The following is a 57,671-nucleotide window of genomic DNA, read 5'->3' on the forward strand; positions in this document are numbered from 1 at the left end:
CAAAACTTAGTAGTTCTTTGTATGCCAACTTTTTCCATATAGGTTGGTAAGGGGTATTATTGTCTTTTTTCATCTGAATATTTTTTATTTCCATTTTTCGGGTATTGACATATTACCGTGAGTCTTTATATTATTTCGTATTGCGGAATTACATTCCTCTATATTAAATATATTCTTGATTTGTCTAAATATTCCTTTTTGTTAAAAAAATATTAATTTATTTTATATACTATTTTTTTAGATTCATTTTTTTAATTTTGGTTAAATTATTTTTGTTAATAAGCTTCAATTACAACTTCATCTTGACACAAAGGAGATTTAATAATAAATTTTTTCTAAGAAATAAAAATGCGTTACAACATATGAAAGGGTGAATATTTTTTTGAAAAACTCACATAATCCTGTTCTGGAAATACTCGAATCCCTGGAAAATGCTTTATCAAAGTTAAATATCCCTGAAAAAAGAAAGGAAAAAATACTAAAGGATATTGCTGTCCAGAAACAAAGGTATGAAAAAATTAATCAAGAAGAGATAGCGGGAGAGGAAAAAAAGAAGGTATATCAGGGGATTACCGTTAAGGGTAAAGATTTACTGGAAAAATTAAAATCAAAAAATATTGACGCAAAGGAAAAAGAAAAATACATTCTATCCTTTTTACTTTATATCAGAGCTGCATACTTTGATTTTAAAGACCTCCTGAAACCTTTAAATACGGGAATTCGCCTTTTTGCGCTTACGTCAGCGCTATTTATCGGCCTTTCTCCCCAGTTCTTAGGAGGCGCCTTTTCTTTGCTATTTTTAGTGCCTATTTTTCTGGGCCTTAATGGACTTAAAAGGCGAAGGATTTTCGGATTTAAAATGGCAATGATGATATTTCCCGTTGCCCTAGGGGTTGCGGCTCTATGGATCCGCTTTGGAATAAATGCGGCTTTAAACTTTCAAAAGGTTGTTGCTGATACCGCCCATACCCTCGGGAAACCCGTTGACATAGCCAAATTTTTTGTAATAGTGCCGCCAATATTTGCTTTAGTTCTCTTAGCGTCCTCTTTTATCATGGCTTATTATCTTTATAAATCGAAGGAAATGTTGCTATAAAGATTTTTGCCCGGGCGTAAACCCGGGCATTTCCAATTACGGGAGGGGTGTATATAAATTTACAGTATTTTGCTTAAAAACTCTTTTGTCCTTTGATTTTTCGGATTTTCAAAAATTTCATCGGGAGTACCTTCTTCTACTATAACTCCTTCATCCATAAAAATTACCCTATCCCCCACTTCTCTTGCAAAGGCCATCTCATGAGTCACCACTACCATCGTCATGCCGTCCTGGACCAAATCCTTCATTACATCCAGTACCTCTTTTATCATTTCGGGATCTAAGGCTGAAGTAGGTTCATCAAAAAGCATAATCTTCGGGTTCATGGCAAGAGCCCTTGCTATTGCTACCCTTTGTTTTTGTCCACCCGACAAGGATGCAGGATAACACTCCGCTTTATCCTTCAATCCTACCCTTTCAAGAAGTTTTAATGCTTTTTCTCTGGCCTGTTCCGGATTTTCCTTCTTTACCTTTATCGGAGCAAGGGTTATATTTTCAATCACCTTTTTGTGAGGAAAAAGGTTAAAATGCTGAAAAACCATTCCTACTTCCTGTCTCACTTTATTTATATCCACCGTTTTATGGTTTAAAGGCTTTCCCTCAATCCAAATTTCACCTTTTGTGGGTTCTTCCAGCATATTGAGGCAGCGAAGGAGGGTGCTTTTGCCCGATCCCGATGGACCTATAATTACCACTACTTCTCCTTTGTTGATGGTATTGCTTATTCCTTTTAATACCTCTAATTTCCCAAAATACTTGTGGACATCCTTAATTTCAATCACTCCTGGCAAGCCTCCTTTCCACTACCCCGAGTAACTGGGTAAAGCTCAAAGTCATAATTAGGTAAAATAGTGCTGCAGTAATATAGGGTTCGAATGGCCTGTAGGTGTTTCCCGCCACCACCTGGGCTGCCCTGGTCAGCTCCGGAAAGCCAATTGTAGTTGCAAGAGAAGAATTTTTTAAAAGGGTAATAAATTCGTTTCCGAGGGGCGGTATAATCTTTTTAAACGCCTGAGGAAGGATTATATACCTCATGGCCTGGGCATAACTCATGCCCAGGGACCTGGCAGCTTCCATCTGTCCCTTATCCACCGCCAGTATTCCGCCTCTTACAATTTCCGCTACATACCCTCCGCTGTTAATACCCAGCGCTATCACCGCAGCGGGGAATTCCGACAGAGAATACCCTGTAAGCTGAGGCAAACCAAAGTAAAAAATCAATATCTGCACCAGCAAAGGTGTTCCCCTTATAACTTCAACGTATACGGTGCATAATGCGCGGATAATGAAAATCCGGGACATCTTACCCATTCCCACAAAGGTTCCTATTACCACGCCCATCATGACCGCCAGGGCAGTAATTTCAATTGCTATTAATGAGCCGCGAATAAAAAGTGTAATGTAGGGAAGTACTATTGTAAAATCCAGATTTTTCATCCTTATCTCCTTTCAAAGGCAAAGGGCTCCCCTTGAGCCCTTCATTAATTTTTTCAATTTTACTGTTTTGGCTTAAATTCCACAAACCACTTTTGAACCATCTTATCCAGTTCACCGCTATTTTTCAGGTCGGTGATGACCTTATTCACCACTTCCAGCAGTTTTTCGTCTTCCTTTCTTAAAACTACCGCTTTAGCCGCATCATCGAGCAAATTTCCTACAAGTTCCAGTTTATCCGAGTTCTGGGATGCATAGGCTTTTGCTACCGCAAAATCCACAATAACCGCATCCACCTTTTTGTTGAGAAGGTCAAGAACCGCCGTATCTACCTTGTCAAACTGCTTGAGTTTTGCTCCTTCTATCTTTTTGGCAATTTCTTCTCCGGTTGTCCCGAGCTGAACTCCCACCGTTTTGCCTTTCAAATCATCTTTGCCGGTTATACCGCTGCCCTTATACGTTATAATCTGCTGTCCACCCTGAATATAGGGTATGGAGAAATTTACGCTCTTTTTTCTTTCTTCGGTTATAGTGAATCCAGCTATTCCCATATCCACCTTTTTCGTTAAAACTGCTGAAATTATAGTATCAAAGGACATATCCTTTATTTCCAGTTCTACCCCCAGTTCCTTTGCAATAGCTTCAGCAAGATCAATATCAAAACCGGCTATGACGTCTTTGCCCGAAGAAATATCGTGAAATTCGAAAGGCGGATAATCCGCACTGGTACCTACCACCAATTTCCCAGCTTTCTTTATGGCTTCTACCGTATCTACCGGTTGATTTGAGTTATTGTTTTGCTGATTTGTTTGCTGCTGGCTTTGATTGTTTTGTGAAGTTTCTTTTTGGGCACATCCGAATAAAACCGTCGCCATAAGTAAAATTACCATCAATAAAGCCGTAATTTTAAAGTGCTTTTTCATAATTCTCCTCCTAAACTTAATAATTGTATATTTATTTATATTCTTGTATATTTATATATATGCTTGATGAGTATAATTATAATTGCAAATGTATAATATTGCAATAGCTCCAATAAAATTTTATTTTTCTGAAAATATTTTGTACATAAACAAATTATAAAAAAATAAAAGGGCCCGGAATTTCCCGAACCCTTTTGTTCTCCCTATTTAAGCGCGAACAGCCTTATGCTTCTGGAAGCACTCGCTGCAGTAGACAGGTCTGTCGTTTCTTGGCTTAAAGGGAACCTTTGTAGGTGCACCGCACTCAGCGCAAACCGCATCGTAAAGTGTTTTTGCGCCTTCTCTCCTCGAGTATTCGCGTTCGTTTCTTGTTCTGCCCTTTCTTGCGTCACGGCAGGCTTTGCACCTTGAAGGCTCGTTTTCAAAGCCCTTCTCAGCATAGAACTGCTGTTCCCCTGCGGTGAATACAAATTCTTTCCCGCAGTCTTTACATACTAACACTTTGTCCTGGAATGCCATTAAATAACCCCTCACTTATTAATAAGATTCTCCGGCATTCCTAAGAGTACCTTTTTCCGGTCCTTTGCCTACGCAAAGCATCGAAAAAATAATCCCTTTAGAATGCCTTACTCTATTATATACCCATTCTTTTTAAAAAGCAAGGAAAAAATAGAATTTCTTAGAAATTTTTTATTCCTTCTTATCAATAAAAATACCTTCATCATTTACCTTATCATATAATGAATTATATTTTCTGGATACATTTCTTGCTAAATTCAGATCCTCTATTTTTTTCTCTATATTATTTAGAAATATTTTTGCAAGATTTAAAACTTCTTTATCCGTTTTTATTATTTCGTTAACTTTTTCATAGATTTCTTTTTTCATAATATTTATTTTTTCATCTTCTAAAGCATTTAATCCTTTTTTTGATATTTTTTCATCGATATCAGCAGAAATATCCATCAATCCCTGCCTTTTATCCAATAACAATATAAATTCTTCCACATTTTCAAAAAGCAATGCATTTTTCATTTTACTGGTAACCGAAGAAATCTCCTCTAAATTTTCTTTTTTTTGTTGTAATAAATTCATTAATTCTTCCATAAATTTCCCTTTCCCGCCATTTAATTTAATGCCATCATAAATCTATTATAATGCAAAAAGCCGGCAGATTACACCGGCTTTTTTTCAAAGAGCGGCCTTCTTTGTTTTCATGACTTCAAGGTAGGCTTCCTGCCATGCTTCCTTCAAACCAATTAAAATCCCTTCCACTTCCTCCAGTATCCTGGCATCCTTTTTTATATTCGCCTGAATCAATTTTTCGTAAATAAAATTATAAAGGCTTCTTAAATTCTTTGAAATCTCATAGTTCATATCAAGGCTCATATTAAGCTCTATCACTATATCTTCTACCCTTATTATATTGTTGTTAGCCTCCACAAAATTTCTTTCTTCTATGGATTTTTTTGCAAGTTTTAAAAATTTCAGTGCCCCTTCGTAGAGCATTAAAACAAGTTTTTCCGGTGGTGAAGACAAAATAGCATTCTGCTGGTATTGTTGATAAGCATTGATCATATTTTTTACCTCCTTACTGCGATTGGTATAAACCCAATTGGCTTGCCAGCCACATGCTTTGCTGATTCATGGACTGTATCGCTTTTTCCATTTCGGTGAACTGCTTCCAGTAGCGATCCTCTACCTTTTTTAAATCCTCCTCCATTTTAGAAATCCTATCGTTTAAGCTACGAATGTTTTGAGCTATCAAGCTGTTATCAAAATACTGGTTGGAACTTCCTGCCTTTTTCGTTATACTGTCCATTCCGCTTTTTGCAATATCGTAAATGCTGGAAACAACTTTTGTAAAAAGGCCTGCCACCGCTTCGGGGTTTTTACTGATTGCTTCTTTTAGCTTTGCTTCGTCCAAATACAACTTTCCTTTTTCGTAATACCCACCGGTTTTTACACCCACATCGAACAGAGTATCGAAATCAGAGGGCTGTCCTTCTACTCTTTCGTATACCGCTTGTCTCAATTTGTTTACCAGCCCGGAAAGAACCGTATCTCCCCTCAATAAGCCGCTCCTTGCCTTTTCTTCCCATTTTTTGATTTCGTCTTCCTTCAATTCTTTTTTCTGTTCATCGGTTAGCGGCAGGTAATCCCGGTATCTTTCTTCGGTCAGTTTTGAATTTATAGAACTTATGGTGTCGTTATACGTGTTTATAAAATTTTTTATTGTCTCTACTACAGTATCCACATCCCTTTCGATGGTGAGGGTAGCCGTCTTGCCAGGTGCTTCTTTTTTCAGATTAAATTGTATCCCTCCTATAGTGAAGGTGTTCGTGGGTCTGGTAATTGTTATAGGTTCACCTGCTATATCTAAATTTTTAATAGAAATAGTTGCATCTTGTCCGAGTTTATTTTCTTCTTTTATCTTTAAAGCACTTGAATCACCAAATAAATTTCCGGATACATTCACTATGTTAACGCTTGCACTGCTTCCCGTCTCCCTGGATTTTATCACTACTTTATCGCTTATAACGTCATAATAGGCTTTGACCTTTGCATTAGTTCTCTTATTTATATCATTTAATATATCGTTTAATGTATAGTCTTTATGAGCCCCACTATCGCTGAAATCGTAATTAAATTCCTCACCATTTATAGTAAAACTAATTGTGTAAATATCATTCTCAAAAGGATTGTTCTCAAATTTTGAAACTTCATCTCTTAATTTTGCATAAATGTTAATTTTTGAATCCTGACTTTTAGAAATTGGTTCCTGGCTATATACTATAGCTTCCTTTGCAATAGTTTGAACTTCTACCTCATATGTCCCCGGCATTGCTGAGGCTCCGGGTGTCGCGGTAAATATACTGTCGGGAGCGGTGCCATCGTCGTAGGAAACCGTTGCTTTATATTTCAAATACGTCCCCTGAAGTTTCATATTGAATGCCGAATCGTATAATGCTTTGATCTTTAAATTAATATTCCTGTAATCCTCTCTCTGCCACTCAAGGATCTGCTTTTGCTGGTAGAGCTTATCCACCTTTTGCCTTTCTATCTTCATAAGGTCCGAAACTATCTTGTCAATATCCATTCCCGAAGCAAGACCGCCTATTCTCAACGTCCTGGAAATGCTGTCTACCATATATACTCACCTCTTTTTATTAAACCTTCTTGTCCACAATAAGCCCTACCTGTTTCCATATATCAGCTATAAGGTCAAGGAATTTTTCGGGAGGTATTTCACTTACTACCTTATCCGTGGTTTTATCGATAACCCTGACTATTACCCTTTTGGTCGCCTCGTGAATATCAAATTCAAAGCGGGTGTTTTTAATTTCAATAGAAAGCTTTTTTAAGTCCTGGATAAGGTTTTTAAAATCTTCATTTCCTTTTTCTTCATCTCTGATCGTAAAATCATTTTTTTCTGATGAAATAGATTTTATCGCTTCCTCCGATTTCTGAGGTGCCTGTACCGTTTCTATAACGGATTTCATCGAAGAAAAATCCGAACCTTTTATTCCCTCTACCCGCACAAAAAATCACCCTTTATAATTTTTTATGCTTTCTATAATGATTATCGAAATAAAAATAAAAATTATTAAACGAAATTCCATTAGATTTTTGGATAAAAAAAATAATAGCCGGAGTTTTTCTCCGGTTTTTGCCTTAAATCGCTATTTTTCACAACTTTTCCCCTTTAATCCAATAGCACAAGACCCGTCCAGGTTACCTCTCCTTCTTTAAATTCTATTTCCATACCGACTTTTTTACAGGTTTTTATAACATCTATCCCCATAGCTTCCATAGAAGGCCTTGCTTTTTCCCTTTTTATGCATTTGGCGTTTTCACCGGTGGGGCATTTTTCGCAGAGACTGCAGGGGCCGCCTATTAATCCGGCAGCAAAGGGAAATCCCATGGAAAAAGCCTTTTTCTCCGTACTATATACCGCTTCATGTAAAAGCCCCGCAAGTCGAAAAACATCTTCCGAACTTCCCTTTACACTGATTAAAATGCCCATTATGTAGTTTGAAAGCACTTTTTTAAAATCATCCACCTCCGGTACATAAGGAGGACACATCAGCCGTTTGCCGTATTCCCTGCATCCCGAATGAGAACACTGAAAACGCACCCTCTCGTCCACCACAATATCCCGGGTTTCAATTAGCTTTACTGCAAAAACTTTCTCTAAGCCACGGGCATAATCAAGAACCTTCTTGGCATTTTCTAATTTTGTCATCAAATCCATAGAATTTACGCCCCCATTTTTCTAAATACTTTTAAACTTTGTTCAATATCCGTGTCGTAAAGCTCATTTAAGATATAGTTTATCAGATGAGTAATTACCAGCGCAGAATTTCCGTAATGTTTTACGCCGTACATATTTTGGAGTATACTTAAAACGTTTTCTATGACGTTTTTTATCGCACCGAAAACCACCGAATCCGAATAAGTGTTTTCGTTTTTGAAAATGACTTTATCCGTAAATTCATTTAAAAGTATTAGCGCTTCTCGTTTTAAGTCATCCTCTCCAATATTTCCCTTCTCATATTTTTCAAAAAGTAAAAATATGCTTTTTAATATTTCATTGATTTCTCTTTGCTCATTGCTGTTTACGATTAATTCTTCATCTTTTTTGCTGCTGGAAATCAGCATTGAATTGAAGTAAACATTGCTTTTAACAATTTCTGGATGATATTGAAATTCTTTGGGTAAGTCATAAAGATGAATCCTGAGCATATTTGTCTTATCTTTCACATGAGTATTGCAGGTAGAATTATAAGCCTGCGCGCAGCTGAATTTAATTATATTTACGAGTTCACCGATATTTCCCGATATTTTATTTTTTAATAAAACGTTTAATACCTGCTTACTCAGCAGTATATCTTTGCCTATGGTTTTTGCTTCCTGCTTATAAAACCTGTAAATAATCTGAAGCTTTTCATGCAGCGGCCTTTCGTGAAGGGAAGGAATATTTACTATAAGAGGAATTCTTCTTAAAAAAGTCTTTATAAGGCTTTGTTCCGGGTCTTCCGTTGTTGCAAATATAAACCTCACCTTTGCCGTACGCCAGTTTCCCATCTCTCCCAGCCTTCTAAAAATTCCCCTGTCCAAAAACAAAAAAAGCTTTTCCTGTCCCTCCGGAGAAAGCCGGTGAACTTCATCTAAAAATAAATACCCGCCGTCAGCCTCCTCCAAAAGACCGGGTTTATCCTTTTCAGCACCTGTAAAAGCGCCTTTTACATATCCGAACAAATTTGCGGATAACAGCTCGGGATTATGGGAATATTCTGCACAATTAAAAATCACATAAGGGGCATTTTCATCAATTGCAGAGATGGATTTGGCGTATTCGTATATCAGCTGGGCAATATAGCTTTTCCCCACTCCCGTATTGCCTACAAGCAAAATGGGCAGTCCGTTGGGAGGGTAAGAGGCTGCAGATTTGCAAAGTTTAACCTGAGTTTTTAAACTCCCGTTATATCCTATGAGTTTTGTAAATGGATCGTCCGCAGAAATTTTAATGTTTAATTCGCCGTTTTTCGTGATTTCCTTTAATTCCTTAGATTTCTCTTCAAAAACTTCTTTATCCAAAAAATATACCGGTCGCGTATTTATTTTAATTACTTTGCCTTCCTTGCAAAGCTCATTTAATAAATGGCTTACCACATTTCTTTTTAAGTTTAATTTATCTGCAATTTCTTGAGCGGTTAGCCCTTTTTTCTCTTTAATATTTATATTTTTCGACAGGTCTTTCAAAATGTTATAGACTTTATCTTTATTTTTCATTGCTCAGACTTTCCCCCAGGCATTGATCTCTTTTATAACTATATTAACATAGTTTTATAAGTTTTGATAACCTGTTTCACTTGAACTTATAAAAATATGTTGTACTAAAAAGTAGATTTAACATTTTCCACCCATTTGAAAAGCTCGGATGCCCTCATTACCGTCCAGGGATGGTCCTGCCACATTATGCTCAAATACTTTGCAACCTTATCGAGGGTATCGTATTCCTCCATTTCTATGATTTCTAAAAAATATCTTTTAAATCAATCATCAAATCTTCGAATATAGAAACTTTTACTTTGTTATCTTGCGTATATATTTCAGGCCGTCCGTATCTTTTGTTTTCCTGTAAAATAAACACATTTAAAATTTTGTTTTCGGGTTCTACTATCCAGTACTCTTTTACCCCGTATTTTTCGTATAAGTTAAACTTATGCAGCTTATCATTTTACCTAAGGTTTTTTGATGAATTCGTGAAGGAGAAGTTGTACGCTCTAAAGCTGCTTTCCCTAAATTCTAAACAATTCCATCAACTCTTCCTTGGTTAAGGAGTTTATGAAAAGCTCCCCTTCGATTACCACCGAATTGATAAGGTCCTTCTTTTTCATCTGCAGTTCATTTATCTTCTCTTCTATGGTCCCCTTAGTTATGAGCCTGAAAACCTGCACATTGTTTTTCTGCCCGATTCTGTGAGCCCGGTCGGAGGCCTGATTTTCAACGGCAGGGTTCCACCAGGGGTCAAAGTGGATAACCGTATCAGCCGATGTGAGGTTTAATCCCACTCCTCCCGCTTTCAGCGAAAGCAAAAATACCCGTCCGCAGCCGTTATTAAAATCATCTACTATCACTTTTCTTTCATTAACACATGTGTTCCCGTCAAGATAGGCGTATTTAATGTTCATTTCTTCCAACATTTTTCTTATTAAAGAAAGCATAGAGGTAAATTGAGAAAATATTAAGACCCTCCTGCCGCTGTCCATCAATTCCTGTAGCAATTCCTCCAATAATTCCATTTTTCCGCTGGTCCCTTTATAGTTTTCAATAAATAATGCCGGATGGCAGCATATCTGCCTTAATCTTAAAAGCCCTGAAAAAATATGCATTTTGCTTTTTTCAAAACCTTCCCGTTCTATCCTTTCTTCCAGCTCCCCTTTTATATTTTTTAAATATGAAAGGTAGATTTTTTTCTGCTGGGGAGTCATATCAACCATTAGGGTGGTTTCTGTTTTTTCCGGCAGTTCCTTTAAAACATCATTTTTGGTTCTTCTTAAAATAAAAGGGGATATTAACTTTTTAAGTTCCTCTAAGTCTTCATTATTTCCTTCTACTATAGGCCTTTGGTAGTATTCATTGAATTTTTTATAAGAATAAAGGTAGCCCGGCATTATAAAATCAAAAATTGACCATAATTCCGCCAAGGAATTTTCTATAGGAGTCCCTGTAAGAGCAAACCTGACATTAGATTTTAATTTTTTAACCGATTTTGCATTAAGGGAATCAAAATTTTTGATATGCTGGGCTTCGTCCAATATAACACAGTAAAAGTTATGACGGATATAAAATTCAAGGTCGTTTCTTAAAAGCGGATACGAGGTAATTATTACATCATATTCATTAAGTTTTTTTATTACTTTTTTTCTTTCAAAAACTGACCCGGACACTACCGCCGTTTTTAATTGAGGCGCAAATCTTGCAATTTCGTTTTCCCAGTTAAATATTAAGGATGAAGGGGCAACTATAAGGGAAGTTTGAGGCGAAATTTTTGACTCCTTTGCAGAAAGCAAAAAACTTATCGCCTGAAGGGTTTTACCAAGCCCCATATCATCTGCCAGAATACCTCCAAGCCCGTTTTCTGCAAGTACCTTCAGCCATTTAAACCCGGTAACCTGGTATTCCCTTAATATCCCTTTTAAACTTTCAGGTGGCTCTATCTTTTGATGCTTTGAATTTACAATATTATCAATAACCCTTTCAAACTCTTCTGCCTGCTCAAAAGGAACATCTGATTTATCCTTTACATTGTTTAAAAACCCTAAAAAACGGTATTTGGAAAGGTTTACCCTGTTTTGTTCTATATCTTCTCTTGATACATCCTCCAAAAGCTCAGACAATTTCTTAATACGGTTTTCTTCTAAAGAAATAAAAGAACCGTCTTTCAATCTAAAATACTTCTTTTTCTCCTTAATTGAATGCAGTATCTCCTCTGCCGCCCTCACATCAATGTCTTCAAAATCAGTTTTTATTTCAAGAAGGTTTCCATATAAATAACTTATTGATGACCTTATTTTTGGTGTTTTTATGGAAAAAAGATGCTTTACATCAGAAGCGTAATAAACTTCCCCCATTTGAGTAAGATTTGGCAGCACTTCTTTTATAAAAATATAAAGCTTTTCTTCATTTTGAAGCACTGCCCTTCCTCTTTCTATTGAAAAACCGGTGTCTTCTAAAAGTTTTAAAATATACATTTCTTTTTCATAATCCCTTACAATAAGATGTGGTAAACTTTCCTTCGTAAAAGGATTAAACTCTTGCTCGCCGTAAATAAACTTAACATCAACAGCAATTCCTTTTTTATACCCTTCGATATGCATTTTAAATTTAAGGGGTTTCCTTTCTATCGCGTGTTTCAGGTCTTCGGAAAGTTCAATATTTTTAAATTCCTGCAAGCGAGGTAATACAGAAAACAGTTTATGTTGATTTTCCCCTGTAAACTTTAACTCATTCCGGTCTTTTAAATAAAGACCTTTAACGATTGGAAATACTTGTTCATTATGATTTAACAGATATACCTTATCGTCCTTTAAAATAATTATTTCTTCCCTATCCAAAGGTGATCCCATTTCACCTTCAGGTTTAACATATATACCGTCATTGTTTTTTTCTATTTTAATATTGAAAGGTAAATCGTTAACTTCAAAGCTTATTACCTTTTCGAAGGGACTTATCATGTTAACAGGTTTATTCCCCAATGCTTTAGCAACTCTCATTAAAAAATTGTAATTTAAATTGACGTATTTTCCTTCTAAGAAAACATTAGGAGTACTATAAATCGTTATACTGCGTTCTATCCCATATAATTCTTTTATAATGTTTAACACTTCGGCGTCTTCTTTTGAAAACTCATGGAGCAGAGGATTAAAATTGAATAACTTACCGAAACTAAAGGGCAGATTATTTTCTATTTTTTCAATAAACTCTTTTATGTCCTTTAACACATATAAACGTTTATCCCCAATGCGCATGTGCATGCTGCATACAAAATCGTGTACATTATACTTTTTAAACTCAAAATAGTATTCCACCCTTACTTCTTGCTTTTTAATTTCGCTATTGCTATTTTTTAATAGTTCCAATAAAACATAATCTTCTATGTAATTATCTTCTTTGATAGCTTTGTGTTTGTTATTGTTCTTCCCCGGCAGCCCATTTTCAAAAATATGGCAAAAAACAGCAATCACATGTTTGCAGGCTCCATCAAATTGAAAATACGCAGGGCATGTACATCTGTAACCTTTTACAAAATTACCTTCTATATGTAAAAAAACATCATAATCTTCACTGCCTTTAACAACCGCATGAAGCAATTCTCCTTCAAGCTTAATGTTTTTTACTGCTCCTGATTCATAATAGGCGATGCCTCTTTTTACTACTTCCGGTGAAGCTATCATCCGCAAATAATCCTGATTATAAACTCCCATTTGTTTTTTCCTCCTAAAAAGCCAAAAGATTACCTTTTTTGATAGTATATCATATTTTCTTTTTAAATTCTAAAATCCTTTTTACTGAAAGCTAAAATTTTTGTAGAAGGAATTTGTTCGATTTTATATAATTTTAAATAGTAATATCATTGAATAAACGAAAGGAGTTAAAATTATGAAAATCCTTCAGTTGAAAATAACTCTTAAAGATATAAAACCTCCTGTTTGGAGGAGGATTTTGGTAAAAGAAGATATAACATTTTATAAGCTAAATACGATTATACAGTATTTAATGGGATGGTCTGGATACCACCTTTATGAATTCAGGGTTGGCGATATGGATTCCTCTATATTTACGATTTTGGCGATAATTGGGAACACAACATCTTTGTTGAAAAAGTGCTTGAACCACAAGAAGGTATAAAATATCCTGTATGTATAGCAGGAAAAAGAAACTGCCCTCCGGAAGATGTAGGAGGCCCCTGGGGATATCAAAACTTCCTTGAAGCAATAAAAAACCCTCGTCATCCGGAACATAAATTAATGCTACAATGGATAGGAGGTTCATTTGACCCCGATGAATTTAATATAGATAAAATTAATCAAATCTTAAAGACGGTGAGGTAAAAAACTTTGCATATTCCCCTGCAACCTTTATGGCTTCTTCCATGCTAACCGAGCTTGCTATTCCTTTTCCGGCGATATCAAATGCTGTTCCGTGATCCACCGAAGTCCTTATAAAAGGTAATCCTGTTGTTACGCTGACGGTTCTTTCAAAATCCAACGTTTTTGCGGCAATATGCCCCTGATCGTGATAAAGGGATAATACGGCATCATAGCAACCAAGCCTTGCCCAGTAAAAAACGGAATCGGCAGGTACCGGCCCTTCCACCCTTATCCCTTCCTCCCGGGCTTTCTTTATTGCCGGGATTATCTCCCTTTCTTCTTCAGTCCCAAAAAGACCCCTTTCCCCTCCGTGAGGATTAAGGGCGGCTACCGCTATCGTCGCATTTATAAGCCCTAAATTTTTCAACGCTTTATCGCAGGCAATTAAAGTTTTATAAATATTATTCATCGTCACCATTGAGCAGGCTTTTATTAAGGATACATGCCTTGTAAGGAAAAATATGCGAAGTTTATCCACCTGAAACATCGTCAAAACATCTTCGCTTTTTGTCAGCTCTGCAAAAATTTCTGTGTGGCCAATAAAGTTTATCCCCGCAGCACGAATAGCTTCTTTATTTATAGGAGCGGTGGCAACTCCGTCAATTAACCCCTCCATAGCAAGCTCAATGGATTTTTTTATGTACTCAAAAGCGGCCTTTCCCGCCTCTGCTGAAATTTTCCCGAAAGGTATATCACCTCTTATATTATTTAGGTCCAATATGTAAAGTTTACCAAAATAAAAATCCTTTTCCCTCCAGGTATTCATCTCATCCTCTTTTATTTCGATAATGTCCATCTTTATCTTTGTAATTTCAATAGCTTTTTCTATGATATTTTTTGAACCTATTACCAAAGGATTTACCTTTTTATATATTTCTTTATTTGACAGAGCTTTTACCACAATTTCAGGCCCAATACCCGCCGGATCTCCCATTGTTATTCCGATAATAGGTTTATTTGCCATCTGAATTACTCCTTTCTTAAAACTACGTTTAACCATTTTTCATTTTCCCTGCCTTTTCTAACATCGCCGGTAACCTTCATTTCAAGTAATGTAAAATAAGGATGATTTTTTAAAAGCTCATTGAAGGACTTTTCATCATAGTTGTTGAAAAATCTTCCGTTTCTTATTTCTTCCCCATTGCCGTATTTAAAAGAAGAATAGAAAATTCTGCCCTTTTTCAGGGCTGAATATATCTTATTAATTACACAGACAATCTTGCTCCTTGGCACATGCAAAAGCGAGGCACATGCCCATACCCCGTCAAACTCTTCATTAAAATTAATTTCGTCAAAGGTCAAATGGAGGGTTTTCCTTCCCGTAAACTGAGTTGAAAGCTTTACCATTTCAATCGAGCCGTCTACTGCCGTTACATCATATCCTTTTTGCGAAAAATATCTTGTGTCCCTCCCCGAGCCGCAGCCAAGGTCAAGGATTTTTGCCCCCGGGGGTAAATATTTTAAAAAAAGCTCATAAACTTCCTTCATATCCGCATCCTTGGTATTTTCAAAAAAAGCCTTTGCATTTTCATCGTAGTATTTTATTGTTGGGTCCATTTTTCATATCTCTCATTAAAATCCACATAATCTCCCAATCTATCCTTTATCAAATAAAGAGCAGAAGGCTGTGTAATATTTAAATACCTGCCGGTTACAATTCTAATCGGACAATTCCTCTTTTTTGCCTCAATTAAATCCTCGATAATCAATCTTACCCCTGATTCCAGCAAAAATGATACTATTAAATTTATCTCAACTGCCTTTGAAAATGACTTTTTTAATTCTGAAAGAAAATTTTCATTACCTCCGCAAAAACACTTTTGAATCCCTATGTTTTGTTTCAGAAGTAATTGATTATAAATATCTTCTAAATTTCTGTATAATTCTTCTACATCTTTAATTGTAACTTCTGTCAGATAATCCTGGATTATTTTTATTCTTTCTTTTCCCATTTTTATCACCTTGCAAAAGGTAATAAATTTGAATCAAATTTTCTGAATATATTTTATCATATTAACTCCAGATATCGAGCATTTTTTCAAAAAAAATCATCTACAAAGTATTAGGTAATTTAATAAAGCAGGCATTGTTCCATTTGCAAGCGCGCTATAGTTATATAAATTTTCCTAATTTTTCTTCTACCGCCTAGCCAAAAGAAGGATTAACTAATGTGGACATTATCCAATAAAAAATACCTTGATTTTAAATTTTGTAATCAAGGTATTTTGTAAATTTTTATGCGGTTTTTTCATCATAATTATTAATTACTTCTTCATATCCTCCGCTTTCCACCCATTTGAAAAGCTCGGAGGCCCTCATTACCGTCCAGGGATGGTCCTGCCACATTATGCTCAAATACTTTGCAACCTTATCGAGGGTGTCGTAGTCATAATCCTCAAACTCCTTTACCTGATTTATAAATTCATCTATCCTTATGCGGTCAAAATATTTTTGTGGCACTCCCGCAAGCTTCATTAAAGCAGTCGCTGCAACTTTAGGATCCTGACAGGTAAGAAGCCCCGCGCGGTCTGCGGTAAACTCCGACATCCTCACTCAGTTTAAAAGGGCTATCTGTAGCCCTGTTGAAAGAAGCTTCCCCGCACCAAGGGTAATTGAGCCTACTATTTCTCCGAGTATCGGAAAAACCTGCGCCATCTGGTGGTATAAAACGTGCATACTCTTTATATGTCCCAGCTCATGCCCTATGATGAATAAAAGCTCTTCCCTTGAAAGAAGGTCAACAGCCCCTGAATTCAAAACTATTATAGGGTCCTCCACTCCAGCAGTCATGGCGTTTATCCCGTAGCTCCACTGTATGTAAAGCTTCGGCACAAAAGGCATGTCCAAGATGCTGCAGGCTTCACATAATGTATAGTAAATTTCAGGAAAATTTCTTTCATTCACCTTTACATTGCTTCCCGTATACTGAATCCGAAGAAGTCTTTCTATACCTTGAGCATTAAAAGCTCTAACAAGCGTTTCGAGAAATTTGTAGGATTTTAAAGGGTCCAATGCTTTTTTGTCAAAAGGATGCTCGTATTGATACGATTTTAAGTCTTTCAGGATTTTTCTTTGCATACTTTGCCTCCTAAGTTAGTAAATTCCATATCAAAAGCCCCGGGTTGCCCGGGGCTTTGTTAAATGCCCAAAAAATCGATTTTATATTAACCTAATAGCTTAAGCACCGACTGCGGCAACATATTCGCCTGAGCAAGCATTGCAGTTGCAGCCTGTTGAAGTATATTCATCTTTGTAAATTCCATCATTTCTTTTGCCATATCTACATCGCGGATGCGAGACTCGGCAGCAGTAAGGTTTTCTGCCGCATTGTCCAAATTGTTAATAGTATGTTCAAGTCGATTTTGGACAGCTCCTAGTGCAGATCTTTGTGAAGATACTTTCTCTATTGCAACATCAATAGCATTAATTGCTGAATTTATCGTAGAAGCATCAGTAAAGCCACTTACACTAATGCTATTAATACCCAATGAAGATGCACTCATATCGCCAATAGTTAAACTCAATTGCTGTGTTTGATTAGCACCTATTTGGAAAATTAATGCACTACTTGAAAAATCACCGTTTAATAAAGTTTTTCCGTTAAATTGAGTACGATCTTTAATTCCATCAATTTCAGAAATTAGGGCATTTATTTCATCTTGAATCGCATTTAAATCTTCTGGCTGATTGGTTGCAATATTACCACCCTGAATTACCAATTCACGCATACGTTGGAGTATTGAATGTGTTTCATTCAACGCTCCTTCGGCTGTTTGAATTAATGAAATTCCATCTTGTGAATTACGAGAAGCTTGTAACAACCCACGAATTTGACCCCGCATTTTTTCAGAAATAGCTAGACCTGCAGCATCATCTCCAGCTCTGTTTATACGAAGACCAGAGGATAATTTCTCTAAAGATTTCTGTAGACTTGAATTATTAACTGTCAACTGTCGATAAGCATTTATAGCACTTAAATTGTGGTTAATCCTCATAAAACCATCCTCCCTGATTTTTATTCCCGCGTCCCTGCGGGATTAATTTTCGGCCGGCCGGACCATATTTTTTATTCACTTATATTATCGATGAAAGATATACCAAAATTAATGTCTGATATAGCTCGAATTTCCTATTTTTCTTTGTTCTTTCAGTTTTTAATTTCATTTTTCTATTAATTTCTTCATTTTTTGTGGATTTTTACGATAATTTTATTGAACAATTTCTTCAAGTTCTATTTCGGGGTAAATTTCCTTTATTGATTTACTTACTCTATCCGCCTCATCATTTCGCCCCGTCACTTTATATATCCTATACATCAAAGCATAATTGTCTACATCCATTCCATCAATATTAAAAGCTTTTGCGGCAAAAGCAAATGCTTCGTCAGTCATATTCTGCTCCAATGCTTTTTGGGCAAGGTATGTATAAACATCAGGGTCTTCGCAGTTAAGGTCAGCAGCTTTTATATAGGCTGTTACTGCGAGTTCGTCAAAGCCTTTATCTTTCATCATATGTCCGTATCTCACATAATCGTCTCTGGTAAAAAGTCCTGAATAAAGCTTCAACAGTTCATTGAACAAATCGAATTCACTAAATTGAATTAGTTTTTCAAGTAGCTTAAAATAGCTATCTTTTACTTCATCGTAACTTGCTTTTATTTCACCTATAATCGTAAGAAAAAGTTTTTTGTCTGCAGAATCTTCTATTTCCCATAAGATCCTTCTTGCCATTTCAGGTTCTTTAAGTATTAAATAACATAAGATTTTGTGGTAAATCGCATCGCTTTTTGCCTTTTCATGCTCTTTGTCAAAAAACCCTATGGCTTTTTGATAGTCTTTCATCCCCATACACGCAATGCCTTTTAAAGTATTCAGCCCTGCTATGTCCATATCGACTTCATCGAGATATTCCTTTGCAATATCGAATCTTCTAATATTCATGTAAAGCTTTGCAAGGATAGCAAAATTTGCAGGGTTCCTCTTGTCAACGTATTTATCGAAAAATTCCTTTACACTCTCAGGTTTTTCATTTCGTACAAATAAGTCAAAAAGCCTTACAAAAACATCTTGATAATTGGGATTGGTTTTTAAAATTTCGATATACTCTTTAACAGCATCATGAAGTCTGCCTAGTTTTTCATAACAAAGCGCAATCATATATCTTGCTCTGTAGCTACCTGTCCCACCCATAGTAATAAATAAACCTTCATATTCACCCATGGACAGGCATTCTTTAAACATTTCAATGGCTTTCTTATAGCGCTTCTGAGTTATGTATAACATACCCTCCAGGAATTTAAAATCCGGGATATCTATATAATAGGCTTTCGCATCATTTATGAGTTTTAACGCCGTATCATAATCTTTTAAAGCAATATATGTCTGTATCAAATATCTCAAGAGCCTCGTTGCCCCAAATAAATTTACATCCATACCCTTTGTCGCTATCAGTAAATGTTTTAAAGCTTTATTATAATCCCCTGCGTTGAAATACTCTACTGCAAGATTGCCGTGCTGGAATTTATCATCGGGATGTTCCATAAGGTATCTTAACAATATGTTTATGTATCGTTCGGTCTTATTTTTTTCAATCCTCGTTTCATTTAAGTAGCCATAATGTAGTATTGTTATATCAGCTTTCTTAAATACTGGCATACGGTTTTCCTCAATATTCATCAGATTTTCATGAATGGGATAAATATACTTAATCTTGCCGTTGTTCCGGAATAATCTAAAATTGTAATGGATTTCGGTAAGGCCGCTGGAAACGCTCGCACCTCCATAGTTTACGATTTTGAAGATGTACGCTTCCACAGTATCGTCATTGAGAAGCGGCCGTATTTTTCCTATATCCTCCTTTTTAATCTCCTCATCAGCATCTAGGAACAATATCCAATCCGACGTAGCGTTCTCGATTGCAATATTTCTTGCCTTGCTGTAATCGTCCTCCCACTTCGCATGTACAACCCTTGCGCCGAGGCTTTGTGCGATTTCTACCGTTCTATCTTTAGAACCAGTATCCACGACCACTATTTCGTCTACGATGTCTTTAACGCTGTTTATGCATCGAGCTATGTTTTTTTCTTCGTCCTTTGTGATGAGGCAGAGGGAGAGAGTGGTTGTTTTGTAAACATTTTTATTCCTATTTTTTTCATCTTCCTCCCAATCTACTAAATTTAGATTTCTATCTAAAATTGATTCATATTGCTCCTTAATTCCATATTTCGCATCCTTATCTAACTGGATATATCTATTATACTTTCTTAATCTATCTTCTTCTTTTGCCCAACCCATATGTTTTACTCTCATATCGCTCACAGTAGTTGGTAATTCTGTTACATTATAAGGGAATCGACCGCAATGTTGGGGAGTTTCTTTCCATTTATATTCGAAAAATGGTTGATATCGTATTAATAAGGGCCAATATCTTAAATGAGCGTTCCAATATCTATCTTCTCTGTATTGCTTTTCGTTCCAAAAGTCGTATAACCTAAAACTTACCACATCGTAATAAGGTTGTTCGACTATTTTACGAATTTTCTCCTTAGCTTTTTCCTCAAATACTTCATCTGCATCTAAACAAAGGATCCAATCAGGTTTTGTAGTTAGAGTCAGATCCCACAATTGTTTTCTCAATTCTACTTCATTTGAAAACTTTGATACATCATTCTTATGATAAAGCAAAGGAACATTTCGTAATATGTTTCTAACTACATCTTCGGAATTATCTGTGCTAGCATCATCTACTATTACGGCATTATCAATAAAATCTTTTACGCTATTTAATACATCAGATAAATATCTATCGGCTTCATTTCTTATAATCATTGCCAAAGTAATTTTGTTCTGGCATTTTTTTACTAACCTATCTCCTGGCAAAAAAATGTAATTATTACCGTAATCCTTCACGTAATGTTTATATTTTTCTAATCTCAATAAATCCGTTTCTCGATAAATATGAAAAGCAGGATAATTAGTGTCAACAAAGAGGTCAAACCCTAACGCAACTGCACGAACACAAAAATGTCTATCTTCTCCCCAGAATGTTAGATTGTAAATTTCGTCATATGAAACACCTTTTCTTAATGCATTCTTGCTTATTAAAGTACATCCTCCCAACCCACCTACCTTGTAGACACCTGGAACTATTAGTTTGTTTATAAATTCTATTGTCCTTTTATTTATTTCTTCGTTAGTTAATTGTTCTTCCCTTTGTTTGTAAAACAAATTATATTGGTCACTCACCCAAACTTGCGGCATCTCTATAGAATTTTTACTCCACTTTGTCCAGAATACTTCAGATACTATATCCTTCTCTAATGATATTAAATGTAAAAGTGTCATCGGATGTAAAACAAGATCTGAATCAACTAGAAAAATATAATCATATTCTTGCTCCAACGCATACTTTAAAATCATATTCTTATTTTTCGCAACTTTCCTTATTAATTCTTCTTTCCAATAGTGAGTATTTTCATCTTTCACGTAATCTGCATTACAAGGTAATGAATCAAGCAATATTGTTCTTTGCTTCCTCTTAAAGTCGTTCAAAATTTGTTTTGATAAAAAATCAGTATTATCATCAACAAAACAAAAATCACAAACCAATCCATCTTTTTTTAAATTTTCTAGAGAATTTAGATACTCTCTTAATATTTTAGGCTGCTGACGAATGCTTGTACCAATTAATAATCTTGTCATTATATCATCTCCTGCAAAAAAGTTATACTAACATAAAAAAACAATTATAGTTAAAAATTTTGATATCTAACAAACTATTACCATCTAACCTAATCATACCTATACTTCCTTTTTTCTACCTCTGCAAAAGCAGCCAACGAAAAGTCTAGAGCCTTAATATTTTCGCCTTTTATTTCCTCTATAAGTTCCGCCCGTAAAATTTTTACGCCCTTTGGGGCGTGTATGCCGAGCTTTACCCTGTCCCCTTCGATTTCGACAACGGTTATTTCCACCTCATCGCCTATCAAAAGTTTTTCTCCTTTTTTTCTTGAAAGGACGAGCATTTTAGCTTTCCTTTAGGCTTTCCGTAAAAATTTTTACGGGCTGTTTTATCTGATAGTCAGGGTTTTCGGCGATGAGCTGGTCTCCGAGGCGGTTTAACGGATTTAATACGATAGGGGCTTTCAGGTTAACCGTTGTACTTTCGGGGTTCTTGGGGACGGTAAGAATGCAAAGTACTACGCCATCCTCAATAGAATTAAGCTTCAGGTTTTTTAAATCGCTTTCGTTTATGACTGGTTCATAGTCCGGGAAAAAACTTAAAGGGTCCACAACCGGCAGTGCAAAATCCTTTTCCTCCACCGATTGAAGCCATTTTATTGTATCGCTTCCCGGGTGATCGATGAGGACGAATCTTTTTAAGTCTTCAAAGCCAATTATGCCGTTTGGAAAATTTATTATTTTTTCTTCTTCTATTTCTATCTCGCCGAAAAATTTAGTATTTATTTTCATTTTGCCTTTCCTCCGATTACTCTTATTCTCTTACATACCTTTCCGCATAGTCTTTGAGTTCTTTTAATAACCCCATGTAGAATGATTTAATCTTATTATAAATCGCTTTAGCTTCCTTTTCATCGTAAACATGAGATGTTTTATTCCTGTCAATCATCATGTCTATCCACGCCTCTCCATCGGATACTAATCCTGCTTTGTAGCTTTCCTTAATTGCGCTTCTCGGGCTTTTAACTTCAATTCCTTCATATTCAAGAATATCCTTAAGGAGTTTCCAAGCAAGTTCAAAGGTAAACTCAAACCTCTGGATAACTCCATCTATAACTATCTCATTCGAAGGTTCAAAATTTATGCCTTCTTCCAGCCTTTGCAAAGCATTTTTAAAGTCATTAAACCTTTCAACGATCCTTTCTCTCATATATTAAAACCCCATCCTTAATTATATTTTCTTTCAAGGAATCCTTTTTTAACTTCTCAAAATGAACTACATCGAAAGACAGGGCGGTATCTATTTCGTTTATTTCATCTACGAGCAGGTTAAACTCCCTATCCGAAATATTTTCTGAAAAAACGGCGATATCCACATCCGAAGTATTTTTATAATCTCCCCTTGCTCTTGAGCCGAATAGGAAAACTTTTTGAACACTGCAGTACTTATTAAATATTTTTGACAATTCCTTCAATATTTTATCATCCATAAAAATTTCTTTATCCTTATTTTTAAGTTTTTCAGAAATCATGATAAATCTACCATCCTTTTAAATTTTATCATACCGTAACCTCTTTAAATTAAATTTTCAAATCCACATGCTCCCCTACCTTCACAGGGGTAATCTTTATATAAGGCGGTTTTTGCAAATAAGTTTTTACATCGCCGTATTCGTAGGATATATCCACGGGAAAGGGGTTTATATTTACCCTTACAAATCCTTCTTTTAAGGATGCATTTACCTTCCCTTCCTGAAAATATATTTCGGGTGGAGATTTAGGTATTAAATCCACATTGTAGTCCTTCTCGGGAAAGGCGTTAAATTCCGCCAATTCGGAAATGGATACCCCCTTTTCTATGGCACCAAGTTCATCGCCCTCCCTTGCTATTTTCTCCACCGCCTGCCAGGTTAAATCCTGGGCCTCGTAAAACCACTGCCTTGAAAGGGTGGGCATGTCGGCAAGGCCTATTTCGGAAAAAGGGGCTTTTAAGTCTATTTTTTCAAGTTTCGGATATTCTATATTTAATTGAAGCTCGGGCTGGCTTTTTTGCAAATCAAATCCGCCGGTAATATCTCTTTTTATATCCATATTCCCTTTTTTGTAACTTATCCCGAGCTCGCCGAAGGAAAATTGTATATCGAGATTGTAAATTTGCATTGCCTTCCTACCCTTCAATAGGTTATAGAAATTCATGAAAAATTAACTGTATGCATTTATAAATATTTAAGACTACTAAATGTATAATTGCATAAAAGCGGGTATTAAATATTAATTAAAAAAGGCAATATTGGTAAGGTAAAAATATAAAAATTACTATTAATTGCATTAAGATATTACATAGAAAAATAAAATAAATTTTCTATAAAGTAAATAATAACATCAATGTTAGCTTAAATTATTTTAAAAACTGCAACTAAACTAAATAATTATAATAATTATAAAAATAGGCCTAAATTCAGGCCAAATAATTTATCTTAAAAAGTCCACAAGGCTGGGCTGAATGACCCTTGCTCCTACTGCAAGGGATGCCCTGTAGACGTTTTCCTCCATCTTTAATTCCATTATTACCTTTGCAATATCCACATCCTCGGTATTGGAAAGAAGCGAAGTATAATCGATCTTGTTGTTTTCAATCCTGGTCCTTGTAGCTTCCAGGCGGTTTATTTTAGCACCCACCTGGGAGCGGAATTTTAAAAGGGTGTTTATGGCATTATCCAAATCCGAAAGCTTTGATGAAAGGCTTTGAGGATTATCATTTTTTAATGCATCCTCTATTTCTTCCACCACCTTGAAAATCTCACCGAAAACCTCGTCACCGTAAAGGCTAACATCCATGGTGTTTAATCTGCCGAGATTATAGGATTTTGCTTTTTCTTTTGAAATTGTTACCTGAGCGGTGCCGTTGCTGATAATATTGAAGTTTTTAAGGTTTAAAACAAAATCTTTAGTGGAGTCGGGGTTACCGCTTCCATCAACTTCATATATCCTTTGATTATCCTGGTTTACGCTGATGCCTACCGCTCTTGCAATAGCATTTCCGCTATCGTCCTGTATTTCAACATCCGCGGTTTTAGCGGTGTCGTTAAAATTAGTTACAATTATTTTATAATTCCCTGCTGAAATCCCACTCCCTAACTTGCTTAAATCCACTGCCGAAGATTTTATCCCGGTGCCGCCATCGGATACAACGGTAACCTTTGAGGGCAAATCAAAAGCAGTGTTTGCCACAATTTTTCCGCTTGTATCGTAAGAAAAAGGCTGTGTATCGGTGTAGTATCCTCCAAAGAGGTACCTATTATTATAGGAAGAGTTTGCCTCCTGAAGTATCTGCTCTTTTAGCTGGGTGATTTCATCTAATATTGCAGCCCTGTCGCTGGCGGTCAATGTACCGTTGGAGCCGTATACGGTAAGTTCCCTTATCCTCTGCAGGATTTCACCGGTGTTTTGCAGAGCGGTTTCGGTGTTCTGAAGCCATGTGACCGCATCATCCACGTTTTTGGAATACTGCTCTAAGGATAAAAGGGTGTTCCTGAGCCTCATGGCCAGTACGGCAGAGACAGGATCATCCGAGGGAAGCCTGACCTTTTTCCCTGAAGAAAGCTGGTCCTCCTTTTCCCCGAGCCTTTTTAAGTTGTAGGAAAGATTCCTCATAAAAGCTTCAGTAATCATCCCTTGAGTTACGCGCAAAATCAAACACCTACCTTCCCACAATACCCATGTTCAATATTCTTTCCATCATCTCATCCATGGTCGTTATCATCCTTGCCGCCGCATTGTAGGCATGCTGGTACATTATCATCTTTGCCATTTCTTCATCTATGGAAACGGAGGAAATCTCCTTTCTCCTCTCATCTAACTGGCTCACCATATATTCCTGGGCTTCGGCCATCCTTTTTGCCTGCTGGGAATCTATACCTATCCTGGATATAAGGGCACTGTAAAAGTCGTCAAGGCTTCCGTTTAGCTCATTTAAATACTTCTGCCTTAAATCCGCAAGTTTTAAGGCATTGCGGTTGTCCCCGGGAATGCCGGTAGAGGTTTCGGCAGCCGCTATCTTTTTTAAATCCCGGATAATTTCGGTGTTCACAAATAAAATGTCTCCCGAATCCAAAGGATTATACAGGAAAAAATCTACACCCGGGTTTCCGTATAAATCGTATCCGCTCTTATGTATTTCGTTGAATTTATTTGCAAAGGTTTGGGCAAAGGTTTTTAAGTCGTTCAAATATGCCCCTACCTTTTTGTCCCTCAATTCAATTAGCCCAAAAAGCTCGCCTTTCTTAGAATTTAAATCTATATTAAACCCTACCCATTCGGGTATTGCGGTTAAATCCGTCTGGTCAAAGCTCACGGTATTGTAATCGGTGCCCTTTACAAGTATTGCTCCGCCCACATTTACGGAAAATAGCCCGTTCTGGTCCTCATAGGTTTCAATGTCCACTATTTTTGAAAGCTGGTCCAATAAAAGGTCTCTCTTGTCCCTAAGGTCAGCGGCGGTAGTGCCCGAAAGCTCCATATGCCTTATCTCCCCGTTTAAAGAGGCAATCTGCTTTGCAAGGCTGTTTATCTCGTCCACCTTTACCGCTATCCTGAAGTTTACATCACCTAAAATCTCGTTTAACTGCCTTGAAGTATGGTTTATGGTGTCCGCAAGGGTTACAGCCCTTTCCTTTACTGTTTCCCTTATCTCGATGGCCTCGGGGTTTTTTGAAAGCTCTTCCAATGCCTGCCAAAACTGCGTAAGCACTGAAGAAATTCCTATATCCGAAGGCTCGTTAAATACCGCTTCCACCTGTTTTAATATATCCGTCTGCACACTCCACTGGCCCAGGGAAGAGTTTTCGCCCCTAAATTGCCTGTCGGTGAAGTTATCCCTTATCCTCGTAATATCTCCTATGGTTACACCGGTGCCTATCTGCACCGCACCCGCTCCTGTAAAAAGCCCCGCAAAAGGTTTTGTATAGGTAGACTCTAAGACCACCCTCTGTCTTGAATATCCTTCGGTGTTGGCATTTGCTATGTTGTGGGCAACGTTTTGCTGAGCCTTCTGGTTTGCAAAAAGAGCTTTTTTAGCTATTTCTATCCCAAAAAATCCGGAGTACATCGGATCCTCTCCTCACAATTTTTTATCAATAATCCTCATGCCTTCCTTTTCCGATAGCTTTCCATCCGCACCATATCCCGCTCTAAATTTTGCCGCATCTACGAGAAGTTCTATGGAATTGTTTATAAATTCCAATGCGCTTTTTATAAGGCTTTCGTTTAAACGGTTTTTTTCGTCCAGGTTTTGAAGGGTGCTCCTTAATTTGCCGGTTACTTCGTCCATTTCTTTTTTAATTTCTTCCGGAAAAAGGTTGATCATATAGGAAGAATTTACCATGTCTTCATTTAAATTAAGATGAGAAGAACAGTCTTTTATAAATTCTTGCCTTTCCTCCTCTAATTTTCCGAGTTTCACAATCATTTCCTGTTCTATTGCGGTAATTTCTTCTAAATGCTTTATATCATTTTTTACCAGGATGTCCGTCTTTTTCTTTGCTATTTCCAAAAGTTCTTCGTAAATGGAAAGCTGCTCTTTTAGATTTTTTAAAAGAACCCCGAAATCCACATCTTTTAATTCCATAAAAAAGCGCCCCCATTTTCTGTTATATTCTTTCATTTAAAAGGTCATCAATCACCTTTTCGGCAATTTTTTCCGCATTTACCGTGTAGAGCCCTTTTTCTAATCTTTCCTTAATCTCCCTCACCCTGTCTTCCCTCACATCATTTACTTTTTTGGCTATTTCAAGGGCTTTCAAAAATTCCTTGCCTTCCGAGGAAAGAACAAGTTCATCTTTTTTTAAGTTTACTTCCTTTTTATCCTCGGGCTTCACATTTTCCTTTCTGGAATAGGTCTCATATATCTTAAAAATTCCCGGAAAACCGCTTTTCTCGATATTCATGACATACCGCTCCTTATATTTTTTCTATTATATTTATCGAAGAATTCCATGGTCAGGGTGAGGATGAAAAAAACGCTTTTGGGGGCAAAATTCGTATTTTCCGCTTATTTTCTTTTGATTTCTCCTTATATTTTCTAATTTTCATCCCTTCTGTACCGGGTAATATGTATTTTGCCCTTCATATCGCTTCGTTTTTCCAAAGGGTTATCTCCGCGAATTCCAAACCCTTTTTTCATTTCCTCCACACATTTATCGCAGTACCTTCCCGTAAGTATCGGTTCCCCGCATCTTTCACATTTTAAAAGGATGTTGATGTTGTTCTTCTTTAATATAAGTCTTCCTTCCTTTAAAAAGTCCAGAATCTTTTTTACGGGCACTCCGGTTTTTTCCGATATTTCATCCATCGTAGCTGCCGGAACTTCGTAAAGGTAGTCCCTCACCTTTTTAAAATCCTCTTCTTCCTTTGCAGTACATTCGGGACAAAGGTTTCTCGTTGTGTACAAAAACACCTTCCCGCATACAGGACAATTTCTGAGTTCCAAAATAATACCCCCTTTACCCTCTCGCTAAGGTTATTACGTATACTTTTCTTGCCCCTCCCGAAAGAAGGGCTTTCGCACACTCGTCAGCCGTATTCCCGGTAGTGTAGACATCGTCTACCAAAAGTACGTTTTTGCCTTCTACCGGGTAACCAGCATTAATCCTGAAGGCATCCCTTACATTTTCATCCCGTTTCTCCCTCGGCAGGGCGGTCTGGTGCCCGGTATTTCTTATTCTTATTAATGTATCCCTCACCTCTATTTTTGCCCTTTCTCCCAGCTCCTTTGCAAGAAGCAGGGATTGGTTGAATCCCCTTTTTTCTTCCCGCTTCTTATGGAGGGGTACCGGTACAATAAGGTCAATATCGGAAAATCCCGACCTTTCATACGCCTCAAACAATTTTTCGCCAAAAAAAGCAGAAAACCTTCTATCTTTATTATATTTAAACTCATGAATCAGCCCTTTCAACACCCCTTCGTACACCCCGTATGCCCTGGCCTTCTCAAAATAATGTTTTTTCCTTTTGCAATCATAGCAGTAAGAAGATAAATCATTATAAAGGGGTTTCCCGCATTTTTCGCAAAAGGGAGAGGAAATAATTTCTAACTTTGAAAGGCATTCCCCGCAAACGGGTATGCCCTTTTCGATTTTTTTGCCGCAAAAGGTGCAGTTTATTTTAACAGGGTACAGGGCATTTAAAAATGATTCTGCAATTTTTTTCAGAAAATCTACCATGATATATTTCCCTTCGTATCTTGTTAGTCTTATATTTCATATTTTAATATTATGAAAAAACTTCTTAAAGAGGTATTTTTATGAATAAAGAAAAAGATTTCGAAAAAATGAAAGAGCTGCTGGGTATAGAAATTTTGGGGAAATTAGTCTCCTCGGGTGCTAATAACCCCTGTTTGATAATTCCGATAGTCACCTTTTTGATAAGCAAGAAAATACCCTTTACTTTAACTTTTACCCCCGAAACTCAAAACAATTTTGGGAAGGTTGTATTAAATATAACCTTAAGCCAGAAGTTTAGCTTTTCTTTCACCTGGACTTTTGATTAAAAACCCCGGAGGGTTAATACTCCGGGGCTATCAAACCGTAATTGCCATCTTTTCTTCTGTAAACCACGTTTATTTCTTCCGTTTCAGCATTGTTAAATACGAAAAAGTTGTGTCCTAAAAGGTCCATCTGCAGGATAGCCTCATCAACGCTCATAGGCTTTACCGGAAATCTTTTTATTTTTACTACCCTGAATTTTTCTTCTTCCTCTTTTTCCATATCCCTGTTTAGATCCTCAAGGACGGTAGCTTCTCTCGGGATATTTTTTCTTAACGACCTTACCAGCTTTGTCTTGTATTTTTCAATTTGTTTATCCAATTTATCGGCTACAAGGTCAATAGCCGCATACATGTCTTTGTTTTCCTCTTCTCCCCTTAAAAGTAAATCCCCTGTGGAAAGGGTTACCTCCACAATGTGCCTTCCGTTTTCCACATGCATTTTGACCTTAGCCTCTATACTGTCGTTGTTCAGGTAATTGAAGTGCCTTGAAAGCCTCCCGATCTTTTTTTCCGCATAGTCCCTCAAGGCAGGAGTAACCTCAAAATTACTGATTCCGCTTACGGAAATTCTCATAAACTTCACCCTTTCTGGGAGATTATGTTGGTTTTTGTAAAATTTTCTGTAATTTCATTATAGCATATACCCTGTTATTTAAACAAGTTTTTTATTCGACCAAAAAGCAGCTGTTTCCGATGAACTCCCTGAGTATAGACGTAAGGGGAATATCTTTCTCGTCTTCAATGGGTAAAAAGTAGTCTAAGAACTTTATAAGATAAGAGGCAACGTTATATTCCGGGTCATCCTTTGTTATCTCTCTTAATAAAGGTTCCGCGTATCTTTTCAATACCGCCAGTTCGTAAATTAGCGCCGAATTAAACATCACATCGGCCTCCTCCTGAAAGGCAAAAATGTGCCTTTGCGCACCCCTTTGCACAGAAGGCCACATGGCGATGGTCTTTTTGGCATCGGCACCCCGGCACCGGCTGTCCCTGACTATTCGCCTTATTAGCCGGGTATCGGTTGTGGAAATTCGGTTGTGGTTATCTATGGAAATCTGCGTCAGGGCGCTCACATATATTTTAAATTTGTTTTCTTTGGGTATTAGAGCGGTCAGTTTCTCGTTTAGTCCGTGAATACCCTCGATTACTATGGGTTGGTCTTTTTCAATTTTAGTAGGTATTGAAGGAAATTCCCGGGTGCCTTTTATAAAATTGTACTTTGGAAGGTAAACTTCCTTCCCCTGAATGAGGGCGGCAAGGTGATGGTTAAAAAGTTTAATGTCAATGGCTTCCAATGCTTCAAAATCCGGTTTCCCATCCTCGCCAAGTGGTGTCTTGTCTCTATCTACAAAATAATTGTCGAGGGAAATAGAAATGGGTTTTAACCCGTTTACCCGAAGCTGCACCATCAGCCTCTGGGCAAAGGTGGTTTTACCCGAAGAGGAAGGCCCCGCTATCAGGATAACCCTGAGCCTTTCTTTATTTTCGGCGATCATATCGGCTATCTGGGCTATCTTTTTTTCATGAAGGGCTTCCGCTATTCTTATTATTTCCCCCGCCATGCCCTTTGATATGTAATCGTTTAAAGCCCCCGCATCGGCAATTTCGAGGATATGAGCCCACTTTTCAGCCTCCCTGAAGATTCGCGAAAGTTTTGGCTGTTCTTTGAAGGGCGCCACTTCCACGGGTTTTTCGATAGATGGAAACTGAAGGACGATCCCGGGAAGGTAGAATTTTAGCTTAAACCATTTAAGAAAACCGGTGTAAGGCACCATGTACCCATAGAAAAAGTCCTTAAAACCGTCCAATTCATAAAGGTGTATGTGGTCTTTTTTCAGATATTTTAATACCCTTACCTTATCCTCGCATCCCTGTTTTTTGAAATACAAGAGGGCCTCTTCTATCGGAACGCTAAGTCTCCTAATAGGAAGATTTTTCTCTACCATCTCTTTCATTCTTTTTTCGATCATTTCTACCTCGTCCTGCCCGATGGGTGACTTCCAGTAAACTTCGGTGTACAGCGCATCACCGAGGGAGTGCTCTATATGAACCCTGCAGTCTGAAAGAACATCATGACAGGCTTTGATAAAAAGCAGGGTAAGGCTTCTTACATAAATCTTCATACCCGTATCTTCAGTCATATCAATAAACCTTACCCTTGTATCTTCCTTCACCATGTAGTTTAACTCGCAGAGGACATTGCCTACCGAAGCAGCGGTAACGGGATAGGGAAATTTTTCTTTATGTTTTTCGTAAATTTCCAGAAGGGTAACGGGATTTTCAAATTCCATTTCGCCTATTCTTTCTACGTAAATCTTCACCTTTCACCACCCCTTAAAAGTATCTTTCAGTATTTACATTATAACATAAGTTTTTTTAAAAAAGAAAAAAGGGCGACTTTTTCGCCCTTTTATATGAACAGGTTTAGATTTGCTTCATCCGCCTCGGCAAGGTAAGTGGCAACTCCCGCAAAATCAATGCCGTCTACAAGTTCTTCCTTTTTTATACCCATTACATCCATGGACATGGTGCAGGCAATTAACCTTACGCCGAGCGCTTTAGCATTTTCTATAAGTTCCGTTAGGGTATTCACGTTCTTCTTTTTCATGATGTATTTCATCATTTTTGCTCCCAGGCCCCCGAAATTCATCTTGGAAAGGCCCAGCCTTTCGGCACCCCGGGGCATCATTTTGCCGAACATATTTTCGAGAAAACCTTTTTTAACTTTTGCTCCCTCCGGTTTTCTCAAAATGTTCAAACCCCAAAAGGTAAAGAACATCGTCACCTCATCCCCCATGGCAGCGGCACCATTGGCTATGATAAAGGCTGCCATGGCTTTATCTAAGTCCCCGGAAAAGACTATAATCGTCTTTTTAGCCATAGCTACCTCCTACACCTTTTTTACTTTGGCTACTATTACATCGCCCTTGTCCTCAAGGCTTAAAAGTTCGTTTTTGGTCTTTTTGCACCAGGCCTGCACGTCGCTGTAAAATCCCTTGTCCGTCGCTTCCACCACTACCACATCCCCGGGTTCTGCGGATTTAATAGCATTAAAAAGCTGTACTATTGGACCCGGGCACTGCAGGCATTTTGCATCGATGTGAATTTCTTTCATTTTTGCATCTCCTCCTTAAAATTATTCCAGCTCAAAAGGCCAAGCGGTTACGCCGCCGTCCAGTATTTTGATATTTTCAAATCCTAAGTGCTTTAACGTCCTGTAGGCAAGGTATGCCCTTAAGCCCACCTTGCAAATAAGAATGGTCTCTTTATCCCTGTTGATTTCGCCTGCCCTCTTTTCTAACTCGTTAAGCGGGATATTTTTTGCTCCGGGTATGGCTCCGGTCAAGAATTCCGCTTCTGTCCTCACATCGATGATCTGAAGGTCAGGACTGCCGAGTTTTTCTTTTAGTGAAATTGGAGAAATTCCTTCCACCCTGCCGGTAAGCTTATTTACTGCTACGTTTGCGGCAACTATGGTAGAAGACAGTGCCATGGAGAAAGGCGGTGCATAAGCAAGATCGATTTTCGCCAGGTCTTCAACGGTACCCTTCAGGGTTATCAATGTGGCCAGGATGTCAATGGGTTTATCCACTACGCCTTCTCCTATCACCTGTCCGCCAAGAACCCGGTGGGTTTTCTTATCTACGATAAGTTTTGTCACAATCGTCTTATGCCCGGGGTAATAGTGCGCTCTGTCGTTTGCCGGAACGAGAACGGTAATGTAATCGTACCCGAGAGCCTTCGCATCCCTTTCGGAAAGTCCGGTTCTTGCCGCATTCATCTCAAAAAGTTTTACAACGGTGGTGCCGAGAACTCCCTTTAATGAATCCTTTTCACCCTTCGGGAAAAGGTTTAATGCGGCAACCCTGCCCATTTTATTCGAGGTAGACCCCATGGGATACCAGGCGGGTGAATTTGTAATCAGGTTTATATTCTCCGCGCAATCGCCTACCGCAAAGATGTCGGGAATGTTCGTTTCCATGTGTTCGTTTACTTTAATGGCTCCTTTTACTCCCAGTTCTATGCCGGCTTCTTTTGCAAGCTCTGTATTTGGAAGGACGCCGATGGAGAGAAGCACGAGTTCCGTATCGATTTTCCTCTTATCGGTTACCAAAGCGGTAACCTTCCCGTCTGTTCCTTCTATCGCAACAGCTTTTTCTCCGGTGAAGATTGTTATACCTTTTTTCTCAAGGTAGCTCTGGGCAAGAAGGGCAATCTCCCTGTCAAAATTGGGTAATATCTGATCTAAAAGTTCCACAAGGGTTACCTTTACTCCCTGCTGGGTAAGGTTTTCAGCTACTTCAAGGCCTATAAAGCCTCCGCCGACTACCGTTGCCTTTTTTACCCCGTGTTTTTCCACCTGTTCCCTTATTCCTACCGCATCGTCAATGCTTCTTAACTTAAATACATTCTTCAAATCAGCGCCGGGTATTGGAGGAACAATGGGTTTTGCACCGGTAGCAATAACCAGCTTATCGTAGAAAAAGTCCTTAGTTTCTCCGGTTGCAAGATCCTTTACGATCACCCTTTTTTCCGAGGGAATGATCCTTTCCGCTTTATGCTTTAACAAAATTTCCACTTTTCTTTCCTTGAATTTTTCCGGGTTCATTACGGTCAAATGGGATTTTTCCTTTATAACGTTGCCGATATAATAGGGTAGCCCGCATCCCGCATAGGAGACATATTCTTCTTCGGTGATAACCTTTACCTCTACATCAGGATATTCCCTCACAGCCTTGGCCGCGGTCTTCGTGCCTGCAGCTACTCCGCCGATGATTAAAACCTTTTTTTTCATAATTTCCCCTCTTTCCTATAATTTGTGAAAAACTTCTCTTTTTTCAGCAAAATAAACCAAACCGAAATTATTATAACAATTATAATAAAATTAGGTATTTTTTTAAATTGAAATTTTTTTCATTAATTTATTTGATTCTTTTATTATTATATTATGATTTTTGGATATAATAAATTTCGATTACGATACTATTTTTAAAGAAAACGGGGGAATTTTGACGTTTCCCCCAATTTTCTTTGAAATCTCTTTCTTTTTCTTGTTATTTTGCTGATTACCTGCTGGCGCCACCGCCGCCTCCGGAGCCTCCGCCGAAACCTCCAAATCCTCCGCCGGATCCTCCGGAAAATCCTCCGAATCCGCCGAACCCTCCGAAGCCGCCGCCTCTGAAAGGTCCGAAGGGACCTCTGATTATCGGACCACCTCCGCCTCCAAAAGGCGGTCTGCGGAAAAATCTTCTGGGTCTTATAAAGAAAAAGTATATGATGAGAAATACGATAATTATCTTAAATATTTCTCCCGCTCCTATCTCATCCTCTTTCGAACCGTAATCCAGTAATTTCCCAAGCCCTTCTTTATTTAAATCCATATTGTATTCCTTCGCCACTTCGGCAGCCACCGCAAAAAAGGTGTCGTATATACCTTTTGAGTAATTTTTTTCTTCAAAAGCGGGGAGTGCGTAGGTATCCAATATGAAACCTGCTTTTCCGTCATTTATTGCCCCCTCAAGGCCATAGCCCACTTCTATCCTTATCCTGCCTTTTTTATTCAAAAGAAGGTTTTCCTTATTCACCAGGATCATAATACCGTTATTTTTTTCCTTATCCCCTATACCCCAGCTTCGGAAAAGCTCCAAAGAATAATCCTCTATGGTTCTACCGCCAAGGCTTCCTACCGTAACAACCACTATTTCCGCACCGGTTAAATCGTCTATTTTTTTGGCAATTTCTCTCATTTCTTCCTCGGAATTTTCATCAATGAGTTCTGCAAAATCAAAAATATATATATTTGAAGCCGGTTTTTGAGGAACCGGTTCTGCTTTTGCCGCACCGGATCCAATAACCCCCGTTACAGATAAGAATAGAATAGCTAACAAAGCAGTTAGTAAAATTTGTTTTAGCTGATAATTCTTGTTATAAAGCATTTTTCTATCCCCTTCACCGGTTAAAATTTGACCTTGGGGACTTCTTTTGCTCCTTCTTCAGCCTTAAAATATTCCTTCATTTCAAATCCGAAAAGTCTTGCAAATATGTTTGTGGGAAAAGTCCTTATCTTAGTATTGTATATTTGCACCGCATTGTTGTAATCCATGCGGGCAACCGCGATCCTGTTTTCGGTCCCTGCCAGCTCATCAGCAAGCTGCCTGAAGTTGGCATCCGCTTTCAAATTAGGATAGTTTTCCACTATAGCAAGAAGCCTTGATAAGGCCCCGGAAAGCTCCGCATCCGCCTCAGCTTTTTCAGCTACGCTCCCGGCCCCGATTAACTTTTCCCTTGCTTTTGTCACCTGTTCAAAAATCTCTTTTTCATGGGAGGCGTAACCCTTTACAGTTTCCACCAGGTTAGGTATCAAATCCGCTCTCCTTTGCAGCTGATTTTCCACCTGGCTCCATTTGGCGTTTATATTTTCTTCACTTTTTACCAGGCTGTTGTAGGTACCCCATATGTTCATAAAAATTAACACCAGTATAATTACCAGAGCCAGAGTGATTTTTGATATTTTTAAAGCCAATTTATTGACCCCCTTCATTTTTTCTTTATTTTCTCTTCTATATTATGATTATACCAGTAAATAATTAAAAAGAAATAATATATTTTACGCATAATGTGGTTCAAATGGCAAAAGATAATAAAAAGTCAAAGAAAATATTTTATAAAAAATATACTGTATACATGTCCAAAATTTTTGTGGTGAAAAATTATGTTTTTGTTAATTTCAGTTACATCAATTTTAAAATTGTAAGTAGGCATAAAATTATATCAAATTCAACGAGTTTACAATTTATTAAAAATTCAAGGAGGTTTGGTTATGTTCAAAAAGACGGTAGCCCTTATCACCATCGCCCTTTTATTAACGGCTGCAATAGCAGGTTGCGCCGGTAAAAGCGGCGGTCAGCAGGCCGGTGGGCAAAAATTCATTACCATCGCTACCGGCGGTACTGCGGGAACTTACTTCCCCCTCGGTGGCGCACTGGCTGACATCTGGAATAAAAACATTAAGGGCGTAAACGCTACTGCTCAGAGCACCGGTGCTTCGGTAGCAAACGTAAACCTCTTAAAAGATGGAAAAGCTGACGTAATCTTCGTACAAAACGATATCGCTTACTACGCTGCCAACGGTACTGAAATGTTCAAAGACAATAAATACGAAGACATTAAAGGTCTTACAACCCTTTATCCCGAAACCGTCCAGATAGTTACCTTAGCCGGTAAAAACATCAAGAGTGTAGCCGACCTGAAGGGTAAAAAAGTAGCGGTAGGTGCGGCAGGAAGCGGTGCAGAAGCTAACGCAAGACAGATTTTAGAAGCTGCTGGAATCACCTACAACGATATAAGTGCACAATACTTGAGCTTTGCCGAAGCCGCAAACAACTTAAAAGACGGTAACATCGATGCGGCGTTCTTGACAGCAGGATTCCCGACAGCTGCGGTTCAGGACATAGCGGCATCCAAGAAGATCGAGCTTATTTCCCTTGACGATGCTCTGGTATCCAAATTGATGGAGAAATACCCCTACTACACGAAGATTGTAATACCCGCTAACACTTACAGCGGTGTAGATCACGATGTGAACACAGTTGCAGTAAAGGCTATGCTTGCTGTAAGTTCCAAGATGGATGAAGAAACAGCTTACAACCTCGTAAAGACCATGTATGCTAACCTTGATAGATTAAAGGCTGCTCACAAAGCCGGCGAGCAGATCAAGCAGGAAACCGGTAAAGAAGGCATGTCAATACCTCTCCATCCCGGAGCAGAAAAGTTCTTCAAAGAGATCGGAAAATAATTATCGCAGTTTAAATATAAAGGAGGGCAAATTGAGCATTGGACGTAGTCCAATGCTCAATTTATGAAAAAAAGGATTGATATATTTTTCTTTTTTTTGGTGCTGGTCATCGCAGTTTTCTTTTCCTTTTACAGGGTAGAAAAAAAAGTGATTTTAACGGTATACAATGCGGACAACGGCAAAACCATTGAGATTCCCTTGCAAAACAACGAATTTACCCATGTTTTCATTCATTCCATTCAAAAAACCCCGGTGTATGAGGATTTTAAAGTAGAAGATAATAAAAAACTTCATTTGATAAGGACCAGGTATTTTTCCTTAGGGATAGGGCTTCCCTATGCGGAAGAAGGCAAGTTTGAAAACCAAAACGGCGAATTTGTTATGGAAATGAATAGATTTTTTGATACCCTTCCCATTCGGGTATCTCCTTTGAAGGGACATGGAATAATTGCCAATGGAATTATGTATAATTTTCTCGACTTTTCATCACCAAATGATTTAATAATAATAAGCGCAAAAGTGCGATGGATCATAAAAAATATAAAAGGAGGGAGTTAATAGATGACGGAAAAAATACGCGAAGAAGCCGCCGTAGACAGTCAGGAGATATTGAGAAAATTTGATAAAGAATCCGATTACAGAGTTTTGAAAGGGTTTGCTGCAAAAATAGTAAGCGCTATTGCCATCACTTTTTCCCTTTTTCAGCTTTACACCGCAATTTTTGGTGTTCTCGATGCAATGATTCAGCGTTCAATCCACGTAGCCTTTGGCTTCTGCTTGATCTTCCTCTTATACCCGGCAAAAAGCGATTGGCCAAGAGACAGGATACATCCGGTAGATTTTATCTTATCCATCCTGGGAGCCGCCGTTCCTCTATATATCACCGTTTTTTACAAGCAGTTAGTATTAAGAGCGGGAACGGTTACAACCTTAGACTATGTTGTTGGAGCCATCGGCGTTTTGCTCGTTCTTGAAGCAGCAAGAAGGGTAGTTGGTATTCCCATAGTCACAATTGCGAGCTTATTTATTGTATACGCATTGATAGGCCCCTACATTCCCGGACAGCTTGCTCACAGGGGAGCGGATCTTCCAACCCTTGTTCAGCATCTTTTCTATACAACGGAAGGTATTTTCGGTATACCCATAGGCGTTTCATCTACATTCATTTTCCTGTTTATACTCTTCGGTGCATACCTTGAAAAAACCGGACTCGGCCAGCTTTTCATAGACCTGGCCAACGCAATTGCAGGATGGGCATCGGGTGGTCCTGCAAAGGTTGCAGTACTTTCAAGCGGACTTATGGGAACCGTTTCGGGAAGCTCGGTGGCAAACGTGGTAGGTACCGGAAGCTTTACAATTCCAATGATGAAAAGACTGGGCTATAAGCCGGAGTTTGCCGGTGCGGTAGAGGCAACCGCTTCCACGGGCGGGCAGCTCATGCCGCCTATTATGGGCGCAGCAGCCTTCTTAATGGCAGAGTTTACTAAAATCCCCTATTCCAGGATTATAGGAGCAGCTGCCATACCGGCGCTTCTTTACTACTTCGGTGTATGGACGGGCGTTCATTTGGAGGCAAAACGCCTCGGTCTTCGTGGATTGAGCAAAGAAGAATTGCCCAAATTCAGGGAAATAATATTAGAAAGAGGACACCTCATAATTCCCCTTATAGCAATTGTTTATCTTTTGGTAACCGGATTTACACCGATGAAAGCAGCTTTATACGCCATATTCCTTTCAATTATTTCGGCCATGCTGAGGAAAAATACCAGGATCAGTCTTACCGATATTATTAACGGTTTGGAACAGGGTGCAAGAAGCGCTCTTGGCGTAATTGCCGCCACCGCTTGTGCGGGTATTATCATCGGTGTGGTTACCCTTACAGGTTTGGGTCTGAAACTTGGCACATCCTTGGTAGATTTAGCAAACGGCAAATTGTTCTTGACTTTGTTCTTTACCATGATAACTTCTTTAATTCTCGGAATGGGAGTACCCACTACCGCAAACTATGTAATAACTTCAACCATTGCAGCTCCCGCGCTTTTAATGCTAAACGTTCCCGTACTTGCCGCCCATATGTTTGCTTTCTACTTCGGTATTATTGCTGACGTTACACCACCCGTAGCCCTCGCGGCTTTTGCAGGTGCGGGTATAGCAAAGGCAAATCCATTAAAAACCGGGTTAAATGCTTCGAAGCTTGCTATCGCGGCATTCTTAGTGCCCTATATTTTCGTCTACAATCCGGCGCTATTGCTGATTAACGTGCAACCGGCAGAAATTATCTGGATAATTATTACGTCTTTAATAGGAATAATTGGGGTTTCTTCAGCAGTTTCTGGTTATTTAATTACCAATCAAAATATTATTGAAAGGCTCATATTCTTCCTAGGAGGTATCCTGCTCGTTACTCCGGGATTAAAAACGGATATTATAGGAGCTGGACTGCTCGTTATTGGATACCTGATTCAAAGGAGCAAATATTCTAAAGTTAAAACTGTAAAAGCCAAATAAAAAGAAAATTAAGTAAGTAGGAGGTAAAAACTATCCTCCTACTTTTTTTCTCACATTGTAAAAATTATATATCATCAACGCTTTTATTTTATAAAAAAATTTATTAAAATGTTTTTTAAGAAAGGAGGAGGTCTTTTGAACGAAATTATTAACGTCATAAAAACCCGTAGAAGCATAAGGCGGTTTTTGCCGGAACAGATAAAAGAGGAGGAATTAAAAACAATTATCGAAGCGGCAATTCATGCCCCCAGCGGTCATAACGAACAACCCTGGCATTTTACGGTAATACAAAACAAAGAGTTACTGGACCACTTTAACAGTGTTATAAAAAAGCTGATGTCAGAATCGGAGGTAGAATGGATATCGGCAATAGGGCGCAACGAGAAGGCCCACATATTTCACAATGCACCTACGGTTATAATAGTATCCGGCAGGAAAAGCGCTTATTCCGCCCTCGTGGACTGCAGCGCTGCTACTCAAAACATGCTGCTTGCCGCCCACAGCTTGGGAATTGGCTCCTGCTGGATAGGACTTGTAAATTTTCTTTTTAAAATAAAAGAGGAGGCTCAAAAACTTTCCATCCCGGAAGGTTACGAACCGTTTTACGCCGTGGCTTTAGGCTATCCCGACCCGTCTAAACAGCCACGCCCCATTGAACGCAAAAAAGATGTGGTAAATTACATTAAATAAAAAATTATTGCCCGGGAAAATTCGGGCTTTTTCTTTATTTTTATTAATTTAATAGCAACATAAAACCTTCCAAAAATTTTTTAACATTTACTTTCCCTCTTTCCTTAGTTCTGCCTTTTAAAAAATCCATTTCCTTTCTAACCTCTTTATATTCAAATAAAATATTTGCATATCTTAAAAGCTGTTCGTTGTCGTAATTTTCCATTCCCTGCATTGCAAGGTTGCTCAGGGCTTTGGAAATAGCCCTCCTCATCCTCATTTCAATTGCCTTTATATCGCTGGATTTTTTGGAACCCGTATTTTCGTAATAGTCGCTTAAAAACTGATATATCTCCTGCATGCCAAGATTATTTCGCTTAATATAATCGTAGTTCTCCAGTAATATTTTAATATCCTCGGCTCCGGTTTCTGCGAGAATCCCTATGTCCGCCAAAATGTAGTCTATTCTTTTAGGCGATGGGCATTTCCCCTCTTCAACTTTTTTATTTTCCACTATTGCAACGGTCTCTTTTATCTTATTCAAGGTATTTTTCATTTTGATAAGCTCTTCCACCTTGGATATTACCTTAACGGTTTCCATTACATTTATGGGCTTTTTAATGAAAAATTCTATCCCGCTTTCATAAGCCTTGCCCACCATGCTCTTTGTTTCCACCTGGGAAATCATAATAAAATAGGTATTTAAAGCCCTCTCTTTCGCTTCCCTTACTATTTCCACCCCATCTTTGCCGGGAAGTAAAAGGTCTATTAGTACAATGTCGGGCTTTACGGATAGGATTTTTTTGAAGGCTTCTTCCCCCTCTTCCGCTTCCGCCACAATTTCTCCTAAGCGGTAATTCTCCACAATTCCCGATAAGATCCTCCTAATTGCCTTATCGTCGTCCACCACCATTATCTTAAACTCCAAAGGATCCACTCTCCTTTTTAATCCTGGAAAAATACCTTTCATCATAGGGGATTTCTATAAAAAAGGTTGTACCCTTTTGTCTTGCCGTTTTTACTTCCACCTTGCCTTCCATTTCTTCCACCAAGTTTTTTACATGAGTGAGTCCCAACCCCGTAGAAAGTTCCCCATTTTCCAGCATTTTCGTAGAAAAGCCCGGGTCAAAAATAAAAGGCAGGTCCTTTTTATCTATACCGTATCCATTATCACTGACGGTTATAAAAATCTTATTATTATTTTCATCAAGATTTACGCTAACATTTATAATTCCTCTTTCATTATCTACGGCATCCAAAGCATTTGAAATTAAATTGCCTATTATTGATAAAAAAACAAAATAATTTTTTATTATAAAGTTTTTATTATACCGCAATTTCAGCTGAATCTTTTTGTCATAAGTTTTCATCCATCTTTCGGTGTTAATTTTAATCACATCAAAAAGTGAATTTAACGACATTCCGTCTTTTTCTTCGTCGGGGATTATCTGAGAAAATCCCGAGCTTATCCTCAGGTAATCCTTTTTTATTTCATGAATTTCCTTTGCCAGATTCAACGCCCTCTTTTTAATCCTGAAAATTTCTTCTCCACTTACCTGGCCGCCCAGCTTGTTGTATATTTCATAGCTTTCCTTCATCGCATTTTCCAAATCCATTGTGGATTTCTTTAAATAAACAAGCTCGGCCTTTAGCTGGGATAAGAGATCCAAAAGTTCCGCATACCTTCTTTCATGTTCTTCCTTTAAAGCAATGTTTTTATATCTTTCCAGCAGCCAGTAAAGGGAAAAAGTGATTATAGCCCTTAAAATACCTACCCCAACTAAAAAGGTAAATATCTCCTGAAAGTATTTTAAGCTGAGCTCCCTTCTTATCATAAGCTCTACTATATTTCCTGTAATATCGGCTAAGCTCATAGCAGCGACGAAGTTGACGGGCAGGGTGATTAAATCTCTTATCTTCATTAACCTTAAAATTATACCGTAAGCAAAATAAAACATCATCGCAGGGAAATGCACCTGAACGGCTACTTCAATTGAAAAACCTTTTACCAGTATTCCGAGAATTACTCTGAAAACGAAGACAGTAACCCCCGCAAATAAAATAAGCAGCATTTCTTCTATATCTTTAAAATATAAAATTAAAAAGGAAATCCCTACAACGCCTATGGTAAAGCGAAAAGGTGTTCCGAAGGGATAAAAATATACTTCTCCGAGAATGGCGGTAAGCCAGCCGGCAATTAATAGCTCCTTTTTATACTGAATTATTGTTTTAATCATTTTTTCTGCAAAAAAGCCTTCCTGCGCTTTTTTCAAACATTGTCCCTCCCGATAACACTTTATATAAAAAATTGCGGGCATCCTTATCTATTATACTTCAATTTTTATCTTTAAAAAATATCAAAAAAACACCGGCATCTTTGCCGGTTAGATAAAGGACTTTAATAATTTATGATTTTTTATTAATTTTTCTATGCAATACATACCTTCTTTTGTTTTAGCTGATACCAAAAAAATATTTTTTTCATCTATACCTGCGTCGATGAGAAATTTTTTTGATCTTTCAATATTAGAGCTCTCCAAATCAATTTTATTGATGATACCATAAATTGGTATATTAAAAATGTTACAGAAACCTGGCGGTACTGACGGTCTATCTGATGTAGAATCTTGAACCACAAAAATTAAACAAGCTTCAAGAGCAGTATTAATGACAATATAATTAAATCTTCTTATTTCAATATATTCCCCCGGAATATCAATAAACCTTCCCTTAAACTCAATCATCTGCGTTTTTTTAACATTTTTTCTTTCTCCCAATAATGCACTTATAAAAGTTGATTTTCCAGCCCCGCTCGGACCTAAAACAATTATTTTATCTTTATTATTGTCTAACATATATTTTACTATTTCATAAAACATAAAGCCCCGATTTACAGGGCTTTATGTTTTATTTATTTATATAACTGCTTTGTCCCGCGGGGCAAACAAGCTTGCAACCATTATTGCTGTAACACCTGCAACGAGCTTTCCTACTATCATCGGGAAAATCATTTCCTTTGCAACACCTGCAGTAAAACCTAAGTGATCACCAAAGGTAAAGGCTGCGCTTACCGCAAAAGCTACATTGAGAATCTTTCCTCTATAATCCATATCCTGCATTATCTGAAACATAGGTATATTGTTTGCAAGAGTAGCAACCATGCCTGCTGCTGCTATATCATTCATACCAAGGGTTTTACCAAGAGACATCAGCGGCTTTTTAAATACCTTCGTTATAAAATGCACCATTGGAAACGCTCCTGCAAGCATAATAGCGATAGAACCTATTATCTGAATACCATCCCATATTGAAGCCATACCAGGTATTACAACTATGCCTGTAAGGGTTTCAATTATTATCGCAGCAAGGCCTATTGTAATCATTATCACAACACCTTTACCAAAGGCATTGAAACCCGATATCATTTTATTTGGAATCTTCCAAAGTCCTAATGCAATTAACAGTGAAACGATGATAATTGGAATAAGGTTGCTCAATACCATGCCCAATGGGTACCCTGCCACAAGGCCACCCACAAAACATCCTATTGGTATTGTAATCATACCCGCTAATATACCTGTTGCAAGAGCTTTATGATCCTCTTTTTTAATAATACCCAAGGCTACAGGAATCGAAAAAACTATTGTAGGACCCATCATGGAGCCAAGGATAATACCAGCAAATAAACCTGCTTCCTTTGTTTGAGCAAGCTGCATAGCGAGAGGATAGCCCCCCATGTCGCATGCAAGAAGGGTTGTTGCAAACATAGCAGGGTCGGCTCCTAAAGCAGAATAAATAGGAACAATTACGGGTTTTAAAATTTTTGCCAAAACAGGAGCCAAAGAAACAACACCAACCATTGCAAGTGCCAATGGCCCCATAGCGTTAAAACCTTCTTCAAATTTTTCACCAAACCCGTATTTATTGCCCAAAATTCTGTCTATAGCGCCAATTGCCATAAAAACAACCATTATATCAACGATAATTTGGTTGATACTCAAAATAATTGCCTCCTTCCTTTAAAATTATTTAAAACTATTACTCCTCTTTATTAAGTTTTGGCAATATATATTCCACATCTGTGTGAGGTCTTGGTATTACATGAACGGCAATTAATTCACCAACTCTTTGAGCAGCTGCAGCTCCTGCATCAGTAGCAGCTTTTACCGCTCCTACATCACCTCTTACCATAACCGTTACAAGACCACCACCCACATGTTCTTTCCCGATAAGATATACATTTGCTGCTTTTACCATAGCATCGGCAGCCTCAATAGCACCTACTAAACCTTTGGTTTCTATCATCCCCAATGCAATTTGTTCTGCCATAAGAAATTACCCCCTTCTTATTTATTAATTTTTTATATTTTGTTAATTTATATTATTAAATCTATTCCGCTTTTTTGTTGTTCAAATATTTTTTTGACAATTCCGGCTACATGAGCACCCGCTTCAATGGGAGCAAGTCCTTTATCGTGAATATTGGAAACCACATTTCTCTCTGACTCTACCGTATTTTTTCTTGGTCTCCAGCACAAATAAGCACTCATGCTTTTTGCCGTAACTAAACCAGGCCTTTCTCCTATTAACTCTACTACAACATCAGGTTTTAATACTTCTCCTACATCGTTCATAACCGGAACTCTCCCATATTTTATGAAAAAGGGCTTCCCAATGGTTAACCCATACGATTTAATACCTTCCATAAAGGATGCTAAAAAATCGCCTACATTCTCCTCTATAGCTTTTGAACTTAATCCATCCACTACTATCACTTGAACATTCGGAGTTTCTGGACAATTTTCTTTTATCGTCCTTTTTGCTTCCTCGGAAAGTATTTTCCCTAAATCCGGCCTTGTTAAATATTCATCTTTGTTTTTTACAACAGTTGAAACGGAAAAAAGGTTCATTTTTTCTAAGAAAGCTTCGGAGACTTCGCTGAAAACAGAATCCATAGCAGCTGCATGGTCTGCTCTAAACCTGAGCCACGGTATTGTAAGGTATCTCGGCCCACTACGTCCAAGGCATATCCTTGCCGGTGTTGATTTTTTTAGATTCTTTAGAGCTTCTTCATTTAAAGGATTTTTTATGAAGATTTTATCGTATAAGCTGTACTCAGTTATATCTGAAAATTCCTTTACTTCTTCCTTTAGTTCAAGTTCTTCTTTTTTACTTATACATTCCTCTTTCTTATTTAATTCTTCGATAACTTGATTAACAATTTTTTCTATCAGGGAAGAGTCGTAGTTAATCAATATTCTCACCTCCTCCCCAAAGGTTTTATTTTAAAGAATATTGAGGGATCACCAGCTATTTCCGTCAATTTTCCATCCTTCATTATGCCCATCTCTTCCAACCATCTTTCAAATTCAGGAGCCGGGCGCAATCCCAACAATTCTCTTAAAGTTGCATCGTCATGATAGCTGGTATCCTGATAGCTTAACATACAGTCATCGCTTCCCGGTACCCCCATATAGTAGTTTGCTCCAGCCATTGCTAAAAGCATTATGGCATTTTCCTGATCGTTTTGATCCGCTTTCATGTGGTTAGTATAGCAGGGAGCCATACCCATCGGTAACCCTAAAAGTTTCCCCATAAAATGATCTTCAAGGCTTGCTCTAATAACCTGCCTTCCATCATATAATGTTTCAGGCCCAATAAAACCAGAAACGTTATTTACCATAAAAGGCTTATATCTCCTTGCAAAACCATATGTTCTCGCTTCTAAAGTCTGCATATCAGCGCCGAGGTGAGCCCCAAGGGATAGCTCCGAGCCCTGCCCTGTTTCAAAATACATTAAATTAGGTCCACCTGCGCATCCCTTTTTATTAATCATTTCAAAAGCTTCATCTAAAAGCTTAGCTGTAATCCCAAACTCTCTATTGCATCTTTCTGTTCCAGCAATACTTTGAAAAAATACGTCTACCTTTGCCCCCGCTTCTACCGCTTTCATTTGTGTGGTTATATGAGATAAAACACAGTTTTGAGTTGGAATAGCCCATTCTTCTATAAAATCGTGAGTAACATTCATCAATTTTATTGTATTTTCTAAAGTATCTTCATTTGGGTTTATACCAATAACCGCATCTCCTGAGCCATAAGATAGTCCTTCCATGATAGAAGCCATTATCCCTTCAACACTATCGTTAGGGTGATTAGGTTGTATTCTAAAAGAAAGGGTACCTGGCAATCCAATTGTTGTGCGTGCAGTTGTAATTATTTTAATTTTGCTTGCAGCATACACAAGGTCCATATTTGACATAATCTTAGCTACTGCAGCAGCCATTTCTGCAGTTAAACCCGGAGAAATCCTTTTAATATCCTCTCCTGTTGTTTTATGGCTTAATATATACTCTCTCAACTCCATAACTGTCATGTTTTTTATTTTGTTATACACTCCCTCCGAAAGACCATCATCGATTACCCTTGTAACCTCATCTTCCTCATAGGGGATTACAGGGTTTTTTCTCAAATCTTCAAGGGTAAGCTCGCTCAAAACCCTTTTTGCTGCAATCCTTTCTTCATTGCTTTCTGCAGCGATACCTGCTAAAATATCTCCCGACTTCTCTTCACTTGCCTTTGCAAGAACCTCTTTTACACTTTTAAACACATAGGTCCTTCCAAAAAGTTTAGTCTTCAACTGCAACGTTCTTCCCCCCTTTCTCGCTTAATTTTTTTCTTATTAATTCCAAAATTTTATTACATAATTTTTCGTCTGTTATGCCGTTTTTTATGCAGACTTTTTCTAAATAATTTTTTAATTCGTAGTCATCATCCAGCCTTATCACTTTAATACTCGCACTTTTTATTAAATCCATTGCACCGGGAAGTATTATAGTGTCTTTGGAAATAAATAATACCCTGCTTCCTTCGTAAAAACACTTTTCTACATCCTTCTTCGTCAGAACACTTTTACCCACCGAGAGATCACCTCCCCGGAATAATAAATTAAATCAACTTACATAAAACGTCCTCAGAAATATATGGGATTACTGCAAAGTTTAGCATCATCCCTTCATCCTTTATTTTATCTCTTCCAGCATTTACCGCCGATTCTACAGCGCTGACATCTCCTATCATTGTTACAAAAGATTTTCCTCCCAATCCAACCGCAGGCCTCACTTCTATCAGCTGCACCCCACCTGCTTTTACAGCCGCATCCGCTGCATAAATACAAGCTGTCACACTAAAGGTCTCTATCACCCCAAGTGCCCATTGCCTATCGTAATACTTTATTTCTGAAGTCCCTTCAAGGGCTAAAAGAACATTTTCATGCACATTTGGTATTACAACACTGTCGACCCTAAATTCTCCAAGAATACCTTCCCCTCTTTCAACCGAACTATTTACAGCCTCTACATCTCCTCCAATTAAAATTAAGAATTTCCCGGGGCATATGGTTTTTGCTATAAATAATTTTACGGGTGCCTGTTTTACCATTCCGTCCGCTGCCTCAATACCTCTTGCAATACTGGTGGACTCTACTATTCCTATTGCCTTGCTCATTTACTATTCCTCCCCCTTTATTACGATAAAATCTTCCGTAACTTTTACTGCGATTCCTGTAATGCTGGCGTGGATATTAGCCCCCAGAACATTGTCGTCTACTTTTGCTACAATGTCGCTTTCCTTTACTCTATCTCCTTTTTGTATAACCGGTACCGCTTTTGCTCCAATATGCTGCTTTGTAAGTATTTTTACTTCACCTGCTTTCAATTTTTCATCTATGAATTCCGGATGCTTATCATATTTTTCTATTCCCAGCTTTACCTTAAGCCTCGATGTTGGAATTCTCCTCAATTCTCTGTTTTCCCTTGCAAAAAACTCTTTTTTATCCGTAGAGTATTTTATGCCTTTTTTTGCAAAAACACTCTTTAAGTGCTGATTTACCCTTCTCGGAGATAAACCCTGTGGGCAAGAATATATCTCACATACTCCGCATTCCGAACATATCAGCGCATTTTTTAAAAATCTATCGTCCAAGTTGAAGGCTAAGGAAATCATAATCTTGTGAGGTTCTAAATCATGGCCCAAAAGGTATCTCGGGCATTGGTCAGTACAGTATCTGCACTGGATGCAGCAGGTACGTGCTTTTCTTAAAATTTGTTCAATCGAAAGAATTTTTTTGCTAACACCAGGATGACTTTTTTCAAAAACCAAAATTCCTCCGCTGGTTTTTGTTATCACATCATCCTGTGATATAATTTTACCCATTACTGGGCCACCATCTATCAAAACCTTATCCTCATATTCAATCTCGAGTTTTTCTAAAATACTGCTTACTTTTATTCCAATAGGAACTTTTACCGTCACAGGCTTTTTTACATCACCAGCAATTGTAATAAATTTTTCAGTAACAGGTTTATCTTCAAATAATGCATTATATACGTTGTAAACCGTTTCAACATTGTTCACTACAGATCCAACCATCAGCGGAATACCGCCCGGGGGGACTACCTTATTGGTTATCTCATAAACCAGAACCTGTTCATCACCAGCAGGATAGAAATCCCCGGCAAAAAAGGTTTTTATATTATAGCCGTCAGCAACAATAACATCTTCTATCCCTTTTAAAATCTCCCTGTATTTGCCCTTAACTCCAATATAGGCTTCTTTTGAATTGGTGTATTCCTTTAATGCTTTCAGACCCTTTACAACCTTTTCCGGAAATCTCATCAAAATTTCTTTGGTTACCCATAAAAGGGGTTCGCATTCGATGCCATTTATTATATAATAATCTATCCCTTCTCTTTTTAATTTTGCATAAGTTGGAAACCCTGCTCCTCCCGCTCCAACAACACCTTTATCTTTTAAAATTTTCGTCAATTCCATTTCCAATTTTGATCATCCCCAAACCTATTTATTCTATTTCCATAGAATCAACAATGCCTATTACCGCAGCATCTATGGGAATAATCTCATCAGATACCTTCCTTGCAGAGCTGCCCGTAGTTACTATTACATATTCACCAATTCCCGCTCCTATATTATCAACAGCCACAAAAGCATTTCCCACAGGATTTTTATTTTCATCCACCTGCTTTACCACCAAAAGCTTTTGCCCTTTCATGTTTTCTTCTTTCCTCGTAGCCCAAACATTTCCTATGACCTTTGCTATTAACATTTACTTCACCATCCACTCTATTGTAATCTTATAATCCTTTATCATATCCTTAGCAGAAGGGGTGATTATACATTTATTCGGCAAAATAATCTTTCTAATACCTTCTTTGTATAGTTTCTGTATCGTTTCTCCTGTAATCAATTTTAAATCCATCGAAATTTCTGTCTTTTCTTTTTCTGCTGTTTTCTCCTTCTTTTTACATACTATCTCATCACTACCATTGATATTTTCTACCTCATCAAAAATATTTTCTGCTCTACAGAACCTTATCCCAAAATTCTTTAATGTCTGCAGTATACTTTTAATCAATTTAGAATATTCTTCAGGCATTGAATTACAAGGTATAGAGTCTTCGCAAGCCAAAATTTTTTTACCTGCTATTATAGAAACAGCAGCAGCCTCTGAAGCAATAGTATCTCTAATTCCGTATGCGATTTTTGCTGCAGTATTTTGGGTCAAAGTTGGAAGAATAACAAGCTTAGACTCGTTAATAACTTTATACAAATTTTGGGGAACTATTTCTTCAAACTGTATGTTTTCTTTAAACTCTTTTATAGGTAATACTTGTTTTGAAGCCTCTGAAAAAACCGCAAAAAGTTTATATTTCTCCCTTAATTTTTTTAGTCCCTCTAATACAGAATCCAGTGAACCTGTTCCACCAGTAAATACAATCAATATACCCTCTGGTTTTTCTTCTTTATTGCCTTTTTCTTCCTTTTCTAATATTTCCTTTTCGTAAACCTTCTTCAATACTTCAGAAACAATCTTTTTAACTATCTCATCAATATATTTTTGTTCCTCTTCCTTCAAAATCTCCATATTCTTTCACCCCTATACAGCTTAAAGCAATTCCCACTGGGGTTACATAAAAGGGATTAATAGGTTTATAAACGGGAAGGTCTATTTCCTTTGAAATAATATCCTCTATCCCATCTAAACAGCAGGTGCCCCCAACCAAATACACCGCATCTACTTTGAAACCCCTTATATGTCTTCTTATTATTTCTGCCACTTTTTGTATACAAGGTTTTACAAGGGCTATAACCTCTTTCTTGTTAAACGGGTCTTTTTTAAATTCTTCAGCCTCTTCAAAACTTATCTTTTTTGCTCCTGCTATTACTAATGAAAAATGTGTGCCGCCAGTCGGCTCATCGGCTGTGTAAACAACTTCGCCGTTTTTTACAACAGCAATTCCAGTTGTACCTCCTCCTATATCCACAACAGCGCCGTCGCTTATATTTAAAACATAATTTGCCGCAGTGGGTTCATCCACCATATTTAAAACTTCAAACCCAGCGCCTTCAGTAACATAGAAGTGAGATTTTACTACCGATTTACCCGTCTCAGGAGGGTAAGCAGCTGCGGCTTTCAAAAGTTCTGTATTTAGTCTCTCCTCTATGTTTGCCTTGAGTTCCTTTACTATGCGCATGGCTCCTGTAAAATCAACTACAACACCGTCTTTGACAACCTGAGCAAATTTATAAGCACCTGCAACAGGTTTACCTGTTGAATCAACAACCATCAAAACAACATAGGCAGTACCCAAATCCACTCCAGTAAACAATTCACCCGAATAACTTTGCGGCACTTTCACACATTTCTCGGCATCCAGCAAAATTTTTTTGACTCTATCGCTAAAAATTGAGCTCAAATCAAATTCCTCCTATCTCCATATAAACAACATCATTGTTTTTTATTCCAAGGGCATTTGCTTCTTCAACATCTAAATGACATTCCAAAGCAAATTGTTCATCTACCCTTATTAGCACGTCGCCGAGAATGCCCCGTCTTGGACCAGAATCAAACCTAATCCTTACTAATTGTAAATCCTTCACTCCATATTTTTCTGCATCCTCTGGTGTCATATGTATATGCCTTTGTGCTACTATAACTCCTTCTTCCATCTTTATAAATCCCTTAGGCCCTATGACTAGTACCCCAGGGGTTCCTTCATGTTTTCCCGAATCTCTGACTATAGGATTTATGCCTAAGTGATAGCAGTCTGAAATTGAAAGCTCTACCTGACACTTTTTTCTTTCAGGTCCAACCACTCTAACCGCATCGAATTGACCCTTTGGACCTATAATTTTTACCACTTCTTCTGCTGCAAATTGTCCCGGCTGTCCTAAATACTTTTTCACAGTTAGCGGTTTTCCTCCAAACAATATTTCTTTTGCTTCTTTGCTTAAATGTATATGCCTATTTGAAACCGTTACAGGGACAGGGACTCTGTTTATATACGATATTATCTCCTGTGTTATCTTGGAAACTAATATTTCCTGGGACATCTTCATCCCTCCGATTTATTATACCTGCCAGCCTTCAACCAACACATCATAATATAAACTGCGCTGCTCAATCTATTTAAAACTTTTATTATATCCTCTCTTTCAAGACCTTCATTAGGGTCATAGAAAGCTTCGCACGCAGCCAATTCGGTTTCTCTGATTTTGGTTCTTATTAAATTAAGTTCTGCCATTAATTCACCCATCTTATAATCAGGCATAAAATGTTCTATACCAATTGATGCTCTGGGATTTTGAGAAATCCTCCTTATTTCATCTTCTTTAAAGCCGAAAAGGTTTAAATCCTCTACTGGTTCTGAAAGAACTTCGGCCCTCATAAGCCTTCTTACCACTTTTAAAACCTCATCTAAATCTTCTACAAGTTTTTTCATCTTATTTTTTTCTGCAATTGTCTGAGCCCTAATAATGAAGGCTTCCAATGAATCTATTCTTCCTCTTAATTTAATTCTTGGATGTACCTTAGGGACCAATTTATTCCCGTATAAATGAGTAAAACTCTCAGGTTTTTCATTTGTTTTTACAGCTCCTACTAAAATTTCATATCTTCCCGAACTACCACCAGCGTCCCCTTCTTTTTTACTGCTTTTCTCAGCTTTTTGTTCCTCTTTCAGATCTACATCATGACTTTTTTCCTTAATGCTGTCAACTTCTCCAAAAACCAGTTCAATCTTATTTTCATTAAGATAACTCTTGGCCGCTGGGGTTAAGATGGTTCCCGGTGAAACTAAAAATCTGTTCACCGGGCCCATCTTTTTTAACTCATTCCTTATGTCAAACTCCGTTAATACCTTCATCTTCACACCCCCAGCTCATTTAGGATTTTTATTTAGTGGGGTCGTATCCACTTTCCTTTTTCACATTAGGTAGTATATACTCTACATCAGGATGTGGTCTTGGAATTACATGGACAGAAATCAATTCTCCCACCCTTGACGCTGCCGCTGCACCTGCATCAGTTGCCGCTTTTACAGCTCCTACATCTCCCCTAACCATAACCGTTACAAGTCCACCTCCGACTTTTTCTTTACCTATAAGTGTTACATTTGCTGCTTTTACCATCGCATCTGCCGCCTCAATTGCAGCCACCAAGCCTTTTGTTTCAATCATTCCCAAAGCAATTTGTCCACCGTTCATTTTAAAACCCCCTCACTTTTAAAAATTTATTTTTTTTAATACCTCTTCCACAATCTTTTTAATCACTTCTGGATTTACTTCTTCAGTTTTTTCAATTGCCTTTGCGCCATAAAGCTCTGCCTTTAATTCCCCAAGGCTACGCACTCCATAAGCTAACCGTTTAATATTCATTAAATGCATTGGCCCTATATTATCTGATGTGGCGTTTCCTCCCCATGTTCCGCAACCAAGTGTCAGAGAAGGCACCAATCCTGTTGTCGCCCCAATTGCTCCGAAGGAGGAAGGTTGATTCACAAGAATTCTGAAAGCTGGTTTTTCTAATGCAAATTTCTTTACAATTTCATCGTTATTTGAATGAATAGACATGGTATGCCCCATACCACCGAGCTCTAAAAGTTCAATGCAGAGCATGCATGCTTCTTTCCAATCTTCAACCTCATAATAAGCTAGTATAGGGCTCAGTTTTTCCTTTGATAAAGGATATTGTTTACCTACTCCGGAAAGAGGAGCCAATAAGACTTTTGTTTCTTTTGGAACTTTTATACCGGCATTTTCCGCTATGCTTACTGCTGATTTACCAACTATAGCGGGATTCAAACTTCCATCAGGTCTAAAGGCATACTTTTCTAACTTATAGATTTCCTCAGGGTTTAAAATTACCCCTCTCATCTCAATAAAGATTCTTTTCACTTCATCTGCAATGCATTTTTCGCAAATCACCGATTGTTCAGAAGCACAAATTGTACCGTTGTCAAAGGTTTTACTCTCTATAATGGCTTTTACTGCGTCTTTAACATTTGCGCTCCTTTCAATATATGCAGGGACATTTCCAGGACCAACACCATATGCAGGTTTTCCTGAACTATATGCAGCTTTCACCATATCTGAACCGCCGGTAGCCAATATTAAATTTACATCAGGGTGTTTCATTAATGCTTGAGTTGCTTCCAAGGTTGGAGTGGATATACAGCCCAATATTCCTTCTGGTGCTCCTGCCCTTACTGCAGCTTTATGCAGTATTTCAACTGCTTGAGAGGTGCAATCAGCTGCCCTGGGATGTGGGCTAAAAACTATAGCGTTCCTTGCTTTTACAGAGATCAAAGATTTGAATATGGCTGTAGACGTGGGATTTGTGGTAGGAGTCAATCCTGCAATAACACCTACAGGTTCTGCAATTTCACACACCTTGTTTACTTCATCTATTTTAATAAATCCTACCGTCTTCAAGTCTTTTATAGCTTCATATACCCTTTTGGCAGCAAATAGATTTTTAATTACCTTGTGTTCATATACCCCAATGTCCGTTTCTTCTACAGCTACTCTTGCAAGCCAGTCTGAAGCTGCTGCAGCTTCTTCAGACATCGCTTTAACTATTTCATCAATTTTTTCCTGGGGATAGGTGTCTAGAATCTTTTGTGCTTCCTTGGCTTTTGCTACTAAATTCCTCACTTCCTGTATTGCTAAAAGATCCTTATCTATTTTTATCATCCTTTTCTACACCTCCTTACTGAAATATTTTATTAATAGTTCTAATATTTCACTCTTTCTCATTGAATCTACTTTTTCTCCCCTTATTTCTTTCCCTAAAAGTTCTTTTGCAACCCTCCTGAGATTCTTTGCACTTAATTTATCAATACTATTGTTTTGTTCTAAAATGCTTTTTAATTGCTCATTTTTTAATAATTCCTTTATTTTATTTGTTATTCCAGTTAAGTCCGTTTCTTCTAATTTTTCTACTTTCTCATTTTTTTCGGTATTTTCTCTATTTTTGATATCTTTTCTTATATCAGTATCGTCAGGTATCTTTTCATCTTGCAAACCTTCCATTTCCTTTTCAGTTACTACCTCATTTTCTTCTTTTTTATAATTATCAATAACTTCTTTTGTTTCTAAATCTTCAACTACATTCTCTTCTCTTTTAAACTCCTTATTTTGTTCATCTTCTTCCTTCTTTTCTTCCTTCATTGTCTCTTTTACTTCTGTCTTCTCTTCAATCATATATTCATATTTATTCTGTACTTTCCCGTCGATAATAACAATTGAATTTTCATCCATCCTCGGTATTATATTAAAACTTATAGCTTTCCCTATTTTTTTTGCTGCAGCAAAGCCTGTATCTACCGCAGCTTTTACAGCACCTACATCTCCCGTGATTATTGTAGTAACCAAACCTCCAGTAGTATATCTAAAAGCATACAATTTGACATTAGCAGCTTTTAATGCTGCGTCGGTCGCTTCAATTGCTGGAACCAATCCGTAGGTTTCTATAAAACCGAAAGCTTTATTTTCCATTACCTTCTCCCCTAATATCTTTTGGGATATTTAGCAACTTCCATAACCGCCGCTGCAAAAGCATCACACGCTGCTTTACATGCAGATTGTGAACCTGTCAAATGCCCACCAGCAAAGTTTGTTTCACTCGGAGGTCCAAAGAATGAAGTCAACTTAACTTCTGCTGCTTTTATTGCAGCATCAAGTGCATACATGGCTTCAATAGGTGGCGCTATCAAGTAAGCTATAGGTGAACCTTCTGGTATATTATTTATTTTTGAAAGATAAGAACCTGTTCTTGAAATACATTGAGCATAAAAAGCAATTTGTCCTTCTTCATCTGCAGCCCAAAAACAAGCATCATTTTCTATGCAATCAATAGCTGCATTCAATCCACTTTTCACTTCTGCAGGATTGGGCCCCGCCAATATACCTATGAACTCACCCGACAAGGGTCCCGAAGCATGAGCCGCACCTGCATAGAAAGACCTTGCATATACCACTTCAACATCAGCTTTTTTCGTTGCTTCATCTACTGCCGTATAACCTACATCATCAATGGTTACGGTAAGCATCCCAATACTCCTATGTTCGGGTTTTAAATTTAATTCTTTTTTCATGTATTCGTTTACATTGGGAATTAATTTAACAGCCAATACCTGAGCCTTTATGGGTTTAAAACCGTACATTTTGAAACCCCCTTTTCTTTTTTTATAAATTCATTAATTTTACGCCGCTGGCTTTTGCATCGTATATCTTTTTTACAATACCCGCTACATGGGCACCCGCTTCAACAGGAGGCAGGCCTCCATCATGAATATTAGAAACGAGCATCCTGTCAGACTCTATTGTATTTTTATTGGGTTTATAGCACATATAAGCACTCATGCTCTTCGCTGTAACCAAACCCGGCCTTTCCCCTATCAATTCAACAAGGACCTCAGGTTGTAGCAATTCGCCCACTTCATCCATTACAGCTACTCTGCCATACTTTATAAAGAAAGGTTTACCAATACTTAATCCATAACCTTTAAGGGCTTGTAAAAACGATGGTATGAAATCCTTGGCATTAGCTTCGATTGCTGTAGAGCTCAACCCATCAACAACTATCAATTGAACCTGCGGTGATTTGGGGCACTCTTTCAAAATTTTTTCTTTTGCTTCCTCAGAAAGTTTTCTTCCAAGATCAGGTCTTGTCAAATATTCATCCTTATCTTTAACAACCGTTTGAACAGTAAACAATCCCAATTCTTCGATGAATTTAGGATCTACATCTTTCATAACAGCATCCTTTGCAGCTGCAAGATCCGCTCTGAATCTTAACCATGGTTCAACTTTATACCTTGCTCCCGCTCTCCAAAGACCTATTCTAGCAGGCGTATTCTTCTTAATCCTCATTAATCCTTCTTTATCAAAGGGTTCAGGTATAAGTGCCCACTCTTCTAATTTTATTTCATTGAGATCCGGTAGATACTGTTCTTCACAAACACTTTCATTTTTCTTTTGTGATGAGACACATTCTCTTTCTTTTAAGATATCTGTCTTATTTTCTTTCTTCTCCATATTTATGAGGTTTAATTCTTTAAGTACACTTTCTACAATTCCCTGTACGTCTTTTTCGCTTAACATCCTTTTACCCCCCTATTTCAAAAATATGGTGGGATCGCCTGCTTTGGAGGTTAGTCTGCCGTCTTTCATTAAACCCATATTCTCCATCCATTTTTCAAATTCAGGAGCAGGTCTTAATTTTAATGCCTCTCTTAATGCAGCTACATCATGATAGCTAGTGCATTGATAATTTAGCATTATGTCATCTCCCATAGGAACTCCCATGAAATAATTGCATCCTGCTGCTGTGAGCAAAACAGCAAGATTTTCCACATCGTTTTGATCAGCTTTCATATGGTTTGTATAACAGGCATCGCACCCCATTGGAATACCTGTCAATTTCCCCATAAAGTGGTCTTCTAACCCGGCTCGTATTACCTGTTTGCTGTCATATAGATATTCAGGCCCTATAAATCCTACTACCGTATTTACTAATAGCGGGTTATACCGTTTTGCCAAGCCGTAACATCTTGCTTCCATAGTTACCTGATCTGCCCCATGATGAGCATCAGCTGAAAGCTCAGAACCCTGTCCTGTCTCAAAATACATCAGATTGGGCCCTTTACCTGTGCTGTATCTTTTTATTAGTTCATGAGCCTCATCAAGCATGCTTACCGAAATACCAAAGGCTTCATTGCCTTTCTGGCTTCCTGCAATGCTCTGGAATATTACGCCAACTGGCGCCCCTTGACGTATGCATTTTATTTGTGTTGTCACGTGGGCAAGAACACTGTGCTGTGCAGGAATTTTCCATTTCTCAATAAACTCATACAAAGCCCATAACAATCTGCTGACATTGTCTACATCATCTATACAAGGATTAATTCCTATTACCGCATCCCCAATACCAAAGCTCAATCCCTCCATTACCTCTGCTATTATTCCATCTATATTATCCGTTGGATGGTTTGGCTGTAACCTTGCAGAAAGAGTTCCTGGAAGTCCAAGGGTGGTATTGCAGTGAGAAACTCTGCGTATTTTGGAAGCTCCGTATATTAAATCCAAATTTGAACTTATTTTTGCAACCGCTGCTACCATTTCACTGGTTAATCCTTGGCTTATACAATCAATATCATCAGAAGTTGTTTTATCGTCCAATATGTATTCTTTTAATTGACCTGCTGTCCAACTTTTTATCTTGCTGTAAACATGCTCATTCACCTGGTCCTGTATTACCCTCGTTACCTCATCTTCTTCATAAGGTACCACGGGATTATTTCTTAAATCCTCAAGGGTTAAATTTGATAGAACGTATTTTGCTGCTATTCTTTCCTCTTCAGAATTGGCTGCAATCCCTGCCAAAATATCTCCTGATTTTTCTTCATTTGCTTTGGCAAGAACTTCTTTTACATCTTTAAAGCAGTAAACTGTTCCCCTTACCTTTGCCTTTAAAATCACAGAAAACAACCCCCCTTTAAGCT

The 57,671-nt window shown here is 37.9% G+C and carries 60 protein-coding genes and 5 pseudogenes; 7 read left to right on the forward strand and 58 right to left on the reverse strand.

From position 1 onward, the window contains the following. The first annotated feature begins 382 nt into the window (after positions 1-382). Positions 383-1,096, forward strand: a complete 714-nt coding sequence (locus tag ATZ99_RS10660) for a hypothetical protein (protein ID WP_068749222.1) — start codon at positions 383-385, stop codon at positions 1,094-1,096. A 59-nt stretch (positions 1,097-1,155) separates the two neighbouring features. Here the strand turns inward: ATZ99_RS10660 and ATZ99_RS10665 are convergent, their stop codons facing one another. From ATZ99_RS10665 to ATZ99_RS10715, 12 genes and pseudogenes are all read right to left on the reverse strand, one after another. Then, positions 1,156-1,878, reverse strand: coding sequence for an amino acid ABC transporter ATP-binding protein (locus ATZ99_RS10665; RefSeq protein WP_068749223.1), 723 nt, complete (start codon positions 1,876-1,878; stop codon positions 1,156-1,158). Further along, positions 1,871-2,533 carry an amino acid ABC transporter permease gene (locus ATZ99_RS10670; protein ID WP_068749224.1) on the reverse strand — a complete coding sequence of 221 codons (663 nt, stop codon included), beginning with the start codon at positions 2,531-2,533 and terminating at the stop codon, positions 1,871-1,873. Before ATZ99_RS10670 ends, ATZ99_RS10665 begins: the two co-directional genes overlap by 8 nt. A gap of 59 nt (positions 2,534-2,592) precedes the next feature. Then, positions 2,593-3,453: a basic amino acid ABC transporter substrate-binding protein gene (locus ATZ99_RS10675; RefSeq protein ID WP_068749225.1), complete on the reverse strand. Its 861-nt coding sequence runs from the start codon at positions 3,451-3,453 to the stop codon at positions 2,593-2,595. A gap of 207 nt (positions 3,454-3,660) precedes the next feature. Continuing rightward, positions 3,661-3,972 (reverse strand): zinc-ribbon domain containing protein, encoded by a 312-nt coding sequence (locus tag ATZ99_RS10680; protein ID WP_068749226.1) that lies wholly within the window; start codon positions 3,970-3,972, stop codon positions 3,661-3,663. Between the two features lie 171 nt (positions 3,973-4,143). Continuing rightward, a complete protein-coding gene (locus ATZ99_RS10685) occupies positions 4,144-4,560 on the reverse strand; it encodes a hypothetical protein (RefSeq protein ID WP_068749227.1) in 417 nt (138 codons plus the stop codon). Positions 4,561-4,644: 84 nt separating this feature from the next. After that, entirely contained in the window at positions 4,645-5,031 is a 387-nt protein-coding gene (gene fliS, locus ATZ99_RS10690) for a flagellar export chaperone FliS (RefSeq protein WP_068749228.1), read from the reverse strand. A 13-nt stretch (positions 5,032-5,044) separates the two neighbouring features. Then, positions 5,045-6,604 (reverse strand): flagellar filament capping protein FliD, encoded by a 1,560-nt coding sequence (gene fliD, locus ATZ99_RS10695; protein ID WP_068749229.1) that lies wholly within the window; start codon positions 6,602-6,604, stop codon positions 5,045-5,047. A 19-nt stretch (positions 6,605-6,623) separates the two neighbouring features. Then, the gene (locus tag ATZ99_RS10700) at positions 6,624-6,995 is read right to left on the reverse strand and encodes a flagellar protein FlaG (RefSeq protein WP_068749230.1); all 372 of its coding nucleotides are present in this window, start codon (positions 6,993-6,995) and stop codon (positions 6,624-6,626) included. Between the two features lie 164 nt (positions 6,996-7,159). Next, positions 7,160-7,708, reverse strand: coding sequence for a DUF2284 domain-containing protein (locus ATZ99_RS10705; protein WP_068749231.1), 549 nt, complete (start codon positions 7,706-7,708; stop codon positions 7,160-7,162). A 26-nt stretch (positions 7,709-7,734) separates the two neighbouring features. Continuing rightward, positions 7,735-9,249 (reverse strand): annotated as a pseudogene (locus tag ATZ99_RS10710) (sigma-54-dependent transcriptional regulator); the annotation flags it as partial. A 244-nt stretch (positions 9,250-9,493) separates the two neighbouring features. Continuing rightward, a pseudogene (locus tag ATZ99_RS12330) lies at positions 9,494-9,694 on the reverse strand (Uma2 family endonuclease); the annotation flags it as partial. Positions 9,695-9,758: 64 nt separating this feature from the next. Next, positions 9,759-12,947 carry a DEAD/DEAH box helicase gene (locus ATZ99_RS10715; protein WP_068749232.1) on the reverse strand — a complete coding sequence of 1,063 codons (3,189 nt, stop codon included), beginning with the start codon at positions 12,945-12,947 and terminating at the stop codon, positions 9,759-9,761. 175 nt (positions 12,948-13,122) lie between these two features. On the opposite strand from ATZ99_RS10715, the pseudogene ATZ99_RS12245 reads away from it, so the two are divergent. Then, positions 13,123-13,574, forward strand: a pseudogene (locus ATZ99_RS12245) (plasmid pRiA4b ORF-3 family protein). Here the strand turns inward: ATZ99_RS12245 and pdxA are convergent. From pdxA to ATZ99_RS10810, 18 genes and pseudogenes are all read right to left on the reverse strand, one after another. Then, entirely contained in the window at positions 13,546-14,577 is a 1,032-nt protein-coding gene (gene pdxA, locus ATZ99_RS10725; protein WP_068749233.1) for a 4-hydroxythreonine-4-phosphate dehydrogenase PdxA, read from the reverse strand. The pseudogene ATZ99_RS12245 and the gene pdxA overlap by 29 nt on opposite strands. 5 nt (positions 14,578-14,582) lie before the next feature. After that, entirely contained in the window at positions 14,583-15,170 is a 588-nt protein-coding gene (locus ATZ99_RS10730; protein ID WP_068749234.1) for a class I SAM-dependent methyltransferase, read from the reverse strand. Beyond that, positions 15,155-15,565, reverse strand: a complete 411-nt coding sequence (locus ATZ99_RS10735) for a phospholipase D-like domain-containing protein (protein ID WP_068749235.1) — start codon at positions 15,563-15,565, stop codon at positions 15,155-15,157. Before ATZ99_RS10735 ends, ATZ99_RS10730 begins: the two co-directional genes overlap by 16 nt. A gap of 283 nt (positions 15,566-15,848) precedes the next feature. Next, positions 15,849-16,691, reverse strand: a pseudogene (locus ATZ99_RS12335) (M48 family metallopeptidase). Between the two features lie 86 nt (positions 16,692-16,777). Beyond that, the gene (hag, locus tag ATZ99_RS10750) at positions 16,778-17,608 is read right to left on the reverse strand and encodes a flagellin Hag (RefSeq protein WP_068749238.1); all 831 of its coding nucleotides are present in this window, start codon (positions 17,606-17,608) and stop codon (positions 16,778-16,780) included. A 213-nt stretch (positions 17,609-17,821) separates the two neighbouring features. After that, a complete protein-coding gene (locus ATZ99_RS12045) occupies positions 17,822-20,731 on the reverse strand; it encodes a glycosyltransferase (protein ID WP_245641383.1) in 2,910 nt (969 codons plus the stop codon). Positions 20,732-20,896: 165 nt separating this feature from the next. Next, positions 20,897-21,313: pseudogene (locus ATZ99_RS12340) on the reverse strand (glycosyltransferase); the annotation flags it as partial. 89 nt (positions 21,314-21,402) lie between these two features. Then, the gene (gene csrA / locus ATZ99_RS10760) at positions 21,403-21,636 is read right to left on the reverse strand and encodes a carbon storage regulator CsrA (RefSeq protein WP_068749239.1); all 234 of its coding nucleotides are present in this window, start codon (positions 21,634-21,636) and stop codon (positions 21,403-21,405) included. A gap of 1 nt (position 21,637) precedes the next feature. Further along, the gene (gene fliW / locus ATZ99_RS10765) at positions 21,638-22,084 is read right to left on the reverse strand and encodes a flagellar assembly protein FliW (RefSeq protein ID WP_068749240.1); all 447 of its coding nucleotides are present in this window, start codon (positions 22,082-22,084) and stop codon (positions 21,638-21,640) included. Positions 22,085-22,106: 22 nt separating this feature from the next. Then, positions 22,107-22,502, reverse strand: a complete 396-nt coding sequence (locus ATZ99_RS10770) for a nucleotidyltransferase substrate binding protein (RefSeq protein WP_068749241.1) — start codon at positions 22,500-22,502, stop codon at positions 22,107-22,109. After that, positions 22,483-22,824 carry a nucleotidyltransferase domain-containing protein gene (locus ATZ99_RS10775; RefSeq protein ID WP_083947476.1) on the reverse strand — a complete coding sequence of 114 codons (342 nt, stop codon included), beginning with the start codon at positions 22,822-22,824 and terminating at the stop codon, positions 22,483-22,485. The genes ATZ99_RS10770 and ATZ99_RS10775 overlap by 20 nt, the downstream gene beginning before the upstream one ends. Positions 22,825-22,873: 49 nt before the next feature. Beyond that, positions 22,874-23,452, reverse strand: a complete 579-nt coding sequence (locus tag ATZ99_RS10780) for a DUF6470 family protein (RefSeq protein WP_068749242.1) — start codon at positions 23,450-23,452, stop codon at positions 22,874-22,876. Positions 23,453-23,764: 312 nt separating this feature from the next. After that, entirely contained in the window at positions 23,765-24,988 is a 1,224-nt protein-coding gene (flgL, locus tag ATZ99_RS11720; protein WP_083947477.1) for a flagellar hook-associated protein FlgL, read from the reverse strand. Positions 24,989-24,992: 4 nt separating this feature from the next. Then, positions 24,993-26,399 (reverse strand): flagellar hook-associated protein FlgK, encoded by a 1,407-nt coding sequence (flgK, locus tag ATZ99_RS10790; RefSeq protein ID WP_068749243.1) that lies wholly within the window; start codon positions 26,397-26,399, stop codon positions 24,993-24,995. Positions 26,400-26,411: 12 nt separating this feature from the next. Next, the gene (locus ATZ99_RS10795; protein ID WP_068749244.1) at positions 26,412-26,918 is read right to left on the reverse strand and encodes a flagellar protein FlgN; all 507 of its coding nucleotides are present in this window, start codon (positions 26,916-26,918) and stop codon (positions 26,412-26,414) included. A gap of 22 nt (positions 26,919-26,940) precedes the next feature. After that, positions 26,941-27,237, reverse strand: a complete 297-nt coding sequence (gene flgM / locus ATZ99_RS10800) for a flagellar biosynthesis anti-sigma factor FlgM (protein WP_068749245.1) — start codon at positions 27,235-27,237, stop codon at positions 26,941-26,943. 134 nt (positions 27,238-27,371) lie between these two features. Further along, positions 27,372-27,779, reverse strand: coding sequence for a TIGR03826 family flagellar region protein (locus ATZ99_RS10805; protein WP_068749246.1), 408 nt, complete (start codon positions 27,777-27,779; stop codon positions 27,372-27,374). A gap of 13 nt (positions 27,780-27,792) precedes the next feature. Continuing rightward, on the reverse strand, positions 27,793-28,512 hold the full coding sequence (locus tag ATZ99_RS10810) for a ComF family protein (protein ID WP_068749247.1): 720 nt from the start codon (positions 28,510-28,512) through the stop codon (positions 27,793-27,795). Positions 28,513-28,592: 80 nt separating this feature from the next. On the opposite strand from ATZ99_RS10810, the gene ATZ99_RS10815 reads away from it, so the two are divergent. Continuing rightward, positions 28,593-28,838: a hypothetical protein gene (locus ATZ99_RS10815; protein WP_068749248.1), complete on the forward strand. Its 246-nt coding sequence runs from the start codon at positions 28,593-28,595 to the stop codon at positions 28,836-28,838. 13 nt (positions 28,839-28,851) lie between these two features. Here ATZ99_RS10815 and hpf read toward each other — a convergent pair whose 3' ends face one another. From hpf to ATZ99_RS10850, 7 genes are all read right to left on the reverse strand, one after another. Continuing rightward, on the reverse strand, positions 28,852-29,409 hold the full coding sequence (gene hpf / locus ATZ99_RS10820) for a ribosome hibernation-promoting factor, HPF/YfiA family (protein WP_068749249.1): 558 nt from the start codon (positions 29,407-29,409) through the stop codon (positions 28,852-28,854). A 91-nt stretch (positions 29,410-29,500) separates the two neighbouring features. Beyond that, positions 29,501-31,126, reverse strand: a complete 1,626-nt coding sequence (locus ATZ99_RS10825; RefSeq protein ID WP_068749283.1) for a uridine kinase family protein — start codon at positions 31,124-31,126, stop codon at positions 29,501-29,503. Positions 31,127-31,245: 119 nt separating this feature from the next. Then, positions 31,246-31,716 (reverse strand): DsrE/DsrF/DrsH-like family protein, encoded by a 471-nt coding sequence (locus ATZ99_RS10830; protein ID WP_068749250.1) that lies wholly within the window; start codon positions 31,714-31,716, stop codon positions 31,246-31,248. Between the two features lie 9 nt (positions 31,717-31,725). Continuing rightward, entirely contained in the window at positions 31,726-31,950 is a 225-nt protein-coding gene (locus ATZ99_RS10835; RefSeq protein WP_068749251.1) for a sulfurtransferase TusA family protein, read from the reverse strand. Between the two features lie 21 nt (positions 31,951-31,971). Next, on the reverse strand, positions 31,972-33,630 hold the full coding sequence (locus tag ATZ99_RS10840; protein WP_068749252.1) for an FAD-dependent oxidoreductase: 1,659 nt from the start codon (positions 33,628-33,630) through the stop codon (positions 31,972-31,974). Between the two features lie 271 nt (positions 33,631-33,901). Then, positions 33,902-34,771 carry a TPM domain-containing protein gene (locus tag ATZ99_RS10845; protein ID WP_068749253.1) on the reverse strand — a complete coding sequence of 290 codons (870 nt, stop codon included), beginning with the start codon at positions 34,769-34,771 and terminating at the stop codon, positions 33,902-33,904. Between the two features lie 20 nt (positions 34,772-34,791). Then, positions 34,792-35,376 (reverse strand): LemA family protein, encoded by a 585-nt coding sequence (locus ATZ99_RS10850; protein ID WP_068749254.1) that lies wholly within the window; start codon positions 35,374-35,376, stop codon positions 34,792-34,794. A gap of 279 nt (positions 35,377-35,655) precedes the next feature. Between ATZ99_RS10850 and ATZ99_RS10855 the strand changes: the two genes are divergently transcribed. The 4 genes from ATZ99_RS10855 (at position 35,656) to ATZ99_RS10870 (ending at position 39,828) form a co-directional block, all read left to right on the forward strand. Beyond that, complete coding sequence (locus ATZ99_RS10855) at positions 35,656-36,630, forward strand: TAXI family TRAP transporter solute-binding subunit (RefSeq protein ID WP_068749255.1); 975 nt, start codon at positions 35,656-35,658, stop codon at positions 36,628-36,630. 63 nt (positions 36,631-36,693) lie between these two features. Further along, positions 36,694-37,188 carry a DUF1850 domain-containing protein gene (locus ATZ99_RS10860; RefSeq protein ID WP_068749256.1) on the forward strand — a complete coding sequence of 165 codons (495 nt, stop codon included), beginning with the start codon at positions 36,694-36,696 and terminating at the stop codon, positions 37,186-37,188. A 3-nt stretch (positions 37,189-37,191) separates the two neighbouring features. Beyond that, positions 37,192-39,138: a TRAP transporter permease gene (locus ATZ99_RS10865; protein WP_068749257.1), complete on the forward strand. Its 1,947-nt coding sequence runs from the start codon at positions 37,192-37,194 to the stop codon at positions 39,136-39,138. Between the two features lie 135 nt (positions 39,139-39,273). Next, entirely contained in the window at positions 39,274-39,828 is a 555-nt protein-coding gene (locus ATZ99_RS10870; protein WP_068749258.1) for a nitroreductase family protein, read from the forward strand. 43 nt (positions 39,829-39,871) lie between these two features. On the opposite strand, the gene ATZ99_RS10875 is transcribed toward ATZ99_RS10870, so the two are convergent. The 21 genes from ATZ99_RS10875 to ATZ99_RS10975 all read right to left on the reverse strand — a co-directional run bounded on the left by ATZ99_RS10875 (position 39,872) and on the right by ATZ99_RS10975 (position 57,648). Continuing rightward, complete coding sequence (locus ATZ99_RS10875) at positions 39,872-40,735, reverse strand: response regulator (RefSeq protein WP_068749259.1); 864 nt, start codon at positions 40,733-40,735, stop codon at positions 39,872-39,874. Further along, complete coding sequence (locus ATZ99_RS10880; RefSeq protein ID WP_245641387.1) at positions 40,725-42,080, reverse strand: sensor histidine kinase; 1,356 nt, start codon at positions 42,078-42,080, stop codon at positions 40,725-40,727. The genes ATZ99_RS10875 and ATZ99_RS10880 overlap by 11 nt, the downstream gene beginning before the upstream one ends. A gap of 111 nt (positions 42,081-42,191) precedes the next feature. After that, positions 42,192-42,686: a EutP/PduV family microcompartment system protein gene (locus tag ATZ99_RS10885; protein WP_222927117.1), complete on the reverse strand. Its 495-nt coding sequence runs from the start codon at positions 42,684-42,686 to the stop codon at positions 42,192-42,194. Positions 42,687-42,722: 36 nt separating this feature from the next. Further along, the gene (eutH, locus tag ATZ99_RS10890) at positions 42,723-43,808 is read right to left on the reverse strand and encodes an ethanolamine utilization protein EutH (protein ID WP_068749260.1); all 1,086 of its coding nucleotides are present in this window, start codon (positions 43,806-43,808) and stop codon (positions 42,723-42,725) included. Between the two features lie 37 nt (positions 43,809-43,845). Continuing rightward, on the reverse strand, positions 43,846-44,136 hold the full coding sequence (gene eutM / locus ATZ99_RS10895; protein WP_068749261.1) for an ethanolamine utilization microcompartment protein EutM: 291 nt from the start codon (positions 44,134-44,136) through the stop codon (positions 43,846-43,848). A 47-nt stretch (positions 44,137-44,183) separates the two neighbouring features. Next, complete coding sequence (gene eutC, locus ATZ99_RS10900) at positions 44,184-45,062, reverse strand: ethanolamine ammonia-lyase subunit EutC (protein WP_068749262.1); 879 nt, start codon at positions 45,060-45,062, stop codon at positions 44,184-44,186. A 5-nt stretch (positions 45,063-45,067) separates the two neighbouring features. Next, positions 45,068-46,453, reverse strand: coding sequence for an ethanolamine ammonia-lyase subunit EutB (locus tag ATZ99_RS10905; RefSeq protein ID WP_068749263.1), 1,386 nt, complete (start codon positions 46,451-46,453; stop codon positions 45,068-45,070). Beyond that, on the reverse strand, positions 46,437-46,727 hold the full coding sequence (locus tag ATZ99_RS10910; protein ID WP_068749264.1) for a hypothetical protein: 291 nt from the start codon (positions 46,725-46,727) through the stop codon (positions 46,437-46,439). The genes ATZ99_RS10905 and ATZ99_RS10910 overlap by 17 nt, the downstream gene beginning before the upstream one ends. Positions 46,728-46,755: 28 nt before the next feature. Then, the gene (locus ATZ99_RS10915) at positions 46,756-47,313 is read right to left on the reverse strand and encodes a BMC domain-containing protein (protein ID WP_068749265.1); all 558 of its coding nucleotides are present in this window, start codon (positions 47,311-47,313) and stop codon (positions 46,756-46,758) included. A gap of 3 nt (positions 47,314-47,316) precedes the next feature. Beyond that, the gene (locus ATZ99_RS10920; RefSeq protein ID WP_245641388.1) at positions 47,317-48,639 is read right to left on the reverse strand and encodes a 4Fe-4S dicluster domain-containing protein; all 1,323 of its coding nucleotides are present in this window, start codon (positions 48,637-48,639) and stop codon (positions 47,317-47,319) included. A gap of 28 nt (positions 48,640-48,667) precedes the next feature. Next, complete coding sequence (locus tag ATZ99_RS10925; protein ID WP_068749267.1) at positions 48,668-48,931, reverse strand: EutN/CcmL family microcompartment protein; 264 nt, start codon at positions 48,929-48,931, stop codon at positions 48,668-48,670. After that, positions 48,932-49,750, reverse strand: a complete 819-nt coding sequence (locus tag ATZ99_RS10930; protein ID WP_068749268.1) for a flavoprotein — start codon at positions 49,748-49,750, stop codon at positions 48,932-48,934. Then, entirely contained in the window at positions 49,713-50,582 is an 870-nt protein-coding gene (eutJ, locus tag ATZ99_RS10935; protein WP_068749269.1) for an ethanolamine utilization protein EutJ, read from the reverse strand. The genes ATZ99_RS10930 and eutJ overlap by 38 nt, the downstream gene beginning before the upstream one ends. Before the next feature lies 1 nt (position 50,583). Continuing rightward, positions 50,584-51,219, reverse strand: a complete 636-nt coding sequence (locus ATZ99_RS10940; protein ID WP_068749270.1) for a phosphate propanoyltransferase — start codon at positions 51,217-51,219, stop codon at positions 50,584-50,586. A 2-nt stretch (positions 51,220-51,221) separates the two neighbouring features. Next, entirely contained in the window at positions 51,222-52,031 is an 810-nt protein-coding gene (locus ATZ99_RS10945) for a hypothetical protein (protein WP_068749271.1), read from the reverse strand. Between the two features lie 28 nt (positions 52,032-52,059). Then, on the reverse strand, positions 52,060-52,371 hold the full coding sequence (gene eutM / locus ATZ99_RS10950) for an ethanolamine utilization microcompartment protein EutM (RefSeq protein ID WP_068749272.1): 312 nt from the start codon (positions 52,369-52,371) through the stop codon (positions 52,060-52,062). 18 nt (positions 52,372-52,389) lie between these two features. After that, a complete protein-coding gene (locus ATZ99_RS10955; protein WP_068749273.1) occupies positions 52,390-53,859 on the reverse strand; it encodes an acetaldehyde dehydrogenase (acetylating) in 1,470 nt (489 codons plus the stop codon). A gap of 6 nt (positions 53,860-53,865) precedes the next feature. Continuing rightward, positions 53,866-54,663 carry a BMC domain-containing protein gene (locus ATZ99_RS12250; protein ID WP_068749274.1) on the reverse strand — a complete coding sequence of 266 codons (798 nt, stop codon included), beginning with the start codon at positions 54,661-54,663 and terminating at the stop codon, positions 53,866-53,868. Positions 54,664-54,674: 11 nt separating this feature from the next. After that, the gene (gene eutL, locus ATZ99_RS10965) at positions 54,675-55,331 is read right to left on the reverse strand and encodes an ethanolamine utilization microcompartment protein EutL (protein ID WP_068749275.1); all 657 of its coding nucleotides are present in this window, start codon (positions 55,329-55,331) and stop codon (positions 54,675-54,677) included. A gap of 22 nt (positions 55,332-55,353) precedes the next feature. Then, complete coding sequence (eutC, locus tag ATZ99_RS10970) at positions 55,354-56,271, reverse strand: ethanolamine ammonia-lyase subunit EutC (RefSeq protein ID WP_068749276.1); 918 nt, start codon at positions 56,269-56,271, stop codon at positions 55,354-55,356. A 12-nt stretch (positions 56,272-56,283) separates the two neighbouring features. After that, positions 56,284-57,648 carry an ethanolamine ammonia-lyase subunit EutB gene (locus ATZ99_RS10975; protein WP_068749277.1) on the reverse strand — a complete coding sequence of 455 codons (1,365 nt, stop codon included), beginning with the start codon at positions 57,646-57,648 and terminating at the stop codon, positions 56,284-56,286. Positions 57,649-57,671 lie beyond the last annotated feature (23 nt).

The organism is Thermovenabulum gondwanense (genome assembly GCF_001601575.1).
Classification (GTDB): domain Bacteria; phylum Bacillota; class Thermosediminibacteria; order Thermosediminibacterales; family Thermosediminibacteraceae; genus Thermovenabulum; species Thermovenabulum gondwanense.

What these genes read in the sequence shown, in the direction of transcription:
- ATZ99_RS10670 (WP_068749224.1), bottom strand. Translation starts at nt 2,533, where the DNA reads ATGAAAAATCTGGATTTTACAATAGTACTTCCCTACATTACACTTTTT.
- ATZ99_RS10675 (WP_068749225.1), bottom strand. Translation starts at nt 3,453, where the DNA reads ATGAAAAAGCACTTTAAAATTACGGCTTTATTGATGGTAATTTTACTT.
- ATZ99_RS10680 (WP_068749226.1), bottom strand. Translation starts at nt 3,972, where the DNA reads ATGGCATTCCAGGACAAAGTGTTAGTATGTAAAGACTGCGGGAAAGAA.
- ATZ99_RS10685 (WP_068749227.1), bottom strand. Translation starts at nt 4,560, where the DNA reads ATGGAAGAATTAATGAATTTATTACAACAAAAAAAAGAAAATTTAGAG.
- fliS (WP_068749228.1), bottom strand. Translation starts at nt 5,031, where the DNA reads ATGATCAATGCTTATCAACAATACCAGCAGAATGCTATTTTGTCTTCA.
- fliD (WP_068749229.1), bottom strand. Translation starts at nt 6,604, where the DNA reads ATGGTAGACAGCATTTCCAGGACGTTGAGAATAGGCGGTCTTGCTTCG.
- ATZ99_RS10705 (WP_068749231.1), bottom strand. Translation starts at nt 7,708, where the DNA reads ATGGATTTGATGACAAAATTAGAAAATGCCAAGAAGGTTCTTGATTAT.
- ATZ99_RS10715 (WP_068749232.1), bottom strand. Translation starts at nt 12,947, where the DNA reads ATGGGAGTTTATAATCAGGATTATTTGCGGATGATAGCTTCACCGGAA.
- pdxA (WP_068749233.1), bottom strand. Translation starts at nt 14,577, where the DNA reads ATGGCAAATAAACCTATTATCGGAATAACAATGGGAGATCCGGCGGGT.
- ATZ99_RS10730 (WP_068749234.1), bottom strand. Translation starts at nt 15,170, where the DNA reads ATGGACCCAACAATAAAATACTACGATGAAAATGCAAAGGCTTTTTTT.
- ATZ99_RS10735 (WP_068749235.1), bottom strand. Translation starts at nt 15,565, where the DNA reads ATGGGAAAAGAAAGAATAAAAATAATCCAGGATTATCTGACAGAAGTT.
- hag (WP_068749238.1), bottom strand. Translation starts at nt 17,608, where the DNA reads ATGAGGATTAACCACAATTTAAGTGCTATAAATGCTTATCGACAGTTG.
- csrA (WP_068749239.1), bottom strand. Translation starts at nt 21,636, where the DNA reads ATGCTCGTCCTTTCAAGAAAAAAAGGAGAAAAACTTTTGATAGGCGAT.
- fliW (WP_068749240.1), bottom strand. Translation starts at nt 22,084, where the DNA reads ATGAAAATAAATACTAAATTTTTCGGCGAGATAGAAATAGAAGAAGAA.
- ATZ99_RS10770 (WP_068749241.1), bottom strand. Translation starts at nt 22,502, where the DNA reads ATGAGAGAAAGGATCGTTGAAAGGTTTAATGACTTTAAAAATGCTTTG.
- ATZ99_RS10775 (WP_083947476.1), bottom strand. Translation starts at nt 22,824, where the DNA reads ATGATTTCTGAAAAACTTAAAAATAAGGATAAAGAAATTTTTATGGAT.
- ATZ99_RS10780 (WP_068749242.1), bottom strand. Translation starts at nt 23,452, where the DNA reads ATGCAAATTTACAATCTCGATATACAATTTTCCTTCGGCGAGCTCGGG.
- flgK (WP_068749243.1), bottom strand. Translation starts at nt 26,399, where the DNA reads ATGTACTCCGGATTTTTTGGGATAGAAATAGCTAAAAAAGCTCTTTTT.
- ATZ99_RS10795 (WP_068749244.1), bottom strand. Translation starts at nt 26,918, where the DNA reads ATGGAATTAAAAGATGTGGATTTCGGGGTTCTTTTAAAAAATCTAAAA.
- flgM (WP_068749245.1), bottom strand. Translation starts at nt 27,237, where the DNA reads ATGAATATCGAGAAAAGCGGTTTTCCGGGAATTTTTAAGATATATGAG.
- ATZ99_RS10810 (WP_068749247.1), bottom strand. Translation starts at nt 28,512, where the DNA reads ATGGTAGATTTTCTGAAAAAAATTGCAGAATCATTTTTAAATGCCCTG.
- ATZ99_RS10815 (WP_068749248.1), top strand. Translation starts at nt 28,593, where the DNA reads ATGAATAAAGAAAAAGATTTCGAAAAAATGAAAGAGCTGCTGGGTATA.
- hpf (WP_068749249.1), bottom strand. Translation starts at nt 29,409, where the DNA reads ATGAGAATTTCCGTAAGCGGAATCAGTAATTTTGAGGTTACTCCTGCC.
- ATZ99_RS10825 (WP_068749283.1), bottom strand. Translation starts at nt 31,126, where the DNA reads ATGGAATTTGAAAATCCCGTTACCCTTCTGGAAATTTACGAAAAACAT.
- ATZ99_RS10830 (WP_068749250.1), bottom strand. Translation starts at nt 31,716, where the DNA reads ATGGCTAAAAAGACGATTATAGTCTTTTCCGGGGACTTAGATAAAGCC.
- ATZ99_RS10835 (WP_068749251.1), bottom strand. Translation starts at nt 31,950, where the DNA reads ATGAAAGAAATTCACATCGATGCAAAATGCCTGCAGTGCCCGGGTCCA.
- ATZ99_RS10840 (WP_068749252.1), bottom strand. Translation starts at nt 33,630, where the DNA reads ATGAAAAAAAAGGTTTTAATCATCGGCGGAGTAGCTGCAGGCACGAAG.
- ATZ99_RS10845 (WP_068749253.1), bottom strand. Translation starts at nt 34,771, where the DNA reads ATGCTTTATAACAAGAATTATCAGCTAAAACAAATTTTACTAACTGCT.
- ATZ99_RS10850 (WP_068749254.1), bottom strand. Translation starts at nt 35,376, where the DNA reads ATGAAGGGGGTCAATAAATTGGCTTTAAAAATATCAAAAATCACTCTG.
- ATZ99_RS10855 (WP_068749255.1), top strand. Translation starts at nt 35,656, where the DNA reads ATGTTCAAAAAGACGGTAGCCCTTATCACCATCGCCCTTTTATTAACG.
- ATZ99_RS10860 (WP_068749256.1), top strand. Translation starts at nt 36,694, where the DNA reads ATGAAAAAAAGGATTGATATATTTTTCTTTTTTTTGGTGCTGGTCATC.
- ATZ99_RS10865 (WP_068749257.1), top strand. Translation starts at nt 37,192, where the DNA reads ATGACGGAAAAAATACGCGAAGAAGCCGCCGTAGACAGTCAGGAGATA.
- ATZ99_RS10885 (WP_222927117.1), bottom strand. Translation starts at nt 42,686, where the DNA reads ATGTTTTATGAAATAGTAAAATATATGTTAGACAATAATAAAGATAAA.
- eutM (WP_068749261.1), bottom strand. Translation starts at nt 44,136, where the DNA reads ATGGCAGAACAAATTGCATTGGGGATGATAGAAACCAAAGGTTTAGTA.
- ATZ99_RS10915 (WP_068749265.1), bottom strand. Translation starts at nt 47,313, where the DNA reads ATGAGCAAGGCAATAGGAATAGTAGAGTCCACCAGTATTGCAAGAGGT.
- ATZ99_RS10920 (WP_245641388.1), bottom strand. Translation starts at nt 48,639, where the DNA reads ATGGAATTGACGAAAATTTTAAAAGATAAAGGTGTTGTTGGAGCGGGA.
- ATZ99_RS10925 (WP_068749267.1), bottom strand. Translation starts at nt 48,931, where the DNA reads ATGTTAATAGCAAAGGTCATAGGAAATGTTTGGGCTACGAGGAAAGAA.
- ATZ99_RS10930 (WP_068749268.1), bottom strand. Translation starts at nt 49,750, where the DNA reads ATGGAGATTTTGAAGGAAGAGGAACAAAAATATATTGATGAGATAGTT.
- ATZ99_RS10940 (WP_068749270.1), bottom strand. Translation starts at nt 51,219, where the DNA reads ATGTCCCAGGAAATATTAGTTTCCAAGATAACACAGGAGATAATATCG.
- ATZ99_RS10945 (WP_068749271.1), bottom strand. Translation starts at nt 52,031, where the DNA reads ATGAAGGTATTAACGGAGTTTGACATAAGGAATGAGTTAAAAAAGATG.
- eutM (WP_068749272.1), bottom strand. Translation starts at nt 52,371, where the DNA reads ATGAACGGTGGACAAATTGCTTTGGGAATGATTGAAACAAAAGGCTTG.
- ATZ99_RS10955 (WP_068749273.1), bottom strand. Translation starts at nt 53,859, where the DNA reads ATGATAAAAATAGATAAGGATCTTTTAGCAATACAGGAAGTGAGGAAT.
- ATZ99_RS12250 (WP_068749274.1), bottom strand. Translation starts at nt 54,663, where the DNA reads ATGGAAAATAAAGCTTTCGGTTTTATAGAAACCTACGGATTGGTTCCA.
- eutL (WP_068749275.1), bottom strand. Translation starts at nt 55,331, where the DNA reads ATGTACGGTTTTAAACCCATAAAGGCTCAGGTATTGGCTGTTAAATTA.
- eutC (WP_068749276.1), bottom strand. Translation starts at nt 56,271, where the DNA reads ATGTTAAGCGAAAAAGACGTACAGGGAATTGTAGAAAGTGTACTTAAA.